This is a genomic window from Ruegeria sp. AO1 (assembly GCF_056535985.1).
Genome location: NZ_JBQFJC010000001.1, coordinates 2,481,375 through 2,538,241, shown reverse-complemented (window position 1 = coordinate 2,538,241; position 56,867 = coordinate 2,481,375). Strand labels below are relative to the sequence as shown.

The window sequence follows — 56,867 nt, the reverse complement described above, 5'->3', positions numbered from 1 at the left end:
GAACTGAGCATTGACGACGCTTTGGCAAAGGCCGTCGAAATCATCACACAGAAAAGACCCGCAGCGTAGCTGCGGGCCGTTGTCTGAGCGGATCAGAGTTCGCCGACGGCGATGCTCTTGATGTTTGCCCACTGGTCATCAGCGGTTTTGGCAGTGCCAACCACGTCTTTCAGGAAGGCGTCGCGGGTTTCTGCGTTCAGGAACAGGAACAATTTGCCGTCCGCGATCAGGTACTGATCCGGGTCCCCGTCGAACTTTTTGCCGACCGAAACACCGAACGAGCAGAAGCCGCCGTGCTGGGGCAGGTAGGCCGCTGGGTTGGCCTCGAACGCCTCGCGGTTTTCGGCGGTGGTGAAGTAATAGGACGCGCCATCATAGGTGGCCGAGTGGGTTGCAAAACCCTCGACCGGGTTGCCGCTGTTGACCAGCGCGACCAGATCCACCCCATGCGCAGCAAGCGGCGCACCAGCCGCCGAGATGCCTTTGGAGACGTTGATTTCATCCGCAGCAAAGGCCGGGGCCGACAGGGCAAGCGCAGCAACAAAAGCAGTGAAGACGAGCGATTTCATTTGGGTCATCCTTTCATTTTCAGATCCGGGCTGAGGTATCCCTCCGCCGATGCGACAAAATTAGGACAGGAGTTTTGTGCGTGTAATCGCAGATAAGCCGCGAAACTGTGCAGATCGTTCAAACATCTGGATTACACGCAAAAACACTTCACACAGCTTTGTTTGGCCAGTGACCCGCTTGCTTCCTAAGGTAGGGGGCAACTATGGGAGTGGTCTTATGATCCGACTAGCTGTGATTTTGTTCCTCATCGCCGGCAGCGTGAGCGCGCAACAGGCCAAACCGCCCGTGGCTGAGGGCGAACCTCCGATGACTTATGAGCGGTTGGGCAGGATCCTCTTTGCGCTTGATCCGGAGATGCAGCCCAGCGGGCCAGGGTTCCAGATTACCATTGCGGATGTGCCGGTTCTGGTGATCACCGATGTCGTGGCCGATCGAATGCGCGCTATGGTGCCCATCAGCAGCACGGCAGATCTGTCTGCGGAGGATCTCCAACGGATGATGCAGGCCAATTTCGACAGCACGCTGGACGCGCGTTACGCGATTGCCAACGGAACCCTTTGGGCCGTGTTCATCCACCCTCTGTCGCCGCTGAAAAAAGATCAGCTGATCTCGGGCCTGGCGCAGACGGTGAACATCGCCAACACCTATGGCACGCTGTATTCCGGTGGGGCGGCTGAGTTCGGAGGGGGTGACAGCGGCGACCTGCAGCGCGCCCTGATCGATGAGCTTTTGAAAAAGGGTGAAGAGATCTGACGTCAGAGGGCGGTCGACTATCAGTTTGATCCTTGTCGGTATCAGCGCGATATCTGGCGTTATCAGGCTGCGCTGAAATCTGGGTTCATTGATATCAAACCATTGTTTTAAAATGGTAAATTGCCATATGATAAGGCCCTAGCCAGATGTCACAAAACTGTTATGCTCGCTTCACAAGCAATAAGGGGATGGCTGCTGGAAACCTCGAAAAACGGGGGTGGTCTAAAAATTCCCCAAGCCAACAGGGACAAGACAAGTTGAATAGTCGATTGAGTAAGATCACCATCGTGGGTGGTGGAACCGCGGGCTGGATGACTGCGCTGCTTCTGGACATGGTGTTTTCCCGCAGTTCTGCGCCCAAGGATCGGCCGCGCCTCTGCCTGATCGAAAGCCCCAATATCTCGACCGTCGGAGTGGGTGAGGCCACAGTGCCGCGTATGCCGCGCACGCTGCGGGAGGCGGGTATATCCGAGCGTGACTTTTTCCGCGAGACCAACGCGTCGTTCAAATTGGGTGTGAAATTCTGCAATTGGAACAAGGACGCAAATGGAAATCGCATCGATTATGTGAATCCGTTTGCCCACGGCCAGCCGCTTTACGGTTTGGATGCTGCTGAATATTTCTTGCGCTTTGGCAACGGAGACCGGGATTTCACGCAATCAATCTCACCGCATGATGATCTTGGCCGCCTGTGCAAAGGGGCACGGCCGTTGGGCGCACCCGAGTTTGAACAGCGCTTTGGCTACGCCTACCATCTGGATGCGGTAAAATTCGCAGGTATGCTGACCAAGGTTTGCACCAAGCGCGGCGTAGAGCATATTCAGGATGAGGTGCGTTCCGTCGAACTGGATGAGCAAGGCAATGTCAGCCATTTGATGCTGGAACGCAAAGGCCGTCATGATATCGAATTGGTCGTGGATTGTACCGGGTTCCGCGGGCTGATCATCAACCAGGCGCTTGGCGAGCCGTTTTTGGACTATTCAGATTATCTGCCCAACGATCGCGCTATGGCGCTGCAAATCGAACACCCTGACCCTGAAAAAATCGAAAGCCTGACACGGTCGACGGCGCTTGGTGCGGGATGGACGTGGCGCGTGCCGCTCTACAATCGGGTAGGTACGGGTTATGTGTACTCTTCTGCGCATCGTACTGATGATCAGGCGGCAGATGAATATCTTGAATGGCTGGGTGACAGCGGCAAGGGTCTGACACCGCGCGTAATCCCGATGCGCGTTGGCCGCGCGCGAAACGCCTGGGTCAAGAATTGCGTGGCTGTGGGTCTGTCCAGCGGTTTCATTGAACCACTCGAGAGCACCGCGATCCTTATGATCGACAACGCGGTGCGCTGGTTTGCCGAACATCTGCCCTCCCGAGATATCGAGCCCGCCTTGCGGAATCGTTATAATCGGCAAGTAAACAAGCTCTATGACGAGGTGCTGAACTTTATATGTCTGCACTATCGGCTGGGGAACCGCAGTGATGATCCATATTGGATAGACGTGCGGACACAGATGAAGGTACCCGACCGTTTGGCCGAGAATTTGGAGCTGTGGCAGTACCGTCTACCGATGAGTCACGATACCGAGTTTGCAACCCTGTTTGATGATCGCGTCTACCAAACAGTGCTTTTGGGCAAACAGGTCTATGACACTGGCTATGGATGCGGCATCCGAGATCGCATGCGGCCGTTGAAGAAACCGATCTGGTTTCAAGGCATGAGGCAGGCAAAGGCGGACTTGGTGCAGGTCATCAAGACGATGCCGGACCACAAAACACTGCTGCGCGATATCCGGGGTGAGCTCAAGAAACCCAACCTTGGGAAGGCGAACGCATTGAAGCCTACAGTTGAGGTGCCAAAAAGCGCACATAATCCGGTAGCTACCCAGAACATGCCGAACCTGGCCGAAATCCAAAGCGGTGCGAAGGACCTGCAATTGTTCTAGGGCGCTTAGGCATGGGCAGAGTAATCTTCGACACCCGCTGCGGTGCCGAGATTTAGGCTTTGCCCTTGCGTATCTGGCTGAAACAGCCTATACGCTCGCTGTCTGAACAAGGGCGGTTAACGTCCGGATGACGTATCTGAGCAGGGCCGGGTTACCTCGGCCCTTTGTGTTTGTGTAGTCAGATGCGCACCGGGTCACGCCCTAAGACATCATGAAACAAGACCGGCGGAAACAACCGCTCGGCCAGCAAAAACGTATGTAAAGGAAAACAACGCCACATGGCTAACGCATCCATGGAGGAATTCGAAGCCCTCCTGAATGAAAGCTTCGAAATGGACACACCCGAAGAGGGTTCTGTTGTCAAAGGTAAGGTTCTGGCGATCGAAGCCGGCCAAGCCATCATCGACGTAGGCTATAAAATGGAAGGCCGCGTTGATCTGAAAGAATTCGCAAATCCCGGCGAAGCCCCTGAAATCGCTGTTGGTGACGAGGTCGAAGTTTACCTGCGCGCCGCAGAAAACGCCCGTGGCGAAGCTGTCATCTCGCGTGAGATGGCCCGCCGTGAAGAGGCGTGGGACCGTCTGGAAAAAGCATATGCCGACGACCAGCGCGTCGAAGGTGCAATCTTCGGTCGCGTCAAAGGTGGCTTCACCGTCGATCTGGGTGGCGCAGTTGCGTTCCTGCCCGGCTCGCAGGTTGACGTCCGCCCTGTGCGCGACGCTGGCCCGCTGATGGGTCTGAAGCAGCCGTTCCAGATTCTGAAAATGGACCGCCGCCGTGGCAACATCGTTGTGTCGCGCCGCGCAATCCTGGAAGAATCGCGTGCCGAACAGCGTGCCGAAGTTATCGGCAACCTGTCCGAAGGTCAGACCGTCGAGGGTGTTGTCAAGAACATCACCGAATACGGCGCGTTTGTTGACCTGGGCGGCGTTGACGGCCTGCTGCACGTCACCGACATGGCATGGCGCCGTGTGAACCACCCGTCCGAGATCCTGACGATCGGCGAAACCATCAAGGTTCAGGTCATCAAGATCAACAAAGAGACCCACCGCATCAGCCTGGGCATGAAGCAGCTGCAAGAAGATCCATGGGATCTGGTTGCTGCCAAGTACCCGCTGGGCTCGGTCCATCAGGGTCGCGTCACCAACATCACTGACTACGGCGCGTTCGTCGAGCTGGAAGCCGGTGTCGAAGGTCTGGTCCACGTGTCCGAGATGTCCTGGACCAAGAAAAACGTCCACCCCGGCAAGATCGTTTCGACCAGCCAGGAAGTCGACGTCATGGTTCTGGAAATCGACGGCGCCAAGCGTCGCGTGTCTCTGGGCCTGAAGCAGACTCAGCGCAACCCATGGGAAGTGTTTGCAGAAACACACCCCGAGGGCACCGAGGTCGAAGGCGAAGTCAAGAACATCACCGAATTCGGTCTGTTCATTGGCCTCGAAGGCGACATCGACGGCATGGTTCACCTCAGCGACCTGTCCTGGGAAGAGCGTGGCGAGGATGCGATCCAGAACTACCGCAAAGGCGATATGGTTTCGGCCGTGGTCTCGGAAGTTGACGTTGAGAAAGAGCGTATCTCGCTGTCGATCAAAGCCCTGGGCGGTGACAAGTTCGCCGAAGCCGTAGGCGGCGTGAAGCGTGGCTCGGTCATCACCGTTGAAGTCACCGCGATCGAAGATGGCGGCATCGAGGTCGAATACGAAGGCATGAAGTCGTTCATCCGTCGTTCGGACCTGTCGCGTGATCGTGCTGAGCAGCGCCCTGAGCGCTTCAACACCGGCGACAAGGTCGACGTCCGCGTCACCAACGTCGACAGCAAGACCCGCCGTCTGGGCCTGTCGATCAAGGCACGCGAGATCGCCGAAGAGAAAGAGGCCGTGGAACAGTACGGTTCCTCCGACTCAGGCGCATCGCTGGGCGATATCCTGGGTGCAGCGCTGAAATCCGGCGACTAAACCCGGTCTCTGACCCGATACAAATTAACGGCCCCGTACATGTGTGCGGGGCCGTTTTTGTTGCGAATCAACAAGTTCCCAAATTGGGCGCTAAAATGTACATACTATGTGCATGAACGGGATTTTGGGTGTTCAAGCTAAAAATCATGCGAGTTTGCCCGAAATTGCAGCTACAACACACAGAGTTTACGTTCCCCCGAACCGGGTTTTTTTCTATACTGTCCAGAACACTAGAGATGGTAAACCGGTCGCCTGGGAGGGTAGCGCGCATGATCCGTTCTGAATTGATTCAAAAAATTGCTGATGAAAACCCGCATTTGTATCAACGCGATGTCGAGCGGATTGTGAATACAGTTTTCGAGGAAGTCACAGACGCGATGTCGCGGGGCGACCGGGTTGAGCTGCGCGGATTTGGCGCGTTCTCGGTGAAAAAGCGCGACGCCCGCGTGGGTCGCAATCCGCGCACCGGCGAAACTGTGCAGGTCGAAGAAAAATGTGTGCCGTTTTTCAAGACGGGTAAGTTGCTTAGAGACCGATTGAACGGTAAAGCCTGACCTTATGATGCGCTACATTCGATATGCTTTTCTGGGGGCGCTGGGGATCATCCTGATCTCAGTCTCCCTTGCCAATGTGGAATCCGTTGAACTCAAGCTGATGCCCGACCCTCTGGCCGAGCTGCTGGGGTTCAACCTGTCTACGTCGCTACCGCTGTTTCTGGTGGTGCTGGGCGGTGTTGTGGCCGGTCTGGTTATCGGGTTCCTGTGGGAATGGATGCGCGAGCATAAGCATCGCCGTGATGCGACCGTCAAAAAAGGTGAAGTGCGCAAGCTTGAGCGCGAGGTCAAAAAGCTCAAGAAAAAGCAGAATAAAGGCAAGGACGAGGTTCTCGCCATTCTGGATGAGGCAAGCTGAGCCAAAGCAATGCCTGATGTGTCCGTCAAAATCTGCGGTTTGACCGCCCCTGATCACGTGCGCGCTGCGGTTGATGCAGGCGCGCGGTATCTGGGGTTCAACTTCTTCGCCAAATCCCCCCGTTGTGTCTCGCCCCAGCAGGCCGCCGAGTTGGCGACCCATGTGCCGGCGGGCGTGGCCAAGGTGGCGTTGGTGGTGAATGCCCCTGATGAGGTGCTGGACGACATCACGCAGAATGTTCCGGTCGATATCCTGCAGCTGCATGGGGGCGAGTCTATTGAGCGCGTGCAGCAGATCAAGGATCGGTATGGCTTGCCCGTGATGAAGGTGATCGGTGTGGCCGATGAGGCAGACCTTACCGCCATTGATGCTTTCAGTGATGTGGCGGATCAGCTGTTGATTGACGCCAAGCCGCCAAAGAATGCCGTTTTGCCCGGCGGCAATGGCTTGGCTTTTGACTGGCGCTTGCTGGCGGGACGCAAATACTGGCGCAAGCCGTGGATGCTGGCCGGTGGCCTGACCCCTGACAATGTGGCCGAGGCGATCCGTATGACGGGCGCGCGTCAGGTTGATGTCGCATCCGGCGTCGAAAGCGCGCCGGGAGTTAAAGATGCCGCCCTAATGAAGGCATTTATCGACGCGACGCAGTGATCTGATCTCGTATTCGCGCCGTATCTCTCGACGGAGGGGTACAAACATGCTGGCGGCTATAGGCGGCGTTTCTCTGAAACACTGGTACAACGCGCCAGAGTTTTTCTGGCGAGCAGGGCAGGCTTTGCGTCAAGCGCGGGGCGATCCGCTATGTTTGCATGCGGCGACTTTCCGTCAAGACGGTCTCTATTTCTCGCTCAGCGTCTGGCACGATATCGAGGCGATGCTGACCTTCGCCCAATCAGGCCCACACCGTCGCCTGATGCAGGAGGCGAACCGCTTGGCACATGTGAACCAGTTCCACCATTTCCCTTGCATAGGGATACCGACGGCTGAGCAAGCGCTTGAGCTTTGGCGGCATCATACTCTGGCTGCCGAATGAGGCGTTTTGCCCATGGCAAAACCTGCCGCTACCTCCTATGAACAACGGATACGAAGCGGGAGACTTCCATGGCCAACGATCTTTTCAATTCCTTCATGTCCGGCCCTGACGAACAGGGGCGTTTTGGCATTTTCGGCGGGCGTTTTGTCAGCGAGACGCTGATGCCGCTGATCCTGTCGCTGGAAGAGGAATATGACAAAGCCAAGGATGATCCGACCTTCTGGGCCGAGATGGACGATCTTTGGGCAAACTATGTGGGCCGCCCATCGCCTCTGTACTACGCAGAGCGCCTGACCGAGCATCTGGGTGGGGCGAAGATTTACCTCAAACGCGATGAGCTGAACCACACCGGCGCGCATAAGATCAACAACGTGTTGGGCCAGATCATTCTGGCGCGTCGCATGGGCAAGACCCGGATCATCGCGGAAACCGGGGCAGGGCAGCATGGTGTGGCCACGGCCACCGTCTGCGCCAAGTTCGGTCTGAAATGTATCGTCTATATGGGCGCCCATGACGTGCAGCGTCAGGCGCCGAACGTGTTCCGCATGCGTCTGCTGGGCGCCGAAGTGATTCCCGTAACTTCCGGCCGTGGGACGCTGAAAGACGCGATGAACGACGCGCTGCGCGACTGGGTGACCAATGTGCGCGACACGTTCTACTGCATCGGCACCGTGGCCGGGCCGCACCCGTACCCGGCTATGGTTCGCGACTTCCAGTCGATCATAGGTAAAGAAGCCAAAGAGCAGATGATGAAGGCCGAGGGCCGTCTGCCCGACACGATTATCGCTGCCATTGGCGGCGGTTCGAACGCGATGGGCCTGTTCTATCCGTTCCTCGACGACAAAGAGGTCAATATCATCGGCGTCGAAGCGGGTGGTAAAGGTGTGAACGAGAAGATGGAGCATTGCGCCTCATTGACCGGTGGTCGTCCGGGTGTGCTGCATGGCAATCGAACCTATCTTCTGCAGGACGATGATGGTCAGATCCTCGAAGGTTATTCGATCTCGGCCGGTCTGGATTATCCGGGTATCGGGCCTGAACATTCCTGGCTGAACGATATTGGCCGCGCCAACTATGTCGCCATCACCGACAAAGAGGCGCTTGAGGCGTTCCAGCTCTGCTGTGCCACCGAAGGCATCATCCCGGCGCTGGAGCCCAGCCACGCGCTGGCCCATGTGATGAAGATTGCGCCTGATCTGCCGAAAGATCACCTGATCTGCATGAATATGTGCGGACGCGGCGACAAGGACGTGCAGACCGTCGCCAAATACCTGAACTTCGACATGTCTGACACCGAAGGCCGTACGGCGGACTAACAGTCGGTCAAGCGGATGGAACCGGCCCCCAAGAAAGGGCCGGTTTTTCTTTAGCCCTCTTGCAGGACGGTTTCGAACCCTTCGAACTGCGGTGGGCCCATCAAGGCGGATTGGGTCTTGCTGTTGCCTGCATTCTTATGCGCGTCGCGGAACTGTTCCGACTTGGTCCAGGCCTCAAAATCTGCGCGGCTGTCCCAGATCACATGGCTGGAATACAGGCGATATCCGTCGCCTTCAGGCCCTTTGAGCAGGCGGAATTCCTGAAACCCTTTCAACTCATTCAGACGGCTCTGACGTTCCTTCCAGACGTTTTCAAAATCGGCCTCACTGCCGGGCCGGACCTTGAAACGGTTCATTGCGATAAAGCTCATGGCTTTCCCCATTCTGTCGTGATTCAGGCTGGCGAAACGAAATGTCGGCTGGCTGTTGGTATAGAGAGTATTCCCCGCCCGTCGTCAATTGGCGCGGGCTGCGTGTTGGCGCAGGATGTCCAGCGGTACGATCTCAAGCGCGCGCTGATGCGTGGCCTCAAGATGCACCTTGGGCGCACAGCCTTCGTCATGCGCCTGAAGGAAGCGACCGGCACAGAGACACCAGCTGTCCCCGGGGTTGAGGCCCGGAAAGTTGAACTCGGGCCGAGGGGTGCTGAGGTCGTTGCCGACGTATTTCGAATAGGCCAGAAACTCAGCCGTCATGACGGCGCAGACGGTGTGGCTGCCCTGATCCTCGATGCAGGTGTTGCAGGCTCCGTCGCGGAAGAACCCGGTCAAAGGGTCTTTCGAGCAATCGGACAGAACCCCGCCGAGAACATTGATGCTGTCTTCTTTCTGCATAAGGCTCACCTTACAGGCTTTGCGCGATACTGCGGAACATTTCGACATTCTGTTCGTTGACGCCCGGATCACGGAATTTGCGATCCGCACCGGTTGTCATGATCAGAACGCCACGAGGCTGGTCGAAATACATATATTGCCCATAGACCCCGCGGGCCAGAAATTCTCCTTCATGCGCGCCAACGGGAATCCACCACTGATAGCCGTAGCCGATCTTTCCCGGCTCGGTCGGGGCGCTGGGCCAGGTTGATTCCCTGATCCATTCCGCGGGCACCAGTTGCTCGCCGTCATGCTCTCCGCCCTGCAGGATCATCTGGCCGAAGCGCGCGAAGTCGCGCGTGGTGAAATTCAGACCACCCAGTACAAAGGCCACGCCAGCGCCGTCGGTGACATAGTAACCGTCGCGTTCCAGCCCCAGGGGCTGCACGATCTTCTCGGTCATCAGCTCTGTGACGCTGCGCCCGGTGGCGCCACGGATCACCATGCCGATGACATGGGTGTCGATTGACACATATTGCCAGCTCTCTCCGGGTTCGATGAAGCTGTCCTGTAGCGCGATGGTGAAATCATCCAACTCACCGCCGAGGGCCAGTACGCGGCCCATCCGGTTGATATCGGAGTTCGGGTCAAAATAGTCCTCGTCAAAGACAACCCCGCTGGCCATGTTCAGCACATTGCGGATCGAGGCGGTCTCATAGGCACTGCCGGTCAGGTTGGGCGCGTATTTCACCACCGGATCATCAAGCGATGTGATCGCGCCTTCGTCCAGCAGAATGCCCAGAAGTGCCGAAAGATAGCTTTTGGCGACCGACCATGAGATTCGACGATCGTCGGGACCTGTCCCCAGATAATATTCCTCGAACCGGATCTGACCGTCCTGCATCACCAGAAGCGAGGTGACCGCGCGAGCCTCGATCCAGTCATCGGTCCCTTCGGGAAGGTCAAAGCCGGGACCATAGGGCAGCTCCCACGTCGGGCCGTCGCCTCGGGGCAGATTGGCGGTCAGGAAAGCCTCATCCATATGGGAGAAGTTGTGGACGATCTTCTCTTCGGAAAACAGAGAGTTCACGGCCAAGAGGCGCTGAATTTCTTCGCGTTTCCAGACGCCAACAACCACTGCTGCCAGGATCAATGCCAGAGTGATCCGCAACACCCATTTGAACAGAGCTTTCATGAAATGCCTCCCTCTTGGTTGATATAGGAGCGCGAGACGCCGCATTCCGCAATCAGGACCTTACGGCACCAAGGGCGCAGGCTACTTGAACTTGTCCAACAGCTTTTGCATGGCCGAGCGGTTGTCTTCTTCGGGCACAGGCTTCGCCTGAGGTTTTGGGGCCGATTTTTCGGGCTTTGGTGAGGTGGAAGAGCGGGGCGGCGCAGTACGCAAAGCAACCGCATTCATGAACTTACCGCTGTCACCGTCAGCCAGATGACCCGCGCCGTCTGCAACGCCGCGCAATACGTCCTCCAGCCAGTCCCCATCGGCTTTGGCAAAGTCACCCAGAACATAGGGCGAGACCATCTCTTTCCGTCCGGGGTGCCCGATGCCCAAACGCACGCGATCATAGGCTGGGCTAATATGCTCATGAATGGATCGCAGCCCATTGTGCCCGGCATGACCGCCGCCCGCCTTGACCCGCACCTTGCCGGGCGCAAGGTCCAGCTCGTCATGGAAAACGGTCACGTCAGTCGAGTCGAGCTTGTAGAACCGCATCGCCTCGCCCACGGATTGACCCGAGCGATTCATGAAAGTCTGCGGCTTGATCAGAAGCACCTTTTCTTGCCCAAGACGCCCTTCAGCAATCTCGGCCTGAAACTTGGATTTCCAAGGGCCGAAACCGTGATCTTCGGCAATCCGGTCCAGTGCCATGAAGCCGATATTGTGCCGGTTGCGGGCATATTTCGATCCCGGGTTCCCCAATCCGACAAACAATTTCATGCCTCAATCCTCTTTCGCATGCCTTCAGCGCAGAGCGGTGATGGCATGAAATGGCATCCGTTTTCTAGCCCGGTGCCAAAAGAAAACGGGGCCCGATGTTAGGCCCCGTTTCACAATCCGACAATTCGAGTTCGGATTTATTCTTCAGCTTCTTCCTGGCCGACGACTTCAACTTCGTCTGCGGCCACTTCTTCGCCTTCTTCTTCGTCGCTGGTCGACAGACCGGTCGGTGCCGAAACGTTGGCGATCACGAAGTCACGGTCGATGGTCGGCTTGGTACCAGCGGGCAGGTCAACCGACGAGATGGTGACAACGTCGTTGATCTCCATGCCTGTCAGATCAACGGTGATCTTCTCAGGAATGTCACCAGCGGTGCACATCAGTTCGACTTCCGGACGGACAACGGTCAGAACGCCGCCCTTCTTGATGCCGGGGGCCGCTTCTTCGTTGACGAACTCAACCGGGATGAACAGCGCGATCTTGGTGGTCCGACGCAGGCGCATCAGGTCCAGGTGGGTCGGCAGGTCTTTGACGACGTCACGCTGCACGTCGCGGCAGATGACGCGTACGTCTTCGTGGCCTTCAACCTTCAGGTTCCACAGGGTCGACTTGAACCGGCCTGCTTTCAGGCGCTTGAACAGTTCATTGAACGGGATCTTGATTGCCAGCGGATCTTTGTCGCCACCAAAAACAACGCCCGGAACCATGCCTTCGCGGCGGGTCTGACGAGCGGCGCCCTTGCCTGTCCCCGTCCGTTCCAGAGCTACGAGATCAGGAATCTCTCCAGCCATGATATATTCTCCAATGTTAGGGCGGGCATCCTCCAAGGCTGTATGCCCGCGTGAAGCCGCGTCCTTATCTTGTTTCTTGCGGTTTGGAAAGCGGTATTTTGCGAGGCGCTGCCTCGCGCTCCGAGGTACTTTCAAACAGAAGAAGATGCGAAGCGTCCGTTGCTTCGTCTGCTCAAAAAATACCCCCGGGGGGGGTCGCCCCTTCAGGGGCGGCGGGGGCAGCGCCCCCTAGGCCGGTTCAGCTTTGCCAGCGCCCGCCGAAATCTTCGGGTACAAGTAGGTTATGGCGACCCAGATCTGCGACGTTGCGCTCGCCGCACAGGGCCATCGTGGTATCAAGCTCCTTCTGAATGACGTCCAAGGCGGTCGTCACGCCAGATTGACCCATCGCGCCTAGCCCATAGACGAAAGCGCGGCCGATATAGGTGCCCTTTGCCCCCAGTGCCAAAGCCTTTAGGACGTCCTGACCCGAACGGATGCCGCTGTCCAGATGGACCTCGATGTCGCTACCGACGGCATCCATGATCTCGGGCAGCATGCGGATTGAACTCAGCGCACCGTCCAGTTGGCGGCCGCCGTGATTCGACACAATAATAGCGTCCGCGCCGAGTTTGGCGGCCATCTTGGCATCTTCGGCGTCGAGTATGCCTTTCAGAATCACTTTGCCGCCCCATTGCTCCATCAGCTTTTCGACCTTTGTCCAGTCGAGGCTGGGGTCGAATTGCTCAGCCGTCCACGCGCCCAGCGATGAGGCGTCAGAGATACCTTCGACATGGCCAACGATGTTGCCAAACTCACGCCGCTTGGCTTGCAGCATTTCGATTCCCCACGACCATTTCGTCATCAGGTTGGCGATGGTTTTGGGTGTTAGTTTCGGCGGGGCAGAAAGGCCGTTCTTCAGGTCTTTGTGGCGTTGACCCAGAATCTGCAGATCCAGCGTAATCACGAGTGCAGAGCATTTGGCATCCTTGGCCCGCTGGATCAGGCGGCTGACATAGTCTTCGTCCTTCATGGTGTAGAGCTGGAACCAAAACGGCTTGCTGGTGTATTCAGCCACATCCTCGATCGAGTTGATGGACATGGTTGAAAGGGTGAAAGGCACACCGAACTCCTCGGCTGCCTTGGCGGCTTTCATTTCCCCGTCCGCGTGTTGCATGCCGGTCAGCCCGACCGGGGCAAGCGCAACGGGAAGCGACACGTCCTCTCCAATCATCTGCGACGCAGTCGACCGACCCGCCATATCCACAGCCACCCTTTGACGCAGGCGAATTTTCTCGAAGTCCGAGCTGTTTTCGCGAAAGGTCTGTTCGGTCCAGCTGCCGCTTTCGGCGTAGTCGTAGAACATGCGCGGCACACGGCGTTCGTAGATCCGGCGCAGGTCTTCAATCGTCGTAATCACGGGCATGTTCGGGAACCTTCCTTGAATTGTCCCGAACTGTGTAACCGGCCAGAGGGCAGGTTCGCAACGCTATCGCGAGATCAAAAAAACGTGGCGGTCCCATTTCAGCCGCGCCTCAAAAACATATCGTTAGGGTTTATGCGGAATGGGCACCATCCGCGAGGGATTTCACGAAATCCAGTACCTCGGACACTGGCTTGCCCGCGCCGATCTGGCTGACGATAGCCGAGCCAACAACCGCCCCATCCGCGACCGAGGCGATGGCTTGCGATTTCTCGGGTGTGTTGATGCCAAAGCCGACAATGACCGGAAGGTCGGTGGCGGATTTGATCCGGGCGACCTCGGGGCCGACATTGGTCGCCTGCGCCTCAGCCGCTCCGGTGATTCCAGTGATCGAGACGTAATAAACAAAGCCCGAGGTATTCTGCAGCACGCGGGGCAGGCGTTTGTCGTCGGTGGTTGGTGTCGCGAGGCGGATGAAGTTCAGACCGGCGGCTTGGGCGGGCAGGCAAAGCTCCTCGTCTTCTTCGGGTGGCAGGTCGACGACGATCAGCCCGTCGATGCCCACAGCTTTGGCATCTTCGAGGAACGCATCGACGCCACGGCTGTAGATCGGATTGTAGTACCCCATCAGAACAATCGGGGTCGTGTTATCTGTTTCCCGGAACGCGCGCGCCAGATCCAGCGTACGTTGCAGGGTCATGCCGCCATCCAAGGCACGTTGACCTGCAAGTTGGATCGTCGGCCCATCCGCCATCGGGTCGGTAAAGGGCAGGCCAAGCTCAATCACGTCCACGCCCGCACCCGGCAATCCTTTGACGACCTCAAGCGAGGTCTCATAGTCTGGGTCGCCTGCCATCACATAGGCGACAAAGGCCTTTTTCCCCTCGGCTTTCAGAGCGGCAAACTTGGCGTCGATACGGGTCATGGCATGTCCTTGCAGTCAGGTTCGGACCTGATGTGCAGAAAGTTTTGCCGAAAATCAATCCCGCCGCGGCCGCAAACCTTCAGAACGCAAAGTGATAACGGAAAAGCAGGGCGTTGACGCCCGGATTATCCTCTTGCGTGCTGGCGTTGGATTTGTGGGTGATGGCCATCGACACCTTGTTGCCATTGTCCAGTGTGTACCCTATCCCAAGAAGGCTGCGGATCTGAAAGCTACCGCCAAGATCGTTCAACTCGTCAGCCTCAGAGAAGTAGCCGGGCATAACGCTGCCTTCCAGAAACCAGCGATTGTTCAGAGAATAGAGACCGACCAGACCCGCGCCGATATGGGTATCGCCCGCTTCGTCGATCGAAAGGGCTGCGCCCCACCCAACGCTGAACCGGGTGGCCTGATGAAACGGGCGGTGCTGATACTCCAACGCAATAAGCGCATGATCATCCGAGTCGCTGTCTGAGAAATCTGCGAAACCAGCCCCTAGAACAATGGACTGGGCATGCGCCATGCCGGCGCTTATGGCCAGAACAGCCGACAAAGCGAGGATTTTCTTCATAGGAACATTTCCGTTTGGTCTTCGATGTTCCTATTCACGTGCTTATTCCCGGTGCCTGTTTTCAATGCACCCACGAACACAACAGAGGAACAAAAACGTGAGACCAGCGTGAGGGTGCAGGGCGCCGATCATCCACATTGGCTTGCGAATTCACACTGACCCGCCTAGAAGCAGCCGCGAAAAGCATCAGGAGACCGTCATGGGCTTTAAAATGGGAATCGTGGGTTTGCCGAATGTGGGCAAGTCAACCCTCTTCAACGCGCTGACCAAAACCGCAGCCGCTCAGGCCGCGAATTTCCCGTTCTGCACCATCGAACCCAATGTGGGCGACGTGGCTGTGCCTGATGACCGGTTGGACAAACTGGCGGCGATTGCGGCCTCGAAGCAGATCATCCCGACGCGGATGACCTTTGTGGATATCGCCGGTCTGGTGAAGGGGGCCTCGAAAGGTGAGGGGCTGGGCAACCAGTTTCTGGCCAATATCCGTGAGACCGACGCTATCGCCCATGTGCTGCGCTGTTTCGAAGACGGTGACGTGACCCACGTAGACGGCCGAGTTGACCCGGTGGCCGATGCCGACACGATCGAGACCGAGCTGATGCTGGCCGATCTGGAAAGCATCGAAAAGCGCCGCGCCAATCTGGTGCGCAAGCTGAAAGGCAATGACAAAGAGGCGCAGCAGCAGGACCGTCTGCTGGCTGAGGCGCAGGAGATGCTGGAAAACGGCAAGCCCGCGCGTCTGGTTGAGGTCTCGGACGAAGATGCCAAGGCCTGGAAGATGCTACAGCTTCTGACGACAAAGCCTGTGCTTTACGTCTGCAACGTGTCCGAGGAAGAAGCCGCCGAGGGCAACGAATACTCGTCCAAGGTAGCCGAAATGGCCGCCGCGCAAGGCAACGCGCACGTCATCATCAGCGCCAAGATCGAAGAAGAGATCAGCCTGCTGGAAGAGGACGAAGCCGAGATGTTCTTGGGCGAGATGGGTCTGGAAGAGCCCGGCCTCGACCGTCTGATCCGCGCCGGTTACGATCTGCTCAAGTTGGAAACCTATTTCACCGTCGGCCCGAAAGAGGCCCGCGCTTGGACCATCCGCACCGGCACTGCAGCGCCGCAGGCCGCAGGCGTCATCCATGGGGACTTCGAGAAAGGTTTCATCCGCGCCGAGACCATCGCCTATGACGACTACATCGCCGCCAACGGCGAACAGGGTGCGAAAGAGGCAGGCAAGATGCGCGCAGAGGGCAAGGGTTACATCGTCAAGGATGGCGATGTGATGCACTTTTTGTTCAATACTTGAGCATCAGCACCTTCACTGCTCGAATGCTTGGGTGCCATTGAACGAGCACCTGAGCCAACAGCCTTTTTACCCCTAGGCGGTCCTTCTGTTCGGCTTCCATCGCTCAAACCTATTGTACCTTACAACGCACCAGCATGAGACGACGTATCCAAATTCCCTAAGACTACGGAGTGGTCATGCCAGGATGTTTACCGATACGGAGTTACGTCAATCTTTGTCGCTGGGTTCAAATCATCGTTCGGGTCCGTAAAGACGCTTGCTGGAAAGGACACTGAGATGGGCCGATCTATCGTGTCCATGCACAGCATATGATTGTTGTCCCCGTCACCTAGGTTCGCTAGCGCGAGCGGCTTCACTTCATTGCGGGTCCCATCGGGTGCCTCGACGGTGATCGTATATAGATCGCGTTCTGCCTCACCTGGTTCGTTGCCATCCTTAAGCGTCACACCCCCTTCCCACGTTACACGGATCGCCTGAACGACGCCTTCCGTCGGGCAGAGGCTACCCCTTACGCGACGCGGGCCCAAAGTGCCGACAAGTGTCCAGTCCTCCACAACTTCGGCCAAAACAATCGATGGTCCGTCTTCTAGTGGTATCACCGACGCACTCGCTCCCTGAAAATCAAGCGTGCCGTCGATCGACTGCAAATGCCCGACAACGTCAACCCTAACCGGTGGGTCGGTTTCGGCGGGTCCCAATTGCCCTATCAAAAGAACCGTGCGCAACTCACCTGGGTCTGTAGCTGGGAGAACGGACGCGCAGTGCATCTTCCCCGGCGCGCCTGACCGAGTTGTGACTTTAAAATCCCCGGCCTGCATAGTCGCGATGTCTATCTCAGTAGAAAAGATCACTGGCATTCCGGTGTTGCCCTCAGACCCCCTGCAAATCACATTTGAGACGCGTGGAAGTGCGTCAAGCCCGTGGAAGGCCGAGAGGAGTTTGGCGGATTGTCCGTTCGCTTCTCTAGGCAGGACAGCATCTGGCGTCGTGTCAATGAGGTCGCGATTGGATATGTTGTCAGTCCAAGACCCCGGTCCATACATTATGAACCAAACAACTCCGACGCTGATTGCCGCCGTCACACCTAGCAAGCCGGCGATGATGGTCCGCTTCGGAATGTCTTTGATCACACAAGTTACCTTTGCAAGCTGTGGGTCGCGGATTCAATGCTTACAGTAAGCGTCCTGTCCAATGAAGAACAGTCTGGTAAGAAACCGCAAGAGCAGCGAAGCAAGCTCAATGGGTAGTGAGAATATACTCGTTTGGACTTCAAGTGGGCAGAACCATCGCCAATTGCGTCGACCGTATCTACACAACTGAACGGCCTGAAAATGACAGCTTCGTCCGCGCTACCGTTTTTCAAAACAAGCCGGGCGCAGGACCGGTTCGTTCCACTGAACTAGGTTGCTGAACTGATCGACTGTCCTGCGAACTAAGCGAACTGCTGAAACAGCACGTCTTTGGGCGTGAATTTACCTTTTCGGATCATGTTGACCAGTTCAATCCAACTAAAAGCCGACGCCGCAAGGGTAATTGACTGGAGACCCAACGTCGGTTTTCTATTTTTCAGAGATAAGAGCACACAGCTAAACTGAGGGATTAAACACCTTTCCCTCCATTTTTGTGTCACGCATCCGCCTGTATCAAGTCACTAGCCTTTTCTCCGATCATGATGGCTGGCGCATTGGTGTTACCACTGACGATTTCCGGCATGATCGAGCAGTCGGCCACACGCAGGTTAGCTATACCATGTACTTTTAGTTTTGCATCTACGACCGATGTTTCGGTGCTTCCCATCGCGCAAGTTCCGGTTGGATGATAAATGGATGCGGTGTTTGATCTTACCCAGTCCAACGTGCCCTCATAGTCTTCACAACTCAGCTGAGCTGTTGGCCGAAATTCCTCTGAAACCTTTGAGGCCAAAGGATTATGCTTGGCTATTCTGCGGGCGATGTTCACCCCGTCAACTATGGTTCGGCAGTCCGTTTCAGTGGACAGATAGTTCGGTAAAATTTTGACATATTTAGATGGATCCGGGCCGTTCAAGCGTAGCTCCCCCCGGCTTTCAGGGCGCAGTTGGCAGACCGACATGGTAAAGGCTGAGAACGGATGAACACCCTCTCCAGGGCTGTCGGCGGACCAGGGCTGGACGTGAAACTGGATATCGGGTGTTTCTACATCCTCGCGGGTTTTCATGAACCCGGTGGCAAGGCTGGCGGCCATGGTCATAGGGCCTGCACGGAACAGCGCGTATTTCAGGGCGATACGCGCCTGATTGAACAGGCTCCTGACTTCATCATTCAGTGTCGGTTCGTTGCATTTGAACACGAGCCGGGCCTGCAAGTGGTCCTGTAATCCTTTGCCAACACCTGGCAGGGCGTGCAGGGGGTCGATGCCGTTTTCTTTCAGGTGGTCCGGGTCTCCGATCCCTGAAAGCATTAGGATCTGTGGCGAGTTTATCGCTCCGCCGGACAGAATGATCTCACGCCGGACGGTCAGGGATTTTTCTGCGCCAGAGCGATCCCGGTACACCAATCCGGTTGCTTTTTTTCCCTCCAGAACCACGCGCGTAACGAGTGCATTTGTAATGATGTTTAGGTTTTGTCGATCCCGGATAGGTTTCAGGTAGGCAACGGCAGCGCTGCACCGGCGGCCATTGCGGGTGGTCAGTTGGAAATACCCCACCCCCTCTTGATCCGCGCCGTTGTAATCAGGGTTGAACGGATAGCCCGCCGCCTGCGCTGCGGCCACCCACGCGTCACAGATCGGACGCTGAATACGCATATTGGATACGGACAAGGGCCCACCAACGCCATGGAACTCGTCTTCACCTCGCTCCTGGTCTTCGCAGCGCTTGAATAGAGGCAGGACATCGTCCCACCCCCAGCCCTCATTGCCCATTTGGCGCCAGCGATCATAGTCCTCTTTCTGTCCACGCACGTAGAGCAAACCGTTCAATGAGGACGACCCGCCCAGTACCTTGCCGCGTGGCCAGTCGATGGATCGACCATTCAGACCAGGATCAGGTTCGGTGCGATAACACCAATCGACCGATGGGTTGTGCATGGTTTTGAAGTAGCCAACAGGGATGTGAATCCATGGGTTGGTATCGCGGCCACCTGCCTCTAGCAGTGCAACGGTCGCGTTAGGATCAGCGCTCAGCCGGTTGGCAATGACGCAGCCCGAAGACCCGGCGCCCACAACCGCATAATCCACTTCCATGACTGCCTCCTCCTCACGCCGTCGAAAAAACTCTATGCAAGATGCAAGAAATATACTAGCCTTTTTTGATACAAAACGTCTCAATAATTGCGATCAGGGAGGTAAGCAATGGAGATCGGTAAGAAACTAAGTGGTATTTCGCGGCGGGATTTCTTCCGCGTGGCGGGCCGTTACGGTATGAGTTCGACTCTGCTGGCAGCAGGTGGGTTCGGTGGAGCGATGAGCTTGGCCAACCTGGCGCAAGCAGCTGAATCCACGTACGAAAAACGGTTCTCAAAAGAGCCCAAGCACACGCTGAAGTTTGGCGCTTCAGGCTTCAATACTCGCAACCTTCTGATCGAACGCGCCGGGGCTATCGAATTCGCGCGCGATCTGGAAGAACGCACAGATGGTGAGATTCGGATCGAGTTCATCGGCGACAATCAGATCTGCGGACAACTTAGCTGTGTTGAAAAAACGCAGCAGGGAATCGTCGATATCTACGCTGCTTCGACCCAGAACTCGGCTGGTGGCGCGCCTTATCTGAACGTGCTGGACTACGCTTACATGTTCCCAAGCCGCGCGGCGCAGTACCATTTCTTCTACAGCCCTGCGAGCCAGCGCATTCTCCGCGACCCCCTGGAGAAACGACATGGGCTGAAGTTCCTGTTTACCCATTGCGAACTGCGCGGCCTACAAATGGGCTCGACCTTTGCTGACAAGCCCACAGTAACCAAACTGGAAGAGCTGTTCGGCACCAAGAACCGCGTTACCGGCACGCAGTTGGGCCGCATTGCAATGCAGTTGTTGAACCTGAACCCGGTTCCGGTGGCCTGGGAAGAGACACTGGACGCTCTGAAAACAGGTCTGATTGACGGGGCTGAAACTTGGGCCTCCGCCGTGGCTTACGCCAATATGGCGCCGGTGGTTTCGCAGTCGGTAAACCTGAAGTTCTTCTGCGGCACCGAGCATACCTCGATGTCGGCCAAGGTCTTCGACAGCCTCGGTGGCGATTTGCAGGACGCAGTGATGGAGTCTTCCTATTTCACTCAGGCGTTGATCCAAGGTGCGAATGAGGCTGCGTTGTTGAACACAGTTGGCTTCTCGGAGCCGCAGCTTCCCAACACGATCTTTGCAGAAAACGGTGTCCGCCCGGCCTTCCTGCCGGACGATCAGATCAAACTGGCCGAAGAGATGTGCGCCCCGAACTACAACCCTGAGCCTTGGGCGCAGTGGCGTGAACGCCTGAATAAATGGGCTGGTGGCATCGATACGTATCAGGAAATCTACGACATCGCGCGTGAAATTCCGGCCGATACCCTGCCGGAAAACGTCGAACCGCGCCGTTGGTGGATGGGCCAAGCCTGATAAGCTGATGTGAACCGGCCCTCAAACGGGCCGGTTCCAAAAGACACACCGACTGGGAGGACGGGGTACATGTCGTTATGGGCAGACATAGGCGCGATCTTCAGCGCCTTTCTCAGCCAGGATTCGTTTGAGATTCAATCGGCTCTGGAATCTGACGCTGCTTGGGTTCTGGGTGCAGTTGCCTCCGCACTTGGCGGGCTTCTGGTCATGCTGATCTATCGAAAGGTGCCCTTCATAGAACGCCATCTGGAACGATCGGTGATGGTTTATTCCTATCTTGCCATTGCACTGATCATCTTCTGGGGCGTGATCGACCGCTTCGTGTTTAATGATCAAGAGCCGTGGTCAACGACCATTCCACCTCTGCTATTTATGGTCATGGCGTGGTTCGGGGCGTCTTACAACGTGCGCCTTCGCACGCATCTGAGTTTCAGCGAGTTCCGCACCGCGATGCCAAGGGCAGGGCAACTCACTTGCCTGATCCTTGATGCGGTTCTGTGGTTTATTTTCGCGGTGATCGTCATTGTCACCACAACCCGACTGGTCGCGCTGTCTGCGTCAAATTTCCAGATCGTATTGGGTACCGACAACGTCATGCAGTGGTGGTTTCTTCTGGCTGCTCCTCTGTCTTTCTTCTTGATGGTCGGGCGCGTGTTTCAAAACCTCGCGGATGATCTGCACAATTGGAAAACAGGCGAGCCGCTCATCAAGCAGGCCGTGATCGGAGCAGACTAATGACAGATGGAACCATGGTCACACTGATCTCGCTTGGGGTCACTTTTCTATTCATGCTAGGCGTACCGGTTCTGCTGGTCATCGGCTACTGGGTTATTGGTTGTTCGTTTGTCCTTGGCTTGACGCTTGACAATATGGGCGCGGAGTTGCTGAACGTCTTCAACAAAGGTTTCGCCTTGCTGGCGATGCCGCTGTTCATTCTGACAGGAGACTTGATCAACAAATCCGGCATCGCGCGGCGGCTCAGCGATTTCGCCTATGCCTGTCTGGGTTGGATACGCGGCGGGCTGGCGATGGCCTCTCTGGGGGCATGCGGGTTGTTCGCCGCGATCTCGGGCTCGAACTCGGCCACGACCGCCACCATTGGTTCCATGTTGCACCCGGAGATGGTCAAAGGCGGCTATGACGAACGGTTCAGTGCGGCCACTGCGGCTGCGGGCGGCACCGTGGGGATCATCATTCCGCCGTCGATTATTTTCATTGTCTATGGGTTCCTGATGAACCTACCGATTTCGGAGCTGTTCGTCGCGGGTATTCTGCCCGGTGCGTTGATGGTTTTTGGTATGCAGTTTGCCTGCTGGATCATCTGCCGAATGAACGGCTGGGGCCACTTGATCCCGCTGCAACTGAACCGGGTGCTGAAAACCGCGTTCGGCGCATGGTTGGGTTTCTTCGCCATCGGGCTGGTTCTGTGGGGCATCTACACAGGTAAGTTCTCACCCACCGAAGCGGCGGGTGTGACCGTTGGTTTCTGTGTGATCGCCGGGTTGGTCAGCTATCCGATCAACCGGATCATGGGCGCACGGAACGATATTCCGCCGACCGAAAAAAGCTACGCCGAGATGTTCGTGGTCGAAGGCTTTACGATCCCCGAGATCCCCTCAATTGTGATCCGGTCAGCCCAGATCACAGGTATCCTCGCCCCGCTTATCGCAATTTCAGTGGTGATGCAGCAAATCCTGTCGCTGCTGGGGGCGCAAGAAACCATTGGGAACTTTGTAACCTCAATGGGCGGCTACCACGCGGTTCTATTTACCTCGATGGTGATCGTCTTCTTTTCCGGTATGGTGCTGGAAAGCTTGCCGGTGACGATCATCCTTGCGCCAATCCTCGCGCCGATCGCGGCCTCGGTTGGGATAGATCCGATCCATTTCTCGGTGATCTTCCTGGTGGGCGCGTCTATCGGCTTTATCACTCCGCCCTACGGTTTGAACCTCTATGTGGCATCAGGCGTGACGGGTGTACCCTACTTCCGTCTCTTGCGATACACGGTGCCTTATCTGGTGGCTTTGCTGTCCGTATGGATATTGGTGTCGCTTGTGCCCGATCTGGCCTTGATCCTGCTGCCAAATAACTAGAATGTTGCGGGATGGCCGAGACGGAAACACAAGAAAAAGAAACTCAGATCCCGACCAACCTGCGCCTTCTTCTCATCCTTGAGGAGGTGGCGCGGCGCGGAGTCGCCGTCAAACCATCGGACCTAATCGAGACATTGGGACTGGCCAAGCCCACAATCCACCGTCTGCTGCAAACCGCTGAGGCCGAAGGTTTCCTACAACGAGATCTGGATGGCCGCTCATTTGGTCCTGGGCACCGGCTGAGGTCGCTTTCGGTCAATACAATGTCTTCCGAACACCTGCGCACGGCGCGTTTGGCAATCTTGCGCAGCGTCGCTGAAAAGGTTGGTGAGACGTGCAACTTGGCCATCCCAGACCGGGAGGGCATGATCTACCTTGACCGGGTTGAAACGAAATGGCCGCTACGCATCCAATTGCCAATCGGTACACAGGTTCCCTTCCATTGCACAGCTAGCGGCAAGATGTACCTGTCTACTCTACGTCAGAAGACGTTGGATGGGTTCCTATCTGCAGGCAATTTACAACCGCAGACCAAACAAACTCTAACGAACCCTAATGCACTACGCGAGGAAATCCGGGGAATCGCCGAGAACGCTTACGCGACAGATGATGAGGAATTCATGGCCGGAATGACGGCCATCGCTGTGCCCATTCGTGATGGACAAGGCAGATTGGTAGGCACACTTTCAGTGCATGCTCCAACACAACGTCACGACGTCAACAGCCTGCTGTCCTTTCTGAACATCCTGAAAAAAGGAGCAAGTGAGCTATCGGAAATGTTAGCTAACTGATCTCTGCTCGTGACCATGGTCAAAGCTCTCGTCAAATTAGACTAGAAATGATCTTTTCAAGCAGGCTCAAGAAATCAGCCATATGTGCAGTATCATTCACCGCGTCACGGTCATTCTGATCGCACAAAGGGCGGGGTTATCGCTAGCAGAAACTACGAGTGCTTTTGATGCTCTCCTTAATGATCTTGCGATCTCGGGAAGCATTGGTTTCATCGGAAGCAGATGTCTCGGCGTTGCTGAACGCCCGCTAGCGAATGTAGATTACAAGCTTTCACAGCTCGGGTCAGGTCCCCATTTACTTGGCACGGCCGACACGAAGAGTTGGTTTGAAACCCGAAATCGGTCGTTCAAGTACAAAGTGGCAAGGTCGGCAAAGTTCGTTTCTCTGACATTCATATACCATCTCGGGGAGTTTGCTTGCTAGTACTTTGCCTTGAATCCCAGCGCTACGCTGAGATTCTCGTCGGATTACGCGTTTCAGCGCATTGAAAACCCCGCTAGTATTATTCGTAGCTTGACGTCCGAGAAACCCCTCCATGATCGAAATCCGCGACCTCCAACTCCTCAGCGCCCTTGCGCGGCATCGGCATTTTGCCAAAGCGGCTGAGGAGTGCGGGATTTCCCAGCCTGCCTTCTCGATGCGCATTCGCAATCTTGAGGACCGTTTGGGTGTCTCGATTGTCCGGCGCGCCAATCGGTTTCAGGGCCTGACCGAAGAGGGTGAGATGATCGTCCTGAGGGCGCGACGCATTCTGGATGATGCCAAGGCGCTGGAACAGCAGGTGCAGGCTGCAAAGGGCGAAATCACCGGCACTTTGATGCTGGGTGTGATCCCGACCGCCATCGCCTTTACCGGACGACTGACGAAACATTTGCGTAAGGCGCATCCGCGGATCGTGACCCGGATCGAGACCATGTCGGCCTCGGCCATTCAGCATCGGTTGGACGAAGGCAGCCTGGATGCGGGCGTGACTTACGGCGACAGTATCGGCACCGATTTGCGTCAGGTGCAGCCTCTTTATGAGGAAACCTATGTCCTCCTGGCCCCCGCGCATATGGTCGAGGATACCGGACCGATCCCTTGGGCCAAGGTCGCAGATTTCCCCCTCAGCCTGCTTGTGCCGCAGATGCAGAACCGACGGATTCTAGATCGGATCTTTCTGGATCAGGGGCTGCACCCGGATGTGGTGGCCGAAACCAGTGGCTTTACCGCTTCGATGGTGATGGCGCGCGAGGGGTTGGCGGCCACTGTGGTTCCGCGTGTTCTGCTGCGATCTCTGGGTGATCTGAAGGGGACCAAAGTGCTGCCCTTGATTGACCCCGTGGTCAGCAAACCGATTTGCCTCGCGACCCTGATCCGAGATCCGGAATTGCCAACAGTCGAAGCCCTGAGGGCGGTTGTGACGTCTTTGCGGTGATAAGGTGTCGTTATCGTGCGATTGCATAAGACGATTTGACGATATCCTCCTCTGATGAGACACGGAGCCTCAATCGGAGGGCATCATGGCACCATTAGATACCAAGCCATCAGGCGCACCCAAGGGCGTTTGGAAGTCAGGTAAAGGCAAAGGGCGGCACACGCCCAAAGGCCGTCAGTTCACGGATGAGGCACAGGCGGAGATTGCGCGCCTGTTGGGGGATCGCCCCCGTCGCCGCGATTTGCTGATCGAATTTCTGCATTTGATTCAGGACGCACACGGCCATATCAGCGCCGACCACATCGCCGCCTTGGCGGTTGAAATGCGCATCGGTCAGGCCGAGATCTATGAGACCGCGACCTTCTACGCCCATTTCGACGTGGTGAAAGAGGGTGAGACGCCTCCTCCGGCGTTGACGATCCGCGTCTGTGACTCCCTGTCCTGCGAAATGGCCGGTGCCCAGCAGCTGCAGAAAGCGCTTGAGGACGGTCTGGACCCGTCCGAGGTTCGTGTTGTCCGCGCCCCTTGCATGGGCCGCTGTGACACCGCTCCGGTGCTTGAGATCGGTCACAACCACATTGACCATGCGACCCCCGAAAAGGTACAGGCTGCAATTGCTGCCGATGACACCCATGCACATCTGCCTGACTACGAAACCTTCGCGACCTATGAGGCCGAAGGCGGTTACGCCAAGCTGAAAGAGATGCGCGAGAGCGGCGATTGGGAGAAGGTGCAGGAAGACGTCCTGTCCTCGGGCCTGCGCGGTCTGGGCGGTGCTGGCTTCCCGTCGGGCAAGAAATGGGGCTTTGTTCGCATGAACGAAGGTCCGCGCTATCTGGCCGTGAACGGCGATGAGGGCGAGCCTGGCACATTCAAAGACCGCTACTATCTTGAGCGCACGCCGCATGTCTTCCTCGAAGGCATGCTGATCGCCGCATGGGCGGTCGAGGCCGAGACCTGCTTTATCTACATGCGTGACGAATACCCGGCCGTGCTGGAAATCCTGCGCCGTGAAATCGCCGCGCTTGAACAGGCAGGGATTGTCGAAGAAGGCTACATCGACCTGCGCCGGGGTGCTGGTGCCTATATCTGCGGTGAAGAATCCGCGATGATCGAGTCGATCGAAGGCAAAAAGGGCCTGCCGCGCCATCGCCCTCCGTTCGTGGCGCAGGTTGGCGTGTTCAACCGCCCGACTTTGGTTCACAACGTTGAGACGCTGTATTGGGTCTCGAAAATCTGCCGCGAAGGGCCGCAGATCCTGAGTTCGGTTGAAAAGAATGGCCGCAAGGGACTGCGCAGCTACTCGATCTCGGGTCGTGTGGCGAAGCCGGGCGTGTACCTGCTGCCTGCCGGTTCGACCATTTTGGACGTGATCGAGGCTGCTGGTGGTATGGCCGAAGGTCAGACCTTCAAGGCGTATCAGCCGGGTGGTCCGTCCTCGGGCCTGCTGCCCGCGTCGATGGATGATATCCCGCTGGATTTCGACACGCTGCAACCGCATGGCACCTTTATCGGCTCGGCGGCCGTGGTGGTTCTGTCCGATCAGGACACCGCCCGCGACGCGGCGCTGAACATGCTGCGCTTCTTCGAAGACGAAAGCTGTGGTCAATGTACGCCCTGCCGTGCCGGCTGTGAAAAGGCCGTGAAACTGATGCAGGCCGACAAGTGGGACACCGATCTGCTGGAAGATCTGTGTCAGGTCATGGGCGATGCCTCGATCTGTGGTCTGGGGCAGGCAGCTCCGAACCCGATCCGCCTTGTCATGAAACACTTCGCTGACGAAATCTGAAGGGAGACAGAGCCATGCTAGACGCAAGCCCAACCAAGACCGTCACCTTCAACCTGAATGGCGAAGATGTCACCGTGCCCGAGGGCTGGACCATCTGGGAAGCCGCCAAGGGCCAGGGGTTCACCATCCCGCACCTGTGCCACAAGCCGCAGCCGGGTTATCGCCCGGACGGCAACTGCCGCGCCTGTATGGTTGAGGTTGAAGGCGAGCGCACGTTGGTCGCCTCGTGTATCCGTCCTGCGGCGGACGGGATGGTCGTGAAGACTGACAGCGACCGGGCCGAGAAATCGCGCGCCATGGTCATGGAACTGCTGGTTGCCGATCAGCCGGAAGAGGCCCATGACACCTCCAGCCACTTCTGGGACATGGCAAAGCTGAACGATGTCAGCGACAGCCGTTTCCCGGCGAAAGAGGCGGAAAAGATCCCGCTGCTGGATGACAGCCACGTCGCGATGCGCGTCAACCTGGACGCCTGCATTAACTGTAACCTCTGCGTCCGTGCCTGCCGTGAAGTGCAGGTGAATGATGTGATCGGCATGGCCGGTCGTGGCCATACTGCGCAGGTTGTGTTCGACCAGAACGACCCGATGGGCGATTCAACTTGTGTCGCTTGTGGTGAGTGCGTTCAGGCCTGCCCCACCGGCGCGCTGATGCCCGCCACCGTGCTGGACGACCAGCAGAAGGGTGACAGCAAGGATTACGACTCTGAGACCGAAAGCGTTTGCCCGTTCTGCGGTGTGGGCTGTAAGGTCTCGCTGAAGGTCAAGGACGGTAAGGTCAAATATGTCGAGGGCATCAACGGCCCCGCCAACGAAGGCCGTTTGTGTGTCAAAGGCCGTTTTGGTTTCGACTATATCCACCACCCGCACCGCCTGACCACGCCGCTGATCCGGCGTGAGGACGCGCCTGAAAAGGGTCTGAACGTCGATCCGGGCAACCTGTCGACCCATTTCCGCGAAGCGACCTGGGAAGAGGCGATGGACCTGGCCGCCACCAAGCTGATGGCCCTGCGCGAAGAAGACCCGCGCAGCGTTGCGGGCTTTGGCTCGGCCAAATGCACCAACGAAGAAGCCTATCTGTTCCAGAAGTTCATCCGACAGGGGTTCCGCCACAACAACGTCGACCACTGCACCCGTCTGTGCCACGCCTCGTCCGTTGCGGCCCTGATCGAGAACGTGGGCTCGGGCGCTGTGACCGCGACCTTCAACGAGATCGAAAACGCGGACGTGGCGATCATCATCGGCTCGAATCCGATCGAGAACCACCCCGTCGCGGCGACCTATTTCAAGCAGTTCGCCAAACGCGGCGGCAAGCTGATCGTGATGGATCCGCGCGGCGTCGGGATGCGCAAGTTTGCTGACGAAATGCTGCAGTTCCGTCCGGGTGCTGACGTCTCGATGCTCAATGCGATCATGAACGTGATCGTCGAAGAGGAGCTCTATGACAGCCAGTACATCCACCGATGGACCGAGAATTGGGAAGCCGAGAAAGAGCATCTGCGCCAGTTCACGCCCGAGGCAATGTCGCCCATCTGTGGCATCGAACCCGAGCAGCTGCGCCGCGTCGCGCGCACTTTTGCACAGGCCAAGGCCGGTCTGATCTTCTGGGGTATGGGCGTCAGCCAGCACATCCACGGCACCGACAACTCTCGCTGCCTAATCTCGCTGGCGTTGATGACCGGCAATGTGGGCAAACCCGGCGCGGGTCTGCACCCGCTGCGGGGTCAGAACAACGTACAGGGGGCCTCGGACGCCGGTCTGATCCCGATGTTCCTGCCGGACTATCAGTCGGTCATGGATGATGACATCCGGGCAAAGTTCAACACTGTGTGGAATGACGACCGTGACTTCTCGAACGAGAAGGGCCTGACCGTCACCGAGATCATTGATCAGGCATATGCAGGCAACATCAAGGGGATGTATATCCAGGGTGAAAACCCGGCAATGTCCGACCCCGATGTTGGCCACGCGCGCGACGCTCTGGCCAAGCTGGAGCTGATGATCGTGCAGGATATCTTCCTGACCGAGACCGCGAACTATGCCGATATCATCCTGCCTGCCTCGGCGCTTTATGAGAAGAATGGCACCGTGTCGAACACCAACCGTCAGGTCCAGCGTGTACGTCCGGCCGTGACCCCTCCGGGTGAGGCGCGTGAGGATTGGAAGATCACCGTTGAGCTTGGGCAGCGCATTGGGCTGAACTGGGACTACACCGATGTGTCGCAGGTGTTCAACGAGATGAAGTTGACGATGAATTCGCTCAACAACATCACGTGGGAGCGTCTGGAAACCGAGACCATCACCTATCCGTCCCTGTCCGAGACAGACCCGGGTCAGGCGATCGTGTTCGGTGACGGCTTCCCACGTGCGGACGGCAAGGCCCGCTTTACTCCGGCCAGCGTCATCCCGCCGGATGAGGCCCCGGATGACGAATACCCGATGATCGCCACCACCGGTCGTCAGCTGGAGCATTGGCACACTGGTTCGATGACTCGTCGCGCCAAGGTATTGGACGCGGTTGAGCCAGAGGCAAACTGCTCAATGAACCCGCGGACCCTCAAGCTGATGGGGATTGAACCGGGCGAGATGATCTGCCTGACTACGCGTCGTGGCTCGATCGAGATCATGGTTCGTGCCGACCGTGCGATTGCCGAAGATATGGTGTTCATCCCGTTTGCCTATGTCGAGGCAGCGGCGAACATCCTGACCAACTCGGCCATCGACCCCTATGGCAAAATCCCTGAGTTCAAGTTCTCGGCGATCCGCGTCGAAAAGATCGAAGACGCCATCGCGGCGGAGTAAACTCCACTCCAGACACTCGGAAAAGGCGGCCCATTGGGTCGCCTTTTTCGCGTCTTGACAGCGGCTTACACGCGGCCAACCCTGTCACCGTCATTCATGATGGAGTTGCCGATGCCCCGCCGTTTCGTCGATTTATCTGTTCCACTGGAAACTGGGATCGTATCGGACCCGCCGATCATGCTGCCTGAGATCGAGTACATGACCCACGATCAAACGGCCGAGCAGGTCATGTCCTTCTTTCCCGGCCTGCAAAAGGATGACCTGCCGGGCGGCGAGGGCTGGGCCATCGAACGGTTACAAATCGCGACCCATAACGGGACCCATCTGGACGCGCCTTATCATCATCATTCGACGATGAACAAAGGCGAGCGGGCGATCACCATCGATGAGGTGCCGCTGGAGTGGTGCATGAATCCCGGCGTTAAACTGGATTTTCGCGATTTCGAGGATGGCTATGTGGTCACAGCAGCGGATGTCGAAGCTGAACTGAAACGGGTCGGCCATACGCTGAAACCGTTGGATATCGTAGTCGTCAACACTTCTGCCGGGACGCAATATGGTCAGCCCGACTATCTGATGAAGGGCTGCGGCATGGGGCGCGAAGCAACCCTATATCTGACAGAACGCGGCGTGCGCGTCACAGGCACGGATGCCTGGAGTTGGGACGCGCCCTTCCCGTTGACCGCACAGGAATATGCGGAAACCAAAGATGCCTCGATCATCTGGGAGGGGCACCGCGCCTCGATGGAGATCGGCTATTGCCACATGGAGAAGCTAACCAATCTCGAAACACTGCCCGCAACGGGGTTTGAGATTTCTTGTTTTCCCTTCAAGATCAAAGGAGCGTCAGCCGGGTTCATTCGCGCTGTCGCGATCTTTGAGGACTCCGAGGAGTGAAAATCACCAACATGTCGCAAGATACACAACCCCTTGGCGGCCATGATGGCCCGTATGATGCACCGATCGAAATCCACAGCTTTGCTTTGCAGCCGGACTGGATCGACTACAACGGGCATATGAACGTCGGCTATTATGGCGTTGCGTTCGACATGGCCTTTGAACGTTTGCTGGTCGATCATCTGGGTCTCGGTGAGCCGCAGGTCGCCGCGATGGGGCAGGGGCCTTATGTGCTGCAGTCGCATATGCAGTTCCTGCGTGAGGTCACTCCGGACATGACGATCCACTTTCGGTTTCGGCTGCTGGATGCAGATCAGAAACGAGGGCACTATTTCGGGCAGATGGTTTCAATGCCGGATGAAACGGTGTGTGCCACGCAAGAGGTGCTGTTCATAAATGTCAGCCACGCGACGGGGCGGTCTGCGCCTTACCCGGATTGGGCGGTCAGGCGGCTCGCGCGGATGGTCGCCGATCACAAGGCGCTTCCCGCGGCACAACAAATCGGCCAGTCGATTGGTATTCGCCGAAAGTAGTCTGCTAGTAATCGCGCTCGAAAAACAGCCCGATCCCGGTTTCTCCGCGCCCGTCAACAGTGCCCCGGACAGTGAAGCTGTCCGTGACGTCCAGGTTCAGGTTCACCTCGGTATCGCCGTCTGTGTTGACGGTGAAGTCCGTGTACAGATTGTCCCCAAGATATGCTCCTGCGCCAAAGCGGCCCGCGCCGCCTTCGGTCGCACCGATATCCACCGTGTCAACACCGGTCGAGTCCCGCAGGCCCTTGGTCGCATCGCCGCCGGCCCCGCTAAGTTGTGCCAGAGAGGCCGCCATCTGTGCGATGACAAAAGGTGAGAGTTCCGAGAACCGGTTGCCAAACAACAGCATGGCCAGCGCCTCTTCGGTCGGGCGTTCGGGGTCTGAGAAAACATTGACTTCGGGCGAATCCAGAGGCCCGGCGATCTCGATCGTGGCGGTTCCGTCAGAAGTGCTGCTCGAGGATTCAAACTCGATATAGGGTGTCAGGTCGCCTTGCAGCGTCACAATCCCTTTGGTCAGGGTCAGCCTGCGTCCCAGAATGTCCAGATTACCGCGCAGCAGTTCGATCTGGCCCGAAGGGACAACGGAAGTCGTGGTGCCACCGATTGAGATATTCCCACCCAGTTCCGCATTCACGCCGCGCCCTCTTACAAAAACGGCCTTGGGGGCCAGCAGACTGATATCCAGCGCGATGCGCGAGTTGCTTTTGCTTTGCTCTTCCTTGGCGATCAGTTGCGCCCGTTCGCGGGTGACATAGCCCAGACGGCTTTCGTTGATATGCTGTATTTCGGGGATCGGAGCTGCGCCGACGGCGCCCGATGCAGCGGCGAGGTTGATGTTGGTTTCGCCAAATGTGATCTGCCCCGCCAGGCTGCTATTGCCTGTCAGAGCGCCCGCCAACACAATCTGACCGTTCAGCGTGGTCTCGTAGAGCAGCTGGTCGGTCAGCACGAGGTTGTTCAATGTCGTCGTGATCTGAGCGTTGAACGGCGGGGTCAGGTCGACGGGTCCGCTGACGGTGAACCCTCCGCCAGCGCGCATGGCCCCGTTCATCGATATCGTGGCGCGGCCTTGGGCCAGATCGACCGACCCGCCAATCCCTGTGATAGTTTGCCCTGCAGTTGGTATCGCAAAGGACGTGCCCGAGGTTGTGATTGTACCCGACAGTGCCTCCAGCCCGGGTTGGCCCTTGAGTGCCAGATTGTAACGGGCCGAGCCTTCGATCTTGTTGGGCGTGATGAACGCATTGGCGATACCTAGATTGATCCCGCCCTGGGCGGTTACATCTGCCAGACCCGTACCCTCATCAAACGTGCCGGACAGCTTGGTGCTGAGATCCGCGGGCCCTGTCGCGTTTGACGAAATCGTCCAGAGTCCATTGTCGCGTTTCGCGGTACCTTCGGCCGTCACTGTGCCGGGGAAGTCCGGTACAAAGCGTTCGATCCGGTTGAACTTGGCCTCATAGTCAAGATCTGCCGAGCCATCCGTCTCAACCGTTCCGACAACGTTTACATACGAGCTGTCAGGCCCTTGCAGGCGCGCGGTGCCTTCGAGCCCCGACTGAGTAGGCGCGACATTGCCATCCAGTTTCAAAGGGCCGGACAACGTAGTGGAAAGGCGGCTGAGGTCATCCAGCATCGCCGAAAAGTTCAGCCCGCCTGATTCACGATCAAGCTGGCCCGAGGCATTTGCCGTCAGCGCCGTCCCGTTTAGCCGGAACGTGCGGATGTTCATACCGGCATCAGTGTTTTCGGCATCCACGTTCAGAGTCGTGCGACCCGAAACCAGCGCGTCCAACTGGTCGATCCCAGTTCGGATGTCATTGGCCTCGACCGTGCCCTGCACATCGAACAGCTTGCTGGCCATAGCGCCTTTGCCCTGCATATCGGCCTTCACAGACCCAGCCAGATCCCGACCCGCAAGGCCCGAGAACAGCGACAGGTCGGGCACGTTCGCTTTGGCTTGTCCGTCGACGGCCAGATCGCCAGTGGGATCTGTGATCGTCGCAGTGGCCTCGGCCGTCAGAGCGCGCCCGTTGATCGTGGCCTGACGAATCTCGATCTGCTCTTGCGACAGTGCACCATCGAACTCGATTGAGGTCTGCCCGGCCAGAAGCGGATCCAGGTCATCCATACCAGTCTTGATATCCCGCGCCGTCACGCTGGCCGTGCCGTCAAACTCCAGCGTTTGGACTGTACCTTTGCCGTCCAGACTAGCCTGTACCGAACCACCCAGATCACGCTTGGCGAGGCCCGAGAAAACCGACAAGTCCCGCGCGCTGACCGTGGCTTGCCCGTCAATGGACAGGTTCCCATCCGGTGTCGTCACGGTGCCTGCAGCCTGTGCCCTGGCGGCGTCTGCGATCAATGTGAAGTCCCGGATTGTCACGCCGTCCGAGCCGCGTTTTGCGTCCAGTGTGATCGTGGTCTCGCCCGCAATCACCGGATCGATGTCGTCTCGACCAGTGGACAGATCGCGGCCTTTGACGGTGACTTTCCCGTCAAAACTGCGCTCCAGCGGAGAGCCGCTGCCTTCGACGGTGGCCGTGACCTCGCCGCCGAGGTCAAGCTTGGCCAGATCCGAGAACCGCGAAAGGTCGGAGGCGTTGAGCCTCGCCGACCCGTCGATATCCAGGCCGCTGGTTAGCCCGCTGATCAGCGCGTCGAGATCAAGTGTGTAGTCCGCCCCGATCAACTCAAACCCGGAAAGGTTCAGCGTCTCGTCGCTGCCATATTCGAACACGCCGTCCAGCGTGATTCTGTCGCCTATCGCGGTGTTCAGGGCGGGGTCGGACAGATCTAAGCCGTCAAGTGCGGCTTGCAAGTCACCATCCACGCTGAGGGCATCCCCCTGTTCCAAGCTCCCCTGAGCCGCAATTTGCGCGCGCCGCAGGCTGATCTGGTCTGTGGTCAACCCATTGGCTGTCAGGCTCAGGTCCCACAGATTGCCGTTTTGCTGGTCGAACAGGGCCGAGATTTGAGCGGCCTCGATCGACGTCCTTCCGCCCGAGACGGGCAGGACCACCTTGTCGCCCTCAGGTGGGGTGATGCGACCCTGCAGAGCGGCCAGTTGCAAGGTGCCGCCCGAGGCGAGTTCCAACTGGCCTTCCAGTTTCAGCGCCTGAGACGTGAATTCCAGATCACTGATGTTCAGCGCGCCTTCCGGCTGGGTCTGGCCATCGACAAACAGTCGCGTGTCGGTGCCAAAGAACACATCCATATCGCTGGCGACAAAGGGCGTCAGGTCACCGCCCAGATCGGCGGTGAACGCGATCCCATCCGCCGCACCGCTTTCGGCGGCACGCAGACGCACCTGACCCGTCACGCGCGGTTGGCTGTCACTGCTCAGGCTGATATCTGCGGTGAAGTCCGTCACTGGGCCAGAGCCTTTGGCCGTCAAACCAATGGGAGGGCTGTCGGGGATTTTCAGCGCGGTTGAGATGAGGCCGCCCGAGGCTTCGACAACGCTCAGGTCCAGGTCAATCTGGCTACTGGTGTTCTGGAAGCCGGCTTTGAGGGTGATTTCGTCTCCGGCGCGGTCAAGGCGGGTGATGTCGAGGCTGGTCTCCAATGTTCCATCGGCCAGCGACAGGTTACCGGAGACGTTCAGGTCAGCGGCAACGCCGATCAAAGGCTCGCCCAAGGCCAGCTCATCAATCCGAAGCTCTCCGATTTCAATCGCAACGGGCAGTTCGGGCAGTTGGAACGGCGTGGTCTCGGCCGAAGGGGGGGGAGCCTCCTTGGTTGTGGTGCCGGGCGCGCGAGCGATGTCGATTTCCTGCGCGGTCAACGCGTTGACCGAGAACCTCCCCCGGATCAGCGCCAGACGGTTCCAGTCAAGTTCGGCATCCTTGATGGTCAGCCAGACGCCTTCATCATCAGCGACGGTGATCTCGGCGATGGTGGCGCGGGAGCTCAGCGCGCCTTGCAGGCCTTTGACGGTGACGTTTTGGTCATCCCCCGACAGCGTATCCTGCAGGAACCGCTCGATCATGCTGCCGCCTTCGTCCTCTTGGGCGTTCAGCACCGGGGGCACACAGGTCAGCGTGCCGATCAGCAGCGGATATGCGAGGTAGCGTTTCAAAATGCCTGTCCAATCCCGATATAGAATTGCAGCCCGTCGCCGGTGTCGCCCTGAACCGGGTAGGCCAGATCAAAACGTAAGGGTCCGAATCCCCCCAGATCATAACGCACACCCAGACCGGCACCGGCGTGATTTTCGGCATCGCTGCCAATGAACGACGATGTATCCACGGTACCGTAGTCATAGAACCCGACCAGTGACAGGCTTTCCGTGACTTTGCCGCGTACCTCACCAGAAAAGCCGAGAAACGATTTTCCGCCTGCGATGCCGGTTCCCACCGGAATACCCAGGCTTTCGAAAGGCTGCCCGCGAACGGTTCCAGCACCGCCCGAGAAGAACAGGAAGTCCGGCGTTACCCCATCTGCTGATGGGCCAATGACAGACCCAATTTGAACACGCCCGGCAAGGACCAGTTTTCCGCCAGTACCCAGACTGGTGTAGGCCCGTCCGTCTCCGAAGAGGCGAATGCCACTTTCGGTTCCGGAGAACCCTGCGAAGGGAGTGGCCTGCGCGTCCAGATAAAACCCGCGTGTCGCGCTGATCTTGCTATCGCGCTCGTCCCATTCTGACCGAAACGGGATTATGAAGTATCGGAATTTTCGCCCATCTCCGTAGGCGTCATCGGCATCCGACCACTGAAAACCGACAGACGCTTCGGCATAGAGCCTGTCTGAAAACGTGCGCCGCGCACCATAAGCCAATGAGGCCACGGTAACGTTGTAGTTTTCCGTGTTGCGTCGTTCCAACAGAGCGTTCCAGAACGTATTGTCGTCGGGTCCTAGTCGGTCGGGTTGGTCCAGTCTTAAACCGATCCGCCCGTCCAAATCCTCGGCCCCGCCAATGTTGCGCAGGGCGGCTTCAAATCGTAGCCGCTCGGCCCGGCGAAAAACGTTACGGTGAGTCCATGTGGCCGTCACATCCAACCCATCGCGAGAGGCCAGTTCGACCCCAAAGGTCAGGCGGCGTTTGGGCAGGTCTTCGAAGGTGGCATCGAAATCCAGCGTTCCATCGGGGTTGGGGGTCTCGCGTTCTGTGATCGAGACTACGCTGAAGGTACCGGTCCGGCGCAGGCGCGTGCCGACTTTCTGGATTTTGGCGGGAGAGTAGACCTCGCCGCTTGGGAAGCCTGCGATATCTTCGATGGAGCGGTGTTTGACGTCAGTGTCGCCCTTGATGAACATTCTGCCGAAAGTCAGGCGACGCCCCGGATCCAGATCAATCTGTGCGTCCAGCTGCGCCTGTGCATGGCGGGCGATGATGGTTTGGTTCGCAAGTTCGGCTTTTGCGTGACCGGCATCTCTCCACCCCTGCACCCCGGCCGAGGTTGCCTGTTGGATTGCCCCTGTAGTGGCAAGTTTGCCCGGCGCGAACTCTTCCGGCAGCACTGTGTCCGGGGCCACGGGCTGTACGATTGCTTTGCCGAACCGGAAGCTTGGGCCAGTTTCTACGGTGATCACGGCGCGGTTGATTTGCGCGGGAACGCTCAGGGTGCTGAGGTCCGCGGCCTCTTTGCCGTCGAGTTTGATGCTGACCACGGGGCTGAAATAGCCCTCGTCGTAAAGAATCTGAACAATGGTGCGATAGTCTGACAGGGCGGCTGAGAGGATTTCCAAGGGGGTGTCCAGACCACGGGAGTCGGCGGTCGTGACGGACGAAGTCTCCTCAATGCGTTCTCTTAACTCTTTTGAGGCCCCCGGAGCGACGAGATTGGTTTCAAGGGCCAACAGGCCGGTTGGGGCCAAAGCTGTCATTGCGGCCAAAAGCCAACCCGTCAGACGGCGTTGCGGTCTGCTGCCCTGCATCAAATGGCTCCAACTGCCTCAACTCGAATACTATTCGACCGCGCTGTCGGATCGCGGTCGATTAAATTCATGTTAGAGCATTTGAGGCCGTTCAGGAAAAGGCTTTTGATGTTTGGATTGCGAATAACGCCCGCAGCTGTGTTGCGTCTGGGTCGACGGCTTGGGGCGGCTCCCGCCCGGTTTGGTCGCATCGTAGATGCACCCAACCCGGTTGGGCCAGGCAGCGCGCGGGGCGCGTTGCGGTTGCGACGGGTCAGGCGGCGGTCATCAGGCGGGCGACGTCCAGCATACGCGCGGAGAAGCCCCATTCATTGTCGTACCAGCCAAAGACGCGGACCTGGTTCGCGCCGACCATGCGGGTCTCTGGTCCGGCGATAACCAGCGACTCGGGCCGGGCGCGCAGATCAGAGGAGACAAGTGGCATGTCGGTCCATCCTAGAACCGGCGACGCGCTGACCTGATCGCGCAGAGCTTTGTCGAAGGACTCTGCGTCAAGGCTGCGGTCCAGCGTGACGATCAGGTCAATGGCCGAAACACTGGCCGTTGGCACCCGTACCGCCGCGCCTGAGATGCGCCCGGCCAAATGCGGCAGGACGACATCGATCAAGTGGATCGCGCTTGACGTCGTTGGGACCATCGAAAGCGCGCCTGCGCGCGAGCGGGCAAGATCGCCGCGTGGTGCATCCACCATCGGTTGGCTGTTAGTATAGCAGTGGATCGTCGTCATGTGGCCCGTGGTGATCCCGCCGATGTCATCCAGAACCCGGACCAGAGGTGCCAGCCCGTTGGTTGTGCAGGACGCGTTCGAGACGACATGAGCGCCGCCCAATTGATCCTCATTGGCGCCAAGGACCACGGTCACCTCGGCGGCGGGAGAGGGGCCAGAGATCAGCACTTTGCCCGCCCCGGCGGCCAATCCACGCCGTGCCACGTCGGATGTCCGCGCGATGCCCGTGCAGTCCAGCAGGACATCGACGCCGGACAGGTCGATATTTGCGAGATCAGAGCTGTGGGTCATGGGGATGGACTGCCCATCCACGACCAGCGCGCTGTTTCCCTCAGAGACGTCTCCGGCATAGGGGCCGAAGGTGCTGTCGTATTTGAACAGGTAGGCGCAGGTTGCCAGAGGTGCGATGTCGTTGATCAGCACCAGCTCGATATCCGATCCTTGCGGCATGGCCAGAACCTGCCGCAGGATCGTGCGGCCAATTCGGCCGAATCCATTGATCGCGAGTTTCATGCGCAAGCTATGGCAGGCGTCTCAGGCGACCTCAATGAAAGTATTGTACCAATTTCAGTTGCAGCTAACCTGCGAGAAAAACTGGCCCGAGATGTTCTGATACATGCTGGCCACGATGGGTCTGCAGCCAGTGGCCTGCTGAATTGCAGCAATGGCCTGCAGGGTCCGCAGGCGCGGTGGCGGGCCGAACGGGTTGAGGTTGTTGTTGTCCCGAGTGGCGCGGTAGATCACTGGCTCTTCAGCGACTTGGGTCACCGCCCAAGTGCGGCTGAGGACCACGACGGACTTGGTCTCTTCCTTGGCGATAGCAGGGGCGCTTGGCGCGACGGTCAAAGTGGCAGCCGCGGCGAGGGCCAGAAGGGGCAAGCGCAGGGTCATTATGCAAACTCCTACATTCAAATGAGAATTTCCCTGATTTCACCAGATTTAGGCGCTGCTGTGAACCCTTTCGGGTCAAATTCGCAGAACCTTTACGCGTTTCAGGCGCTCAATTTGGATTTTCTGAAGGTGCAACCGCTCGGGGCTTGGCCCGGCCAGCGCTGGGGTATATCCTTGAGGACAAATTGATTTCAGTCATGTGAGGCACAGATGAAAGCCCGGATTTCTTTGGTTTTGGCAGCTGTAGTTCTGACAGTTGGGGCGGTTCAGGCCAAACCTCTGTCACGGATTATTGCGGAAACGGGCCTCAGCCCGCAGGATTTCGAAGTGTTGAGCGCAGCCTCGACCGCGTTGTTGACCAGCGGTGCTCCGTCCGTTGGGCAAGAACGCGCATGGACCAACGATGCAACAGGTTCGAAAGGCACCGTGCGTATCGCTGCGGTACAGGGGAACTGTGTCTCGTTGCAGCATTCCGTTGAACCCGGCGGAGAAGAGCAGAACCGGCAGATTCGAACGCGCCGGTGCAAGGACGCCAACGGGAACTGGTTGCTGACACCCTGATTCGCTTCAATAGCCCCTGCCTCGGTCGATCTCATGCAGCAGCGGCTTGCCCGAGGATAGCCGTTCGAAATTCCTGGCCACGTCTGCAAGTGCATCCCCCAGATGCCAGCCCGAGACATGGGGCGTGATCGTCACGCCGGGATGCTGCCAAAGAGGACTGTCCTGCGGTAAAGGCTCCTGAGAGGTGACGTCCAGAACGGCATGGCCGGGTGTGCCTGCGTCCAATGCAGCGATCAATGCGGTCTCGTCAATCAGATCGCCGCGCCCTGCGTTCAGCAGATGGCTGCCGGGCTTCATCGCCGCCAATATGTCGGCACCAAACAGTCCAACGGTTTGCGGGGTCGAGGGTAAGATGGCGCAGACGTAGTCGCACTGACCAAGCAGTTCAGGCAGGGCATCCTGACCGTGCAGGCAGGTCACGCCGTCAATTTGCTTGGGTGACCGGCTCCATCCCATGACCTGGAAGCCAAGGCCTTTCAGCATGAGGGCCGTGCGCGTGCCGATCGTACCAAGCCCGAGTACACCGACCTTTGTCTCTGACGTGATGCGCGGCGCATTGGGGGACCATTCGGACCGGCGCTGGGCGGCTTCGTAGTCTCCCAAATGGCGCTGGGCGCGCAGGATATGGGCCAGAAACCACTCGGCGATTTCTTGTGCCGGGGCGTCCGGCCTCAGGCGTGCGACGCGGATATGATCGGGCAATTTGGGATTGCCGACGATGGTTTCCACGCCAGCGCCCAGTTTCTGCACCAGTTTGAGGTTGGGCAGGCGCTCAATATGCGCATCCTGTAGTGTGCTGACCGCCACCATGGTGATTTCAGTCGGATTCCCGATCGTGTCCGGGGTGCGGACATCAGCGTCGGGCGACTGGTGCAGAACCTCTTTGGCCAAATCCGCATCGCTGATCCAGTTGGACAGGCCGGTTTCGATCAAAAGTGCCATGGGTGCCTCATGTATTGGAAATAGATGGAGGTGACGTTCCGTCACGGAACTGGACAGGGTCCGGGCAGCTAAGCCATTCTTCAAGCGAAGGTAAAGCCCGAACCGATGGGCAACGGAGGAGCGTTCATGAACATGTCATTCGGTCTGCGCGAGGAAAACCGCGCCCTTTTGCAGCGTGTCGCAGATATGATCCGCGATGAGATCATGCCGCTGGAAGAGGAATATCAGGCCGAAATCGGCAAGGGAGACCGTTGGCAGTACACGGACCGTCAGGCGGAAATCCTTGAGGGGTTGAAAGCCAAGGCCAAGGCCGCCGGGCTTTGGAATTTTTGGCTGACCGACAGCGAAAAGGGCTTTGGTCTGACAACGGTCGAATACGCTTATTTCGCCGAAGAGATGGGTAAGACACCCCTTGGGGCCGAGGTATTCAACTGCTCGGCGCCCGACACCGGAAACATGGAGGTGTTCGAGCGCTACGGCACCGAGAAGATGAAAGAGCAGTGGCTGACGCCTCTGCTCGAAGGCCAGATTCGCTCGGCCTATTTGATGACCGAGCCGGACGTGGCCTCTTCTGACGCGACAAATGTGTCTATGTCCTGTGTGCGGGATGGGGATGACTATGTTCTCAATGGTGAGAAATGGTGGTCCTCGGGTGCGGGCGATCCACGCTGTAAGGTTTACATCGTGATGGTCAAAACAGGGAGCGCGGATCAGGCGAAGCATCAGCGCCAGTCCATGGTTGTGGTGCCAGCTGATGCACCAGGGATCGAGGTCCTGCGGCCGATGGAAGTCTATGGCCACGACGATGCACCCCATGGGCATATGCACATCCGGTTCACCAACGTCCGCATCCCCGCCGAAAACATCCTGCTTGGTGAAGGGCGCGGGTTCGAAATCGCGCAAGGTCGGTTGGGACCGGGTCGCATTCACCACTGCATGCGCGCGATCGGGCAGGCCGAAAGCGCGCTTGAGCAGATGTGCAAACGGTCGCTGCAGCGTGAGGCGTTCGGTAAGAAGCTGGCGCAGCTTGGGGCTAATTACGACATCATCGCCGAATGCCGGATGGAGATTGAAATGGCCCGCCTGCTGTGCCTGAAAGCAGCGTGGTACATGGATCAGGGTGACGCGCGGGCGGCGGCGCCATGGATCAGCCAGATCAAGGTGATCGCGCCTCAGGTCGCTTTGAAAGTGATTGACGAGGCAGTGCAGATGTTCGGAGCGCAGGGGATCAGTCAGGATACCCCGCTGGCCAATGCTTGGACCCATGTCCGCACATTGCGCCTCGCCGATGGGCCGGACGCGGTTCATCGCCGTCAGGTCGCGCGTGCGGAGCTTAGGAAATACACTCAAGAAAAGGTCTGACGCCCAGGATGGCTACCTATGATTTCGAAGATCTCTCCTATTTTCATCAGCGAGAGGACGGGGCTTTTGTCGGCAATGACCCGGCGCGTGGTCCTTGGTCGGCGGAGCATTGTCACGCAGGTCCGGTGAGCGGCCTGATCGTGCGCGCGGCTGAAACCGAGATCGGGCCCGAGAAGATGCTGACTCGCTTGACCGTGGATCTGCTGCGCCCTTTGCCCCTTGCCGGGCTGCGCGTGGCGGCTGAGACTACGCGCCATACCAGAACGCTCGCGACCACACGAGTGACTGTGCATGATCTGGATGATACCCTTTGCGCAACCGCAACCACGATGCATTTAGTGCGTCGGGACTTGGGCGTTGTGCCCAATGTCAAAACGCGGCCATTGCGCTTCGAAGATGCGGTCGAAGGCCCTTTCCCGATCGGAGAGCTACGCCATGACCTGCCCGGTTTTGCGCACTATAGCGACATTAGATACGGGGCGGGGGACAGGCACGGCGTAGGACCGAAAACCGTGTGGATGCGGACCCCGAACCTGTTGGAGGGCGAGGTGCAATCCCCCATCCAATCGCTCTGTGCCTTGGGGGATTGCGGCAATGGAATCTCATGGAATGCCCCAACGGCAGAGATGGGGTTCATGAACACCGATCTGACCATCAACATCCACCGGGAGCCCACCTCGGACTGGTTGGCCTCGCAATCAATTTCACATTGGCAGCCCTCAGGGATCGGGATGTCTCAGTCGGTGCTGCATGACAGGCAGGGGCCTGTCGGAACGGCCCTACAAACGATTGTTCTGTTCCCGCCCAAGTGATCGGTCGGCCAGTTTCTGCATCGAGACCGGAAATCGCATTGCCGATGCGTACTTCGACGCCTATCTTGCCCTTATGCGATGGTTGTTCCCATTCCTGACCTGCTGCCTGCCGATCCCGGCCTTGGCCCACCCGCATGTCTTCATTGACACGGGGTTGGAGTTCATCGTGGACGAGGCTGGACAACTAACCCATGTCCGCGTGACCTGGGCCTATGATGAGCTGTTCTCCCTGCTGCAGTTGGAGGACATGAGGTTGGATCAGGATGGTGACGGCGCGCTGACCGAAAGTGAGCAGCAGTTCCTGACCGGTTTTGATGCGCAATGGATGGAAGGCTATAACGGTGATCTGGTTGTGACCGCCAGCGGTGCCCCGGTTGCCTTGTCTGGCCCGTTGGAGCCGCATGCCACGACCGAAGATGGTCGCATCGTCACCACCCATCTGCGCGCTGTCGAAGGCGGATCTGTCCCGGCCGAAGCGATTTCGGCAAAAGCCTTCGATGAAACCTATTACACCGCCTACGACGTCACCCGTCCGGTCACCGTGTCCGGCCCGGCGACTTGTCTGCTCGAACGGATTGATCCGGATATCGACGGCCAATTGGCGCAGATGCAGGCCTTTCTCCTGACCCTGGATGCAGAATACGACCTTGAGGAAAACGATATCCCGCTGGTCGGCGAAAGCTATGCGACCGAGATTTTGATTTCATGTCCAAATACCTGATTGTTCCCGTCGCTATCGCCTGTGGCCTGCTTTTGTGGTTCTGGGGCAGCGGCGGGTTTGACAGCCTAGCTGCTTGGGCGGCTGGCGAACAACGCGAATTCCAGAACCAGATCGCGCGTGCCCTTCGGGCGGCCCGCGCCGAACAACCTCAGGCGGTGGCAACACTGCTAACCGTTTGTTTCGCCTACGGGTTCTTTCATGCCATCGGCCCAGGGCACGGTAAGGTCCTGATCGGAGGCTACGGTCTGGGCCGTCAGGTCGCCTTCTGGCGCTTGTCGGCGATCAGCGTGCTGTCGAGCCTCGGGCAGGCCTTAACAGCAGTTGTTCTGGTCTATGCCGGGGTTCTGATATTCCAGTTGTCACGTGAGACACTGGTGGGCACGACAGAGCAGGTTATGGCGCCAATCAGCTATGCGGCCATCGCGGCCATTGGTTTGTGGCTGGTTTTTCGCGGGATGCGCAGTTTCGCGCGACGGTCCCGCAGCGATGCCGCGCATGGGCATTCTCACGACCATGAGCATCACCACGAACACCACCATGAGGAACACGAGCACCACCATCATCATCACCATGATGAGGTCTGCTCGGATTGCGGCCATCGCCATGGCCCCAGCGCGGAAGAGGTCGCCAATGTCGGGTCACTGCGTGAGGCGCTCGTGCTGATCGCGGGCATCGCTGCGCGCCCCTGTACCGGGGCATTGTTCGTGCTGATCCTGACCTGGCAGATGGGAATCGCCATGGTCGGAATTGCCGGAGCTTTCGCGATGGCGCTGGGCACCGCGACTGTCACAACGCTGGTCGGCTGGACATCCTTTGGCCTGCGGGGCGGTTTGCTTGCCTCGGCCTCGGCCATGCGATTTGCGTCGATACTGGCCCCGACCATCGAACTGGTGGCAGGGCTAGTGATTGTCGTGATTGCCAGCGGCCTGTTGTTGCGCGCGATTTAAAGCGATCTAGAAAACCGGATCAGGGTAACCGACCCGTGCCAGATACAGCCCTTGCGGCGGGCAAACCGGCCCGCAGGCGGCGCGATCTTCGGCCTCTAGCGCGTCGCGCACATCCTCGGGTGACCACGACCCCGCGCCAACACGTTCAAGCGTTCCTACAAAGCTGCGCACCTGATTGTGCAGGAATGACCGCGCCCGAACGTGAAAATGCACCTCGGGTCCGGAGAAACCCTGCACCTGCTCCACCCGCAACTCATCCAGAGTTTTCACAGGGCTGGCCGCCTGACAGATCGAGGATCGGAAAGTGGTGAAATCATGCCGCCCGATCAACATATCCGCACCCGCCTGCATGGCCTCGACATCCAGCTGATGATTGATCTGCCAAACCTGCCCTTTGTCATGGGTCGCAGGCGCGCGGCGCATCAGGATGCGGAACAGGTATTGACGTTCAACCGCCGTAAAGCGCGCGTGCCAGTCATCAGCGACCCGCGCAGCCTGAACAATCGCCACCGGCTGCGGCTTGAGGTGATAGTTCAACGCCTCGGACAGGCGGAACGGATTCCACTCCTTGACCAGATCGCAATGCGCCACTTGCCCCAGCGCATGCACACCCGCATCGGTGCGCCCGGCGGCGGCAATGGTGTGATCGCCCGGCTGGATGCGGGACAGGGCGTGCTCAATGGCCCCTTGCACCGAGGGCAGCTCTTTCTGGCGTTGCCATCCGGCAAACGGCTCCCCTTGGTATTCGACTTTCAAAGCATATCTGGGCATGGGCCGCTGGTAGCGCGCGGCGCGCGAACGGGCAAGGGGGCGAAAGCGCTGGCATGTCCGGCAGCGGCTACCTATCTTGGGCGAAACGATTATTGCGGGGCGACAATTTGGTCATCTCATCCCTGGCAGACAGTCTTGTGCGCGGCGTCGAATCCATCGGCGACAGCGTGTCCGAGACGTTTTTCGAGCCTGTCATCCGTCTGGGCGTCACCGGTCTGGCGCGCTCCGGCAAGACGGTTTTCATCACGTCGCTGGTGGCAAACCTGCTGGACCGGGGCCGCATGAGCGGCCTTGTCGCGCAGCAAGAGGGGCGCATCAACGCGGCCTACTTGCAACCGCAGCCAGACGACACGGTCCCTCGGTTCGACTACGAATCTCACCTCTCCGACCTCACAGGCCCACAAACGCACTGGCCCGAAAGCACACGCGCCGTGTCCGAGCTGCGCCTATCGTTCAAGGCGCGACCGGCCGGATTGCTGGCAGGGCTTCAGGGACCGCGCACCGTTCATCTGGACATCGTGGACTATCCCGGCGAGTGGCTTCTGGACCTCGCGCTGCTGGACAAATCCTACGCGGACTGGTCGCAGGAGACGCTGTCGCGCATCGAAAACCGTCCCGAGGCGGCCGAGTTTCTGGCGCAAGCCCGTGTCACCGATCTGACAGCGGAACATGATGAGCCTATCGCGCAAGCTCTGGCCGCTGCGTTCGCGACCTATCTGAACACCGCGCGGGATGCTGGTTTCTACGACTGCACGCCGGGTCGTTTTTTGTTGCCGGGCGATCTGGCAGGCTCTCCGGTTCTGACTTTTGCGCCTTTGCCAGTCTCCGACCCCTCGCGCCGTCGCACCCTGCAGCGCGAGATGGAGCGGCGCTACGAGGCTTATAAGTCCCAAGTGGTGAAGCCCTTCTTCCGCGATCATTTCTCACGCATCGACCGTCAGGTTGTGCTGGTCGATGCGTTGGGCGCAATCCACAAAGGCCCGCAAGCGGTCGAGGATATGCGCCGCGCCATGGGCGATATCCTCTCGGCCTTCCGTCCGGGGCGCAACGCGTGGCTCAGCCAGTTGTTGCTGGGCAAACGGGTTGAACGCATTCTGTTTGCGGCCACCAAAGCCGACCACCTGCACCACACGCAACACCCGCGCCTGACCGCGATCATGGAGGCACTGACCCGTGAGGCGCGGGATCGGGCGAGCTTCGCTGGCGCTGAAACGGCGGCCCTGTCGCTGGCCTCTCTGCGCGCGACGACGGAAGAGATGCGCAGCCATAACGGAACCGAGCTGCCCTGCGTTCGGGGCACCTTGCTGGACAGTGGCAAACAAGCCGCCTTCTACCCCGGAGAGCTGCCGGATGATCCATCCCATCTGCTCGGCCCGGCCCGGAACGGGGCCGAGGCTTGGCTTGGCGATGACTATGGTTTCATGTCCTTCGCTCCGGCCCAGTTGACGCTGCGCGCGGGCGACGGTCCGCCGCATATCCGGCTGGACAGGGCCGCGCAGTTTCTGATCGGAGACCGGCTGTGACCGTTACCATCCGCCCCGCCCGCAGCACCGATGCCGGTGCAACCGGAGAGATCTTGCACGGGTTTTCGCGCGAGAATGACTGGATGCCCGATCTCCACAGCGGCGCCGAAACCATCGCATTTTGCGGCCGTATGATTGATCAAAGCTGGGTTACCGTTGCCGAGGTTTCGGACTCAGTGGTTGGATTTTTGGCCCTGAACGGAACGGATGTACATTCACTGTATTTAACGCCTGCTGCGCGCGGGCAGGGGATCGGCAAGCGGTTGCTCGATCATGCGAAGGCGCAGCACTCGCGGCTGACGCTGTTTGCATTTCAGGCCAACACCGGCGCGTGCAGGTTCTATGAACGCAACGGCTTTGCCGAGGTCGCCCGAAGCGACGGGGCGGACAACGATGAAAACCTGCCTGACATCAAATATGTCTGGCGTAGTGAAGGGGCAGCGAATGGCTAAAGGCCCGGTTCTGATCGATCTCGAAGCAGACGAACCCGCCGCTGACGTGGCCAAGGCCCCTCCGGTGCCCGATCTGGCGGTACCTCAAAGGCAGGCCATGCAAAGCGCGGCGCGATTTGCCGCCCGCAAACCCTCGGCCTTGGCGCGTTGGTTCTGGGGGTTGGCGCTGGCGGTAGTCGGGGCTGCAATTTCGGTCGCCGCATGGGATTTCGCGACCTCGCTGATTGCACGCGCGCCCATTCTGGGCTGGGTTGTCACCGGTTTGATCGGAGCTTTGGTCCTTGTTGCGCTGATCATCGCCGTCCGGGAACTGGCTGCAATTGGCCGCCTGTCCCGCGTTGACGGATTGCGCCGCGCAGCGGATGAGGCCTTGGCGGATGCCGATCTGACCAAAGCGCGGGCGGTCACAACCCGCTTGATTGCATTCTACAAGGGCCGGGATGAGACCAAATGGGGCCGTGATCGGCTGTCCGAACGTATGTCAGAACAATTCGACGCCTCTGGCCTGCTGACCTTGGCCGAGGATGAACTGCTGGCCCCCTTGGACGCCGCCGCCAGTCGCGAGGTTGAGGCAGCAGCCCGGCAGGTGGCCACGGTCACGGCCTTGGTGCCCCTGGCCCTTGCGGATGTGGTCACGGCCCTTGCGGCCTCGTTGCGAATGATCCGGCGGGTGGCCGAGATTTATGGTGGGCGGGCCGGGTTTCTGGGAAGCTGGCGCCTGACGCGCGCCGTTTTCGTGCATCTCGTGGCGACCGGTGCGGTGGCCGTCGGCGACGATCTGCTGGAGCCTGTTCTGGGTGGATCGGTCCTCAGTAAACTGTCGCGACGCTTTGGCGAAGGGTTGGTGAACGGTGCCCTCAGCGCCCGAGTCGGAGTGGCCGCGATGGAGGTGTGTCGACCTTTGCCTTTCTCGGATCGTCACAAGCCGTCGGTCCGAACGATGATCAAAAGGGCGTTGCAGGGGCTGTTCAGTAAGACTTGATCTGACGCAAAGCGGTATGGCACGCCATTCGTCACAGTGAATGTGACAGAAAGCGAGCCATGACAGATCACGGTCACAGCCAGCAGGAAATCGAACAGAGAATTAGCGACCCGCCCGGGCGGGGCGTTTTGCGTGACATCGTGTACGGAGGCATCGACGGGTCGGTCACCACATTCGCGATCGTTGCTGGTGTTGCAGGTGCTGGGTTGTCCTCGTTCGTAATTGTCGCTCTGGGCTTGGCAAATGTGTTGGCCGACGGGTTTTCAATGGCAGTCGGCAACTATTCAGGCACCAAGGCCGAACTGGACAATATTAAACGCATTCGAGCCATCGAACAGCGTCATATCGCGCTCTACCCAGATGGCGAACGCGATGAGGTGCGCGAGATCCTTGCGCAGAAAGGTTTGTCTGGGCAGGTGCTGGAGGATGCGACAGAGGCTATCACCGCGGACCGCGAAAACTGGATCAACCTGATGATTGAGGGCGAATACGGGCTTGGCAGCGTAGATCCTCATCCGGTGAAGGCTGCGATGGCCACGTTTCTGGCCTTTCTTGTGGCCGGAATGGTTCCTTTGCTGCCGTTTCTGCTGGCTCTGGACAACGCTTTAACTGTCTCCGTCTGCATGACCATGGGGGTGTTTTTCGCCATCGGAGCGCTGAAAAGCCGGTGGTCGCTGACCCCGTGGTGGCGCTCGGGGCTTGAGACGTTTGCCATCGGCGGTGCGGCGGCTATGATTGCCTATTTCGTGGGGTCGTTGTTTCACCCTTAGCCCGATGATGTAGCGCCATTCGTCGCATGGGTCGGAGCCTCTGGACCATCGGGCATGGGCGGCTTATAAGCGCCCCCATGTATGACCGGATGGCCATCATTATTCGAATTATATCCCCGGCGCTCTGACCCTCTGAGACGCCGGGCAAAGGTGTTTGAGACTTCGCACCGACCGCTTCGATCCTAGTACGACCAGATCATCCAAAGGACGCCCCAAATGTGCGCCGACACGATCCAGACACCTGACTACAAAGACACGCTGAACCTGCCCAAGACTGAATTCCCCATGCGCGCCGGATTGCCCAAGCGCGAACCCGCATGGCTGGAGCGTTGGGAAAAGATCGGCGTCTACGACCGCCTGCGCGAGAAAGAAGGCCGTAAGCCTTTCACCCTGCATGACGGCCCACCCTACGCGAACGGTCACCTGCATATCGGCCACGCGCTGAACAAGACGATCAAGGACATGATCGTGCGATCGCATCAGATGATGGGTTTCGACGCGCGCTATGTGCCCGGTTGGGACTGCCACGGTCTGCCCATCGAATGGAAGATCGAAGAGCAGTACCGCAAGAAGGGTAAGAACAAGGACGAGGTGAACATCGTCGACTTCCGTCAGGAGTGCCGCAAGTTCGCTGAAGGCTGGATCGACATCCAGCGCGAAGAGTTCAAGCGCCTGGGCATCACCGGCAACTGGCCGGATCCCTACATCACCATGGACTACCATGCCGAGGCCGTGATTGCGGATGAGTTCATGAAGTTCTTGATGAACGGTACGCTCTATCAGGGCTCAAAACCCGTTATGTGGTCGCCCATCGAGAAGACCGCGCTGGCCGAGGCCGAGGTCGAGTATCACGATAAGGAAAGCTTCACCATCTGGGTGAAGTTCAAGGTCGTGAATGCGGGCGATTTGGATAACGCATTTGTTGTAATCTGGACCACGACCCCCTGGACCATGCCGTCTAACAAGGCGGTCGTCTATGGCAAGGACATCTCATACGGTCTCTACGAAGTCACCGGCGCGCCCGAGGAATGCTGGGCCGCTGCGGGTGACAAATTCCTGCTGGCTGACAATCTGGCCGCCGACGTGCTGGGCCGTGCGCGTCTGAATGACGACCAGTGGACGCGTGTCCGCGATGTGACCGGTGATGAGCTGGCAGGTGTGCAACTGACACACCCGCTGGCCGGGGCCGAAGGCGGCAATGGCGAATGGGATGACATCCGCGACTTCCGCGCCGCTGAGTTCGTGACCGATACCGAAGGGACCGGTTTCGTCCACTGTGCACCGTCGCACGGTATGGAGGAATTTGAGCTCTACCGCGATCTGGGCATGCTCGAGCAGGTCATCACTTATAACGTGATGGACGACGGCTCGTTCCGCGCCGATCTGCCGTTCTTTGGTGGCAAATACATCCTGTCGCGCAAGGGTGGCGAGGGTGACGCGAACAAAGCCGTCATTGACAAGCTGGTCGATGTCGGCGGACTGCTGGCGCGTGGCAAGATCAAGCACAGCTATCCGCATTCGTGGCGCTCGAAAGCGCCGATCATCTATCGCAACACGCCGCAGTGGTTTGCATCCGTTGACCGCAAGCTGGACGACGGCATGGGCGAGATGGGCGACACCATCCGCGAACGCGCCCTGCGATCAATTGATGAACTGGTGAAATGGACGCCGCAGACCGGTCGTAACCGCCTGTATTCGATGATCGAGGCGCGCCCGGATTGGGTTCTGTCGCGTCAGCGCGCCTGGGGTGTGCCGCTGACCTGCTTTACCAAGAAGGGTGCTTTGCCAACCGACGCGGATTACCTGCTGCGCAATGCCGATCTGAACGCGCGCATCAAGGCGGCGTTCGAGAAAGACGGCGCGGATATCTGGTACACCGACGGGTTCAAAGAGAAGATCCTCGACGGCATCGCCAATCCGGATGACTACGATCAGGTCTTCGACGTGTTGGACGTGTGGTTCGACTCTGGGTCCACCCATGCCTTCGTTCTGCGCGACCGTGAGGACGGCACCGAAGATGGCATCGCCGATGTCTACATGGAAGGCACCGACCAGCACCGCGGTTGGTTCCATTCGTCGATGCTGCAGGCCTGCGGCACCAAAGGCCGTGCGCCCTACCGCAACGTGGTGACCCATGGCTTCACGCTGGACGCCAAGGGCAACAAGATGTCCAAATCTCTGGGCAACACCATCGTGCCGGAAGAGGTCGTCAAGCAATACGGCGCCGATATCCTGCGTCTGTGGGTCGCTCAGACCGACTACACCGCCGACCAGCGGATCGGGCCGGAAATCCTGAAGGGCACCGCCGACAGCTACCGCCGTCTGCGCAACACCATGCGGTTCATGCTGGGATCTTTGGCTGACTTCACCGAGGCCGACCGGGTCGCCCCAGAGGATATGCCGCGTCTGGAGCGTTGGGTCCTCAGCCGCCTGGCCGATCTGGATGAGCAGGTCCGCAAAGGCTATTCAGAGTTCGATTTCCAGGGCGTGTTCAGCGCGGTCTTCACCTTTGCTACGGTTGATTTGTCATCCTTCTACTTCGACGTCCGCAAGGACGCGCTGTATTGCGACGGCGATAGCCTGCGCCGCCGTGCGGCCCGTACCGTTCTGGATATCCTGTTCCACCGCCTGACCACATGGCTGGCGCCGGTTCTGGTCTTCACCATGGAAGAGGTCTGGTTGGAGCGGTTCCCAGGCGACGACAGCTCGGTCCATCTGGTAGATTTCCCGGAGACACCGGCGGATTGGCGTGATGCCGAGTTGGAAGAAGCCGTTGCAAAGGTTCGTCGCGTACGCCGCGCCGTGACCGCAGCGCTAGAGGTTCAGCGTCAGGACAAGGTGATCGGATCCAGCCTTGAGGCCGCTCCGATCGTGCATGTCGAAGATCAGGATACTATTGCGCTGTTGGCGAGTTTTGATGTGGACGATCTTTGCATCACGTCGGGCTTGACGGTCTCCAAGAACCCGGCCCCGGCCGAAGCCTTCCGCGTGCCCGAGATTGAGGGCGTCGGTGTGGTTTTTGAGAAGGCGGAAGGCGACAAATGCCAACGCTGCTGGAAGATTCTGCCCGACGTGGGACGGCATAGTCATGCGGGCGTCTGTGGGCGCTGTGATGAAGCACTGAGCTGAATTACCTACTTGAGTGCGGTGGGCGGAGTCTTTTTGCGAGGCTCTGCCTCGCGCTCCGAGGTATTTTTGAACAGAAGAAGAGGTGGGCGCGGCGCGATAAGGGTTGCGCTTTGCCTGCAAAGACTGGCAGCCTTCGGTCATGCCGATGATTGCAGTACAGACCCAGTTTGGGTGTCTTGGGGTTGAGGAACAGGACGGGGCGATTACGCGTCTTGTCTGGGACGGCGTGAGCGACGGGCCCGAGACACCTTTGTTGCGTGAAGCGGCGGCACAGTTGAAGGCCTATGATGACGGGCGGCTTGAGCGGTTTGATCTGCCCTATCATATCTCGGGGTCCGAGTTTCAGCGGCAGGTCTGTGATTTGATGTATGCGATCCCGCTCGGCGAAACCCGCACTTATGGGGATATCGCAAAGGAACTGGGCCAGCCGCCTCAGCCGGTGGGGCAGGCCTGTGGGGCGAATCCGATCCCTGTCATCATTCCGTGCCATCGTGTTCTTGCGGCCAATGGGTTAGGCGGGTTCTCGGGCGATGGCGGCGTTGAGACCAAAGTGGCCCTTTTGCTGCACGAAAAGGCGGCGGGTCTGTTGATCTGATCGGTGAAAACCTGTTGCATTCCAACGTCTCGAGCCTCACCTTGTTTCAAAAGGAGAGTTCGAAGGATCCCATTGAATGACCGACCAAGCAGAACGCGCCGCAGAAAAGAAAGCCATTATTGACCGTCTGATGTCTCTGGAGGCGCAGGAACTGGCCACGGCCCAGGCGCATTACGACGCCTTTTTGAAAGATGCCCAACTGGATGACCGAGAAGGGCATGACAAGGATGATATCGCCGCGTCGCGCGAGAATGCGGACCTTGCTGCGGCGTTTGACGCGCCGGTGCATGCGCATCATGCCAAGATCGACGTGATCGAGAACACCAATTTCGGTATCACCGATACCGTTCAGCCTGGCGCGGTCATCAAGTTCAACAATCGCCGTTTTGTTGTCTGCGTCTCGACCACTCGGTTCGACGTGGACGGCAAGACCTATATGGGTATCTCAACCCAGAGCCCGATTTATCTGGCCATGATTGGCCTGCAAGCGGGCGACGTCTTCACCCATAACGGGACTGAGTTTGAGGTTCAGGACGTTTTGTAATCCGCGCTTTTGCGTTGCGGAATGATCTGCTGCGCAATGCCTGCGAAAACCAGATACAGGCTGGTCACAACCAGCCCCCAATGCGCCCAGCTTTCCGGGTGGAAATCAACCCAGGCCGCCCATCCTGCAAAGAAGGTCCAGGCCAGTGCCATGGGCAGGGTCACGTTGCGCCAGCGTTCGGTGCGGACGGGGTGGACGAATTTCAGGGGCAGAAACATTGCGACGGCCAGAAGGGTTACCAGAATGAGGCTGACCCAAAAGTTCGGTTCGAGCGCGAAGATCACGATGACGAACATGTTCCAGCATCCGGGGAAGCCGGAGAATGAGTTATCCTTGGTCTTCATCCGTGTGTCGGCAAAGTACATGGCGCTGGCGAATGTGATGACGATGATCGCAAACCATCCGGTCCAGCCATCCATCAAGCCGGATTTGAACAGCGCATAGGCTGGTATGAACACATAGGTCAGGTAGTCGATGATCAGGTCCAACAGGACACCATCAAACTCGGGCGCGTTCTTCTTGACGTGATAGTGGCGGGCCAAGGGGCCGTCGATGCCGTCGACGATGAAGGACACAACAAGCCACAGATACATCAGGCTCCATTTTTCATCCACGGCCGCCAGCATGGCGAGCATGGCGAAAACGGCTCCGGTTGCGGTGAAAAGATGAACGGCAAGCGCTTTGAATCTAAGTGTCATGCCCGTGTCATGAAGGATGTGGGGGGCAGATGCAAAGCAAAAAGACAGTTTGGTTGCAAGGACATTGAGGATGCCGTGCTTTTGAACCTCAGGCCTTTGGGTGGGCGCGGTTGTACACCTCCATCAGCCGGGCAGTATCGACGGCCGTGTAGGTTTGGGTGGTGGATAGAGAGGCGTGGCCCAGAAGCTCTTGAATAGCGCGCAGATCCCCACCGGCTGAGAGCAGATGCGTGGCAAAACTATGCCGCATGGCATGAGGCGTTGCGGTCGCGGGTAGGCCGAGCTGCATGCGGGCCTTCGACATAACCTCTTGGATCGCGCGGGGATTGAGCGCTCCACCCCGGACACCGCGAAATAGGGCAAGGTTGTCTGATTTCGGGTGCGGGCAGAGTTGGAGATAGTGGTCCACCGCGTCGCGGGCGGCAGGAAGGACAGGGACGATCCTCTCTTTGTCGCCTTTGCCTGTAATGCGCAGGGTTGCCGGCAGGGGGGCATCTGCACCGGTCAGTGACAGCGCCTCGGAAATGCGCAACCCGCAACCGTAGAGCAGCGTCACAACAGCCACGTCACGGGCTGAGACCCAGTCATTGCTGGATTGCAACTCAACCGTTTCAATCATGGCGCGAGCTGCGTCCTCGGCCAGAGGGCGGGGGAGCTTTTTGGTGAATTTCGGCGCGCGGGTTGAAAGGACGGCAGTTGGCTCGAACCCTTCACGCTCGGCCAGCCAGCGGTAAAAGCTTTTGACGGCTGATAGTTTTCGGGCCAGAGAGCGCGCGCCCACACCGCTCTGGCGCTGATCGGCCATCCATGCGCGCATGTCCGAAACTGTGATGCGTTCGAGCGCGGCGATGCCCTGGCGGTCTCCATGGTGGAGGGTCATGAAGGAGAGGAAATCAGTGACATCCCCGCGATATGCGGTTTGGGTGTTCTGAGACCGTCCCGCCAGTGCGCCCAGGCTCTCCAACCAGTGTTGGAGGGCGTCTCGGCAAGCTGGCGAAATCAGGCTCACGACAACCAGTGGCGCATTGAGCGTTCGAACACGCCAGCAAAAAACGACAGTAGATCGGTGCCAAGTTGCGGCGTGAAGTGCCTCGGGTCCAAGGCCCCCATGACAATCAGACCGGGCAGGCGACCGGACCCGAGATCTAGCTTCAGGCAAGCTTCGGACCTGAGTTGAGCGGCAAGAGTGCCGAATACGCGTTGGTTCGGCTTCTGGATTTCGCGCAATATGACGTCGCGTGCAGGACCGCTGCGGTCATAGGTGAGGTATTGGTCGACAAAGCCCGGTTCGACAACGGTCAGCGTGCCCCCCAGCTTGTCGATCGCGGGGTCGTCCATAAGGGCGGTGGTTTCCAACACCAATGTGATGCGTTGGACCCGCAGGATTTCGGCGACATCCTGGCCAAGCACGCGCAGGAAGTCTTCGAACTCAACCGGTTCCAGAAGACGCAGAATGGCGCGGTGGACTTGGTTGGTCCCGGCCAGGTTTTCATAGGCTGCGGCGATGACAGACCGATGCGTGTCTTCCAAGCGGTCCAGTCTGGCCTCGAGCCGTTGCATGGCGATGCCGCGCAGGTCGATGACGTTGTCGCCTCGGGCCTGTTCATTGGCATCCACTAGTGCCTGCATCAAATCTTTATCATCCAGCAAAGCATCAGGCTTGGCCAGAATCGCGGCTCGGAGGTTGTCCTCGAGTTTTGGGTTGCTGCTCATATCCCGTCCGGTCGTTTTTTGTTTTGGCGGCTTATAGCACGGCCAACCGGAATTACCTTGGGAAAAATGCACGTCAGGGTGGATTTCGTTTTGCGCTGTGTCCGGAGCGCTCCCGCCTGTTTGGCGCTGATCTGAGATCAGCCCCGCACAGTTGGGCCGGGCGCGGTGCCTGTCGGCGCCGCGCGGTCGTGCAAAGGGTCAGAGGATTTTCTGACCGGTTTTGGCCCAGTCTGCCAGGAAGGTCTCAAGGCCTTTGTCAGTCAGCGGGTGGTCGGCCAGTTTCTTAATGACGGCGGGCGGTGCGGTGATCACGTCGGCACCAATGCGCGCGCTGTCGGTCACGTGGTTCACGGTACGGATCGAGGCGGCGAGGATTTCGGTCTCGAACCCGTAGTTGTCATAGACCTGACGGATATCGGCGATCAGATCCATGCCGTCGAGGTTGATGTCATCAAGACGACCAATGAAGGGTGAAATGAAGGTCGCGCCTGCTTTTGCAGCAAGCAGCGCCTGGTTGGTCGAGAAGCACAGGGTAACGTTGACCATCTGGCCTTCGTCGCTGAGCGTTTTGCAGGTTTTAAGACCGGCCCATGTCAACGGTACTTTGACCGCGATGTTTGGCGCGATCTTGGCCAGCTTGCGGCCTTCCGCGATCATGTCGTCGGCCTCGGTGGCGACAACTTCGGCGGACACGGGGCCGTCGACCAGATCACAGATCTCTTTGGTGACTTCCAGAATGTCGCGGCCTGATTTCAGGATCAGCGAAGGGTTGGTGGTGACGCCGTCCACCATGCCCAGGTCGTTCAGTTCGGCAATGGCGTCGATCTCGGCAGTGTCTACGAAGAATTTCATGCGGGCAGTCCTTTGATGGGTTGGCCTTGGTCGCGGATGGCTTTACCTCAAAGAGACCCCTGCTGGAACCCCCTGCATAGGATATACTGTGAGCGCTAACGGATTTTTCGACGAAGGAGAGCTGGTTGCGGTGCTGACAACCCAGCCGCTGGACCGGACGTTGGATTACAAAGCGCCCGAAGGTGGCTGCTTTCTGGGTGCCTTTGTTGAGGTGCCTTTGGGGCCGCGCAAGGTGTTGGGTGTGGTCTGGGGGCCGGGGCAGGGCGGGTTCGATTTGACCAAAGCACGGTCCGTGATCCGGGTGCTTGAAGTTGCGCCCATGCGTGAAGAGATGCGGGTGTTTCTGGGGAAAGTAGCGGACTACACGCTGACGCCGATGCCTGCGATGCTGCGCCTTGCTACCCGCGCGCCGGGCTTGGGGGAACCGCCGTCTATGCGCAAAGTCTACCGGTTGGGTACTTCTGAGCCGGATCGGATGACCGATGCCCGCACAAGGGTGCTTGAGGTGTTGAAAGAGTATGGTGGGCTGGCCTTCACCCTGAAGGAACTGGCCGAGCAGGCCGGGGTAACTACTTCTGTCGTCAAAGGGTTGGTCAAACTGGGCGTGGTTCGGGAAGAGGACAGTCCGCGCGATTTACCTTACCCCCATCTCGATCCCGAGCTGCCCGGCAAAGACCTGACCGAGGATCAGGCGGCAGCCGTGGCGCGACTGCAGGCGGGCCAGCGGACCGGCACCTACGGCACAACGCTGCTAAAAGGCGTGACAGGTTCGGGCAAGACCGAGGTCTACCTGGAGGCCGTCGCCGAAGCACTGCGCATGGGACGCCAGGCGCTGGTTCTGCTGCCCGAAATTGCACTGAC

The 56,867-nt window shown here is 58.6% G+C and carries 53 protein-coding genes (2 of these 53 cut by a window edge); 32 read left to right on the top strand and 21 right to left on the bottom strand.

Going from position 1 to position 56,867, the window contains the following annotated elements; genetic code table 11:
* A protein-coding gene (gene cmk / locus ACR3FB_RS12515) for a (d)CMP kinase (protein ID WP_480563443.1) crosses the window boundary here: on the top strand, positions 1–69 show its 3' end. The gene continues 546 nt to the left of window position 1, outside the view; 69 of the gene's 615 nt are visible here — the last part of the coding sequence; the start codon falls outside the window, past its left edge; the stop codon is at positions 67–69.
* A 23-nt stretch (positions 70–92) separates the two neighbouring features.
* On the opposite strand, the gene ACR3FB_RS12510 is transcribed toward cmk, so the two are convergent.
* Positions 93–569: a YHS domain-containing (seleno)protein gene (locus tag ACR3FB_RS12510; RefSeq protein ID WP_170691065.1), complete on the bottom strand. Its 477-nt coding sequence runs from the start codon at positions 567–569 to the stop codon at positions 93–95.
* Between the two features lie 217 nt (positions 570–786).
* Between ACR3FB_RS12510 and ACR3FB_RS12505 the strand changes: the two genes are divergently transcribed.
* The 8 genes from ACR3FB_RS12505 to trpB all read left to right on the top strand — a co-directional run bounded on the left by ACR3FB_RS12505 (position 787) and on the right by trpB (position 8,482).
* Positions 787–1,323, top strand: a complete 537-nt coding sequence (locus ACR3FB_RS12505) for a hypothetical protein (protein WP_480563446.1) — start codon at positions 787–789, stop codon at positions 1,321–1,323.
* Positions 1,324–1,592: 269 nt separating this feature from the next.
* A complete protein-coding gene (locus tag ACR3FB_RS12500) occupies positions 1,593–3,266 on the top strand; it encodes a tryptophan halogenase family protein (RefSeq protein WP_480563448.1) in 1,674 nt (557 codons plus the stop codon).
* Between the two features lie 278 nt (positions 3,267–3,544).
* The gene (rpsA, locus tag ACR3FB_RS12495; protein WP_480563450.1) at positions 3,545–5,221 is read left to right on the top strand and encodes a 30S ribosomal protein S1; all 1,677 of its coding nucleotides are present in this window, start codon (positions 3,545–3,547) and stop codon (positions 5,219–5,221) included.
* Between the two features lie 269 nt (positions 5,222–5,490).
* Positions 5,491–5,775, top strand: coding sequence for an integration host factor subunit beta (ihfB, locus tag ACR3FB_RS12490; RefSeq protein WP_008758048.1), 285 nt, complete (start codon positions 5,491–5,493; stop codon positions 5,773–5,775).
* 7 nt (positions 5,776–5,782) lie between these two features.
* Entirely contained in the window at positions 5,783–6,133 is a 351-nt protein-coding gene (locus ACR3FB_RS12485) for a lipopolysaccharide assembly protein LapA domain-containing protein (protein ID WP_480563452.1), read from the top strand.
* A gap of 9 nt (positions 6,134–6,142) precedes the next feature.
* Entirely contained in the window at positions 6,143–6,784 is a 642-nt protein-coding gene (locus ACR3FB_RS12480; RefSeq protein ID WP_480563454.1) for a phosphoribosylanthranilate isomerase, read from the top strand.
* Positions 6,785–6,830: 46 nt separating this feature from the next.
* On the top strand, positions 6,831–7,166 hold the full coding sequence (locus tag ACR3FB_RS12475; protein ID WP_480563457.1) for a DUF3291 domain-containing protein: 336 nt from the start codon (positions 6,831–6,833) through the stop codon (positions 7,164–7,166).
* 68 nt (positions 7,167–7,234) lie between these two features.
* A complete protein-coding gene (gene trpB, locus ACR3FB_RS12470; RefSeq protein ID WP_170377715.1) occupies positions 7,235–8,482 on the top strand; it encodes a tryptophan synthase subunit beta in 1,248 nt (415 codons plus the stop codon).
* Between the two features lie 50 nt (positions 8,483–8,532).
* Here trpB and hmuQ read toward each other — a convergent pair whose 3' ends face one another.
* The 8 genes from hmuQ to ACR3FB_RS12430 form a co-directional block, all read right to left on the bottom strand.
* On the bottom strand, positions 8,533–8,853 hold the full coding sequence (gene hmuQ / locus ACR3FB_RS12465) for a heme-degrading protein HmuQ (RefSeq protein ID WP_170665804.1): 321 nt from the start codon (positions 8,851–8,853) through the stop codon (positions 8,533–8,535).
* A gap of 84 nt (positions 8,854–8,937) precedes the next feature.
* Entirely contained in the window at positions 8,938–9,315 is a 378-nt protein-coding gene (locus ACR3FB_RS12460; protein WP_480563461.1) for a DUF2237 family protein, read from the bottom strand.
* Between the two features lie 10 nt (positions 9,316–9,325).
* Complete coding sequence (locus ACR3FB_RS12455; RefSeq protein WP_480563463.1) at positions 9,326–10,489, bottom strand: serine hydrolase domain-containing protein; 1,164 nt, start codon at positions 10,487–10,489, stop codon at positions 9,326–9,328.
* An 81-nt stretch (positions 10,490–10,570) separates the two neighbouring features.
* Positions 10,571–11,254, bottom strand: a complete 684-nt coding sequence (pth, locus tag ACR3FB_RS12450) for an aminoacyl-tRNA hydrolase (RefSeq protein WP_480563465.1) — start codon at positions 11,252–11,254, stop codon at positions 10,571–10,573.
* A gap of 137 nt (positions 11,255–11,391) precedes the next feature.
* Positions 11,392–12,045, bottom strand: a complete 654-nt coding sequence (locus ACR3FB_RS12445) for a 50S ribosomal protein L25/general stress protein Ctc (protein WP_480563467.1) — start codon at positions 12,043–12,045, stop codon at positions 11,392–11,394.
* Positions 12,046–12,283: 238 nt separating this feature from the next.
* Positions 12,284–13,450 carry an alpha-hydroxy acid oxidase gene (locus ACR3FB_RS12440; protein ID WP_480563469.1) on the bottom strand — a complete coding sequence of 389 codons (1,167 nt, stop codon included), beginning with the start codon at positions 13,448–13,450 and terminating at the stop codon, positions 12,284–12,286.
* A 130-nt stretch (positions 13,451–13,580) separates the two neighbouring features.
* Positions 13,581–14,372 carry a tryptophan synthase subunit alpha gene (trpA, locus tag ACR3FB_RS12435; protein ID WP_425083906.1) on the bottom strand — a complete coding sequence of 264 codons (792 nt, stop codon included), beginning with the start codon at positions 14,370–14,372 and terminating at the stop codon, positions 13,581–13,583.
* Between the two features lie 79 nt (positions 14,373–14,451).
* Positions 14,452–14,940 carry an acyloxyacyl hydrolase gene (locus ACR3FB_RS12430; protein ID WP_425083905.1) on the bottom strand — a complete coding sequence of 163 codons (489 nt, stop codon included), beginning with the start codon at positions 14,938–14,940 and terminating at the stop codon, positions 14,452–14,454.
* 199 nt (positions 14,941–15,139) lie between these two features.
* On the opposite strand from ACR3FB_RS12430, the gene ychF reads away from it, so the two are divergent.
* Positions 15,140–16,237, top strand: coding sequence for a redox-regulated ATPase YchF (gene ychF / locus ACR3FB_RS12425; protein WP_170472074.1), 1,098 nt, complete (start codon positions 15,140–15,142; stop codon positions 16,235–16,237).
* A gap of 188 nt (positions 16,238–16,425) precedes the next feature.
* Here the strand turns inward: ychF and ACR3FB_RS12420 are convergent, their stop codons facing one another.
* Positions 16,426–17,094 carry a hypothetical protein gene (locus ACR3FB_RS12420; RefSeq protein ID WP_480563471.1) on the bottom strand — a complete coding sequence of 223 codons (669 nt, stop codon included), beginning with the start codon at positions 17,092–17,094 and terminating at the stop codon, positions 16,426–16,428.
* Between the two features lie 769 nt (positions 17,095–17,863).
* Positions 17,864–19,459 carry a GMC family oxidoreductase gene (locus ACR3FB_RS12415; protein ID WP_480563473.1) on the bottom strand — a complete coding sequence of 532 codons (1,596 nt, stop codon included), beginning with the start codon at positions 19,457–19,459 and terminating at the stop codon, positions 17,864–17,866.
* A gap of 108 nt (positions 19,460–19,567) precedes the next feature.
* Here ACR3FB_RS12415 and ACR3FB_RS12410 point away from each other — a divergent pair, with 108 nt between their 5' ends.
* The 9 genes from ACR3FB_RS12410 to ACR3FB_RS12370 all read left to right on the top strand — a co-directional run bounded on the left by ACR3FB_RS12410 (position 19,568) and on the right by ACR3FB_RS12370 (position 31,128).
* On the top strand, positions 19,568–20,806 hold the full coding sequence (locus ACR3FB_RS12410) for a TRAP transporter substrate-binding protein (protein WP_480563475.1): 1,239 nt from the start codon (positions 19,568–19,570) through the stop codon (positions 20,804–20,806).
* A gap of 69 nt (positions 20,807–20,875) precedes the next feature.
* Positions 20,876–21,541 (top strand): TRAP transporter small permease, encoded by a 666-nt coding sequence (locus ACR3FB_RS12405; RefSeq protein ID WP_170555588.1) that lies wholly within the window; start codon positions 20,876–20,878, stop codon positions 21,539–21,541.
* Positions 21,541–22,899, top strand: a complete 1,359-nt coding sequence (locus tag ACR3FB_RS12400) for a TRAP transporter large permease (protein WP_170380872.1) — start codon at positions 21,541–21,543, stop codon at positions 22,897–22,899. The genes ACR3FB_RS12405 and ACR3FB_RS12400 overlap by 1 nt, the downstream gene beginning before the upstream one ends.
* An 11-nt stretch (positions 22,900–22,910) precedes the next feature.
* On the top strand, positions 22,911–23,690 hold the full coding sequence (locus ACR3FB_RS12395; RefSeq protein ID WP_480563478.1) for an IclR family transcriptional regulator: 780 nt from the start codon (positions 22,911–22,913) through the stop codon (positions 23,688–23,690).
* 536 nt (positions 23,691–24,226) lie between these two features.
* Complete coding sequence (locus tag ACR3FB_RS12390) at positions 24,227–25,108, top strand: LysR family transcriptional regulator (protein ID WP_425083901.1); 882 nt, start codon at positions 24,227–24,229, stop codon at positions 25,106–25,108.
* 85 nt (positions 25,109–25,193) lie between these two features.
* On the top strand, positions 25,194–26,897 hold the full coding sequence (locus ACR3FB_RS12385) for an NAD(P)H-dependent oxidoreductase subunit E (RefSeq protein ID WP_480563481.1): 1,704 nt from the start codon (positions 25,194–25,196) through the stop codon (positions 26,895–26,897).
* Positions 26,898–26,911: 14 nt separating this feature from the next.
* Entirely contained in the window at positions 26,912–29,698 is a 2,787-nt protein-coding gene (gene fdhF / locus ACR3FB_RS12380) for a formate dehydrogenase subunit alpha (protein WP_480563483.1), read from the top strand.
* A 111-nt stretch (positions 29,699–29,809) separates the two neighbouring features.
* A complete protein-coding gene (locus ACR3FB_RS12375; protein WP_480563485.1) occupies positions 29,810–30,595 on the top strand; it encodes a cyclase family protein in 786 nt (261 codons plus the stop codon).
* A complete protein-coding gene (locus ACR3FB_RS12370; RefSeq protein ID WP_480565666.1) occupies positions 30,592–31,128 on the top strand; it encodes a thioesterase family protein in 537 nt (178 codons plus the stop codon). The genes ACR3FB_RS12375 and ACR3FB_RS12370 overlap by 4 nt, the downstream gene beginning before the upstream one ends.
* A gap of 4 nt (positions 31,129–31,132) precedes the next feature.
* Here the strand turns inward: ACR3FB_RS12370 and ACR3FB_RS12365 are convergent, their stop codons facing one another.
* The 4 genes from ACR3FB_RS12365 to ACR3FB_RS12350 form a co-directional block, all read right to left on the bottom strand.
* The gene (locus tag ACR3FB_RS12365) at positions 31,133–35,212 is read right to left on the bottom strand and encodes a translocation/assembly module TamB domain-containing protein (protein ID WP_480563491.1); all 4,080 of its coding nucleotides are present in this window, start codon (positions 35,210–35,212) and stop codon (positions 31,133–31,135) included.
* Positions 35,209–37,014 carry an autotransporter assembly complex protein TamA gene (locus ACR3FB_RS12360; protein ID WP_480563493.1) on the bottom strand — a complete coding sequence of 602 codons (1,806 nt, stop codon included), beginning with the start codon at positions 37,012–37,014 and terminating at the stop codon, positions 35,209–35,211. The genes ACR3FB_RS12365 and ACR3FB_RS12360 overlap by 4 nt, the downstream gene beginning before the upstream one ends.
* Positions 37,015–37,267: 253 nt before the next feature.
* Positions 37,268–38,254 (bottom strand): type I glyceraldehyde-3-phosphate dehydrogenase, encoded by a 987-nt coding sequence (locus ACR3FB_RS12355; RefSeq protein ID WP_480563497.1) that lies wholly within the window; start codon positions 38,252–38,254, stop codon positions 37,268–37,270.
* A gap of 54 nt (positions 38,255–38,308) precedes the next feature.
* Positions 38,309–38,632: a hypothetical protein gene (locus ACR3FB_RS12350; protein ID WP_170377748.1), complete on the bottom strand. Its 324-nt coding sequence runs from the start codon at positions 38,630–38,632 to the stop codon at positions 38,309–38,311.
* 210 nt (positions 38,633–38,842) lie between these two features.
* On the opposite strand from ACR3FB_RS12350, the gene ACR3FB_RS12345 reads away from it, so the two are divergent.
* Positions 38,843–39,193 carry a hypothetical protein gene (locus tag ACR3FB_RS12345; protein WP_480563500.1) on the top strand — a complete coding sequence of 117 codons (351 nt, stop codon included), beginning with the start codon at positions 38,843–38,845 and terminating at the stop codon, positions 39,191–39,193.
* 6 nt (positions 39,194–39,199) lie between these two features.
* On the opposite strand, the gene ACR3FB_RS12340 is transcribed toward ACR3FB_RS12345, so the two are convergent.
* Entirely contained in the window at positions 39,200–40,135 is a 936-nt protein-coding gene (locus tag ACR3FB_RS12340) for a 2-hydroxyacid dehydrogenase (RefSeq protein WP_480563502.1), read from the bottom strand.
* 126 nt (positions 40,136–40,261) lie between these two features.
* On the opposite strand from ACR3FB_RS12340, the gene ACR3FB_RS12335 reads away from it, so the two are divergent.
* Genes ACR3FB_RS12335 through ACR3FB_RS12320 form a run of 4 tightly spaced genes read left to right on the top strand, consistent with a single transcriptional unit; the run spans position 40,262 to position 43,977 of the window.
* Positions 40,262–41,497: an acyl-CoA dehydrogenase family protein gene (locus tag ACR3FB_RS12335; protein ID WP_480563505.1), complete on the top strand. Its 1,236-nt coding sequence runs from the start codon at positions 40,262–40,264 to the stop codon at positions 41,495–41,497.
* Positions 41,498–41,505: 8 nt separating this feature from the next.
* Positions 41,506–42,309 carry a thioesterase family protein gene (locus tag ACR3FB_RS12330; RefSeq protein WP_480563507.1) on the top strand — a complete coding sequence of 268 codons (804 nt, stop codon included), beginning with the start codon at positions 41,506–41,508 and terminating at the stop codon, positions 42,307–42,309.
* Positions 42,248–43,030, top strand: a complete 783-nt coding sequence (locus ACR3FB_RS12325; protein WP_480565663.1) for a DUF1007 family protein — start codon at positions 42,248–42,250, stop codon at positions 43,028–43,030. Before ACR3FB_RS12330 ends, ACR3FB_RS12325 begins: the two co-directional genes overlap by 62 nt.
* Positions 43,015–43,977, top strand: coding sequence for a nickel/cobalt transporter (locus ACR3FB_RS12320; RefSeq protein ID WP_480563511.1), 963 nt, complete (start codon positions 43,015–43,017; stop codon positions 43,975–43,977). The genes ACR3FB_RS12325 and ACR3FB_RS12320 overlap by 16 nt, the downstream gene beginning before the upstream one ends.
* Positions 43,978–43,983: 6 nt before the next feature.
* Here the strand turns inward: ACR3FB_RS12320 and truA are convergent, their stop codons facing one another.
* Positions 43,984–44,748 carry a tRNA pseudouridine(38-40) synthase TruA gene (gene truA, locus ACR3FB_RS12315; protein ID WP_480563513.1) on the bottom strand — a complete coding sequence of 255 codons (765 nt, stop codon included), beginning with the start codon at positions 44,746–44,748 and terminating at the stop codon, positions 43,984–43,986.
* A gap of 107 nt (positions 44,749–44,855) precedes the next feature.
* On the opposite strand from truA, the gene ACR3FB_RS12310 reads away from it, so the two are divergent.
* The 7 genes from ACR3FB_RS12310 to ACR3FB_RS12280 all read left to right on the top strand — a co-directional run bounded on the left by ACR3FB_RS12310 (position 44,856) and on the right by ACR3FB_RS12280 (position 52,743).
* Entirely contained in the window at positions 44,856–46,271 is a 1,416-nt protein-coding gene (locus tag ACR3FB_RS12310) for a YcjX family GTP-binding protein (protein ID WP_480563515.1), read from the top strand.
* A complete protein-coding gene (locus ACR3FB_RS12305) occupies positions 46,268–46,723 on the top strand; it encodes a GNAT family N-acetyltransferase (protein WP_170640432.1) in 456 nt (151 codons plus the stop codon). Before ACR3FB_RS12310 ends, ACR3FB_RS12305 begins: the two co-directional genes overlap by 4 nt.
* Positions 46,716–47,705 carry a YcjF family protein gene (locus tag ACR3FB_RS12300; RefSeq protein WP_480563517.1) on the top strand — a complete coding sequence of 330 codons (990 nt, stop codon included), beginning with the start codon at positions 46,716–46,718 and terminating at the stop codon, positions 47,703–47,705. Before ACR3FB_RS12305 ends, ACR3FB_RS12300 begins: the two co-directional genes overlap by 8 nt.
* A 59-nt stretch (positions 47,706–47,764) precedes the next feature.
* Complete coding sequence (locus ACR3FB_RS12295) at positions 47,765–48,475, top strand: VIT1/CCC1 transporter family protein (protein WP_480563519.1); 711 nt, start codon at positions 47,765–47,767, stop codon at positions 48,473–48,475.
* Between the two features lie 216 nt (positions 48,476–48,691).
* Positions 48,692–51,604, top strand: a complete 2,913-nt coding sequence (gene ileS, locus ACR3FB_RS12290; RefSeq protein WP_480563522.1) for an isoleucine--tRNA ligase — start codon at positions 48,692–48,694, stop codon at positions 51,602–51,604.
* 139 nt (positions 51,605–51,743) lie between these two features.
* On the top strand, positions 51,744–52,199 hold the full coding sequence (locus ACR3FB_RS12285) for a methylated-DNA--[protein]-cysteine S-methyltransferase (protein WP_425083991.1): 456 nt from the start codon (positions 51,744–51,746) through the stop codon (positions 52,197–52,199).
* Between the two features lie 76 nt (positions 52,200–52,275).
* Positions 52,276–52,743 carry a hypothetical protein gene (locus tag ACR3FB_RS12280; protein ID WP_170377775.1) on the top strand — a complete coding sequence of 156 codons (468 nt, stop codon included), beginning with the start codon at positions 52,276–52,278 and terminating at the stop codon, positions 52,741–52,743.
* On the opposite strand, the gene ACR3FB_RS12275 is transcribed toward ACR3FB_RS12280, so the two are convergent.
* From ACR3FB_RS12275 to fsa, 4 genes are all read right to left on the bottom strand, one after another.
* Positions 52,728–53,441, bottom strand: a complete 714-nt coding sequence (locus tag ACR3FB_RS12275; protein ID WP_425083888.1) for a CDP-alcohol phosphatidyltransferase family protein — start codon at positions 53,439–53,441, stop codon at positions 52,728–52,730. The genes ACR3FB_RS12280 and ACR3FB_RS12275 overlap by 16 nt on opposite strands.
* A gap of 88 nt (positions 53,442–53,529) precedes the next feature.
* Complete coding sequence (locus tag ACR3FB_RS12270; protein ID WP_425083887.1) at positions 53,530–54,450, bottom strand: tyrosine recombinase XerC; 921 nt, start codon at positions 54,448–54,450, stop codon at positions 53,530–53,532.
* Positions 54,447–55,154 carry a DUF484 family protein gene (locus ACR3FB_RS12265; protein WP_480563525.1) on the bottom strand — a complete coding sequence of 236 codons (708 nt, stop codon included), beginning with the start codon at positions 55,152–55,154 and terminating at the stop codon, positions 54,447–54,449. Before ACR3FB_RS12265 ends, ACR3FB_RS12270 begins: the two co-directional genes overlap by 4 nt.
* 198 nt (positions 55,155–55,352) lie before the next feature.
* A complete protein-coding gene (gene fsa / locus ACR3FB_RS12260; RefSeq protein ID WP_050603155.1) occupies positions 55,353–56,006 on the bottom strand; it encodes a fructose-6-phosphate aldolase in 654 nt (217 codons plus the stop codon).
* Positions 56,007–56,094: 88 nt separating this feature from the next.
* Here fsa and ACR3FB_RS12255 point away from each other — a divergent pair, with 88 nt between their 5' ends.
* Positions 56,095–56,867 carry the 5' portion of a primosomal protein N' gene (locus ACR3FB_RS12255; protein WP_480563527.1) on the top strand. It continues 1,423 nt past the right edge of the window, so 773 of the gene's 2,196 nt are visible here — the first part of the coding sequence; it begins with the start codon at positions 56,095–56,097; its stop codon lies off the right edge, out of view.

What these genes read in the sequence shown, in the direction of transcription:
- ACR3FB_RS12265 (WP_480563525.1), bottom strand. Translation starts at nt 55,154, where the DNA reads ATGAGCAGCAACCCAAAACTCGAGGACAACCTCCGAGCCGCGATTCTG.
- ACR3FB_RS12510 (WP_170691065.1), bottom strand. Translation starts at nt 569, where the DNA reads ATGAAATCGCTCGTCTTCACTGCTTTTGTTGCTGCGCTTGCCCTGTCG.
- trpB (WP_170377715.1), top strand. Translation starts at nt 7,235, where the DNA reads ATGGCCAACGATCTTTTCAATTCCTTCATGTCCGGCCCTGACGAACAG.
- ACR3FB_RS12330 (WP_480563507.1), top strand. Translation starts at nt 41,506, where the DNA reads ATGGCTACCTATGATTTCGAAGATCTCTCCTATTTTCATCAGCGAGAG.
- ACR3FB_RS12280 (WP_170377775.1), top strand. Translation starts at nt 52,276, where the DNA reads ATGACCGACCAAGCAGAACGCGCCGCAGAAAAGAAAGCCATTATTGAC.
- ACR3FB_RS12325 (WP_480565663.1), top strand. Translation starts at nt 42,248, where the DNA reads ATGACAGGCAGGGGCCTGTCGGAACGGCCCTACAAACGATTGTTCTGT.
- ihfB (WP_008758048.1), top strand. Translation starts at nt 5,491, where the DNA reads ATGATCCGTTCTGAATTGATTCAAAAAATTGCTGATGAAAACCCGCAT.
- fdhF (WP_480563483.1), top strand. Translation starts at nt 26,912, where the DNA reads ATGCTAGACGCAAGCCCAACCAAGACCGTCACCTTCAACCTGAATGGC.
- ACR3FB_RS12485 (WP_480563452.1), top strand. Translation starts at nt 5,783, where the DNA reads ATGCGCTACATTCGATATGCTTTTCTGGGGGCGCTGGGGATCATCCTG.
- ACR3FB_RS12385 (WP_480563481.1), top strand. Translation starts at nt 25,194, where the DNA reads ATGGCACCATTAGATACCAAGCCATCAGGCGCACCCAAGGGCGTTTGG.
- ACR3FB_RS12480 (WP_480563454.1), top strand. Translation starts at nt 6,143, where the DNA reads ATGCCTGATGTGTCCGTCAAAATCTGCGGTTTGACCGCCCCTGATCAC.
- ACR3FB_RS12440 (WP_480563469.1), bottom strand. Translation starts at nt 13,450, where the DNA reads ATGCCCGTGATTACGACGATTGAAGACCTGCGCCGGATCTACGAACGC.
- ACR3FB_RS12375 (WP_480563485.1), top strand. Translation starts at nt 29,810, where the DNA reads ATGCCCCGCCGTTTCGTCGATTTATCTGTTCCACTGGAAACTGGGATC.
- ACR3FB_RS12415 (WP_480563473.1), bottom strand. Translation starts at nt 19,459, where the DNA reads ATGGAAGTGGATTATGCGGTTGTGGGCGCCGGGTCTTCGGGCTGCGTC.
- ACR3FB_RS12285 (WP_425083991.1), top strand. Translation starts at nt 51,744, where the DNA reads ATGCCGATGATTGCAGTACAGACCCAGTTTGGGTGTCTTGGGGTTGAG.
- ACR3FB_RS12405 (WP_170555588.1), top strand. Translation starts at nt 20,876, where the DNA reads ATGTCGTTATGGGCAGACATAGGCGCGATCTTCAGCGCCTTTCTCAGC.
- trpA (WP_425083906.1), bottom strand. Translation starts at nt 14,372, where the DNA reads ATGACCCGTATCGACGCCAAGTTTGCCGCTCTGAAAGCCGAGGGGAAA.
- ACR3FB_RS12455 (WP_480563463.1), bottom strand. Translation starts at nt 10,489, where the DNA reads ATGAAAGCTCTGTTCAAATGGGTGTTGCGGATCACTCTGGCATTGATC.
- ACR3FB_RS12460 (WP_480563461.1), bottom strand. Translation starts at nt 9,315, where the DNA reads ATGCAGAAAGAAGACAGCATCAATGTTCTCGGCGGGGTTCTGTCCGAT.
- ychF (WP_170472074.1), top strand. Translation starts at nt 15,140, where the DNA reads ATGGGCTTTAAAATGGGAATCGTGGGTTTGCCGAATGTGGGCAAGTCA.
- ACR3FB_RS12340 (WP_480563502.1), bottom strand. Translation starts at nt 40,135, where the DNA reads ATGGCACTTTTGATCGAAACCGGCCTGTCCAACTGGATCAGCGATGCG.
- fsa (WP_050603155.1), bottom strand. Translation starts at nt 56,006, where the DNA reads ATGAAATTCTTCGTAGACACTGCCGAGATCGACGCCATTGCCGAACTG.
- ACR3FB_RS12275 (WP_425083888.1), bottom strand. Translation starts at nt 53,441, where the DNA reads ATGACACTTAGATTCAAAGCGCTTGCCGTTCATCTTTTCACCGCAACC.
- truA (WP_480563513.1), bottom strand. Translation starts at nt 44,748, where the DNA reads ATGCCCAGATATGCTTTGAAAGTCGAATACCAAGGGGAGCCGTTTGCC.
- ACR3FB_RS12360 (WP_480563493.1), bottom strand. Translation starts at nt 37,014, where the DNA reads ATGCAGGGCAGCAGACCGCAACGCCGTCTGACGGGTTGGCTTTTGGCC.
- ACR3FB_RS12395 (WP_480563478.1), top strand. Translation starts at nt 22,911, where the DNA reads ATGGCCGAGACGGAAACACAAGAAAAAGAAACTCAGATCCCGACCAAC.
- ACR3FB_RS12390 (WP_425083901.1), top strand. Translation starts at nt 24,227, where the DNA reads ATGATCGAAATCCGCGACCTCCAACTCCTCAGCGCCCTTGCGCGGCAT.
- ACR3FB_RS12355 (WP_480563497.1), bottom strand. Translation starts at nt 38,254, where the DNA reads ATGAAACTCGCGATCAATGGATTCGGCCGAATTGGCCGCACGATCCTG.
- ACR3FB_RS12400 (WP_170380872.1), top strand. Translation starts at nt 21,541, where the DNA reads ATGACAGATGGAACCATGGTCACACTGATCTCGCTTGGGGTCACTTTT.
- ACR3FB_RS12410 (WP_480563475.1), top strand. Translation starts at nt 19,568, where the DNA reads ATGGAGATCGGTAAGAAACTAAGTGGTATTTCGCGGCGGGATTTCTTC.
- ACR3FB_RS12295 (WP_480563519.1), top strand. Translation starts at nt 47,765, where the DNA reads ATGACAGATCACGGTCACAGCCAGCAGGAAATCGAACAGAGAATTAGC.
- pth (WP_480563465.1), bottom strand. Translation starts at nt 11,254, where the DNA reads ATGAAATTGTTTGTCGGATTGGGGAACCCGGGATCGAAATATGCCCGC.
- rpsA (WP_480563450.1), top strand. Translation starts at nt 3,545, where the DNA reads ATGGCTAACGCATCCATGGAGGAATTCGAAGCCCTCCTGAATGAAAGC.
- ACR3FB_RS12475 (WP_480563457.1), top strand. Translation starts at nt 6,831, where the DNA reads ATGCTGGCGGCTATAGGCGGCGTTTCTCTGAAACACTGGTACAACGCG.
- ACR3FB_RS12300 (WP_480563517.1), top strand. Translation starts at nt 46,716, where the DNA reads ATGGCTAAAGGCCCGGTTCTGATCGATCTCGAAGCAGACGAACCCGCC.
- ACR3FB_RS12420 (WP_480563471.1), bottom strand. Translation starts at nt 17,094, where the DNA reads ATGCCAGTGATCTTTTCTACTGAGATAGACATCGCGACTATGCAGGCC.
- ACR3FB_RS12320 (WP_480563511.1), top strand. Translation starts at nt 43,015, where the DNA reads ATGTCCAAATACCTGATTGTTCCCGTCGCTATCGCCTGTGGCCTGCTT.
- ACR3FB_RS12505 (WP_480563446.1), top strand. Translation starts at nt 787, where the DNA reads ATGATCCGACTAGCTGTGATTTTGTTCCTCATCGCCGGCAGCGTGAGC.
- ileS (WP_480563522.1), top strand. Translation starts at nt 48,692, where the DNA reads ATGTGCGCCGACACGATCCAGACACCTGACTACAAAGACACGCTGAAC.
- ACR3FB_RS12350 (WP_170377748.1), bottom strand. Translation starts at nt 38,632, where the DNA reads ATGACCCTGCGCTTGCCCCTTCTGGCCCTCGCCGCGGCTGCCACTTTG.
- ACR3FB_RS12430 (WP_425083905.1), bottom strand. Translation starts at nt 14,940, where the DNA reads ATGAAGAAAATCCTCGCTTTGTCGGCTGTTCTGGCCATAAGCGCCGGC.
- ACR3FB_RS12335 (WP_480563505.1), top strand. Translation starts at nt 40,262, where the DNA reads ATGAACATGTCATTCGGTCTGCGCGAGGAAAACCGCGCCCTTTTGCAG.
- ACR3FB_RS12345 (WP_480563500.1), top strand. Translation starts at nt 38,843, where the DNA reads ATGAAAGCCCGGATTTCTTTGGTTTTGGCAGCTGTAGTTCTGACAGTT.
- hmuQ (WP_170665804.1), bottom strand. Translation starts at nt 8,853, where the DNA reads ATGAGCTTTATCGCAATGAACCGTTTCAAGGTCCGGCCCGGCAGTGAG.
- ACR3FB_RS12445 (WP_480563467.1), bottom strand. Translation starts at nt 12,045, where the DNA reads ATGGCTGGAGAGATTCCTGATCTCGTAGCTCTGGAACGGACGGGGACA.